The organism is Mycobacterium sp. TKK-01-0059, from assembly GCF_000709305.1.
In the GTDB taxonomy this organism is placed as follows: Bacteria; Actinomycetota; Actinomycetes; order Mycobacteriales; family Mycobacteriaceae; genus Mycobacterium; species Mycobacterium intracellulare.
On record NZ_KL446993.1, the window covers coordinates 2,320,699 to 2,377,079 of the forward strand.

Annotated in this window: 58 protein-coding genes (1 of these 58 running past the window's edge); 34 read left to right on the forward strand and 24 right to left on the reverse strand. The window is 69.9% G+C overall.

Going from position 1 to position 56,381, the window contains the following annotated elements; genetic code table 11:
- Positions 1-871 carry the 5' portion of a hypothetical protein gene (locus tag K883_RS11205; protein WP_020821464.1) on the reverse strand. It extends 380 nt beyond the left edge of the window, so only the first 871 of its 1,251 coding nucleotides appear in the window; it begins with the start codon at positions 869-871; its stop codon lies beyond the left edge, outside the window.
- A 124-nt stretch (positions 872-995) separates the two neighbouring features.
- Here K883_RS11205 and K883_RS11210 point away from each other — a divergent pair, with 124 nt between their 5' ends.
- A complete protein-coding gene (locus K883_RS11210; RefSeq protein WP_020821465.1) occupies positions 996-2,123 on the forward strand; it encodes a DUF475 domain-containing protein in 1,128 nt (375 codons plus the stop codon).
- 21 nt (positions 2,124-2,144) lie between these two features.
- Here the strand turns inward: K883_RS11210 and K883_RS11215 are convergent, their stop codons facing one another.
- Positions 2,145-2,633, reverse strand: coding sequence for an inorganic diphosphatase (locus K883_RS11215; RefSeq protein ID WP_008263447.1), 489 nt, complete (start codon positions 2,631-2,633; stop codon positions 2,145-2,147).
- Positions 2,634-2,748: 115 nt separating this feature from the next.
- Between K883_RS11215 and dacB the strand changes: the two genes are divergently transcribed.
- Genes dacB through hpt form a run of 4 tightly spaced genes read left to right on the forward strand, consistent with a single transcriptional unit; the run spans position 2,749 to position 6,801 of the window.
- The gene (dacB, locus tag K883_RS11220; RefSeq protein WP_029384489.1) at positions 2,749-4,134 is read left to right on the forward strand and encodes a D-alanyl-D-alanine carboxypeptidase/D-alanyl-D-alanine endopeptidase; all 1,386 of its coding nucleotides are present in this window, start codon (positions 2,749-2,751) and stop codon (positions 4,132-4,134) included.
- Positions 4,131-5,198 carry a zinc-dependent metalloprotease gene (locus K883_RS11225; RefSeq protein ID WP_020821466.1) on the forward strand — a complete coding sequence of 356 codons (1,068 nt, stop codon included), beginning with the start codon at positions 4,131-4,133 and terminating at the stop codon, positions 5,196-5,198. The genes dacB and K883_RS11225 overlap by 4 nt, the downstream gene beginning before the upstream one ends.
- Complete coding sequence (tilS, locus tag K883_RS11230; RefSeq protein ID WP_020821467.1) at positions 5,177-6,139, forward strand: tRNA lysidine(34) synthetase TilS; 963 nt, start codon at positions 5,177-5,179, stop codon at positions 6,137-6,139. The genes K883_RS11225 and tilS overlap by 22 nt, the downstream gene beginning before the upstream one ends.
- Positions 6,140-6,189: 50 nt before the next feature.
- Positions 6,190-6,801, forward strand: coding sequence for a hypoxanthine phosphoribosyltransferase (hpt, locus tag K883_RS11235; RefSeq protein ID WP_020821468.1), 612 nt, complete (start codon positions 6,190-6,192; stop codon positions 6,799-6,801).
- 116 nt (positions 6,802-6,917) lie between these two features.
- On the opposite strand, the gene K883_RS11240 is transcribed toward hpt, so the two are convergent.
- Entirely contained in the window at positions 6,918-7,661 is a 744-nt protein-coding gene (locus K883_RS11240; protein ID WP_020821470.1) for an SIMPL domain-containing protein, read from the reverse strand.
- Positions 7,662-8,240: 579 nt separating this feature from the next.
- On the opposite strand from K883_RS11240, the gene K883_RS11250 reads away from it, so the two are divergent.
- Positions 8,241-8,540, forward strand: coding sequence for a PE family protein (locus K883_RS11250; RefSeq protein ID WP_014381719.1), 300 nt, complete (start codon positions 8,241-8,243; stop codon positions 8,538-8,540).
- Between the two features lie 11 nt (positions 8,541-8,551).
- Positions 8,552-9,790 (forward strand): PPE family protein, encoded by a 1,239-nt coding sequence (locus tag K883_RS11255; RefSeq protein ID WP_020821472.1) that lies wholly within the window; start codon positions 8,552-8,554, stop codon positions 9,788-9,790.
- A 4-nt stretch (positions 9,791-9,794) separates the two neighbouring features.
- Here K883_RS11255 and K883_RS11260 read toward each other — a convergent pair whose 3' ends face one another.
- From K883_RS11260 to K883_RS11275, 4 genes are read right to left on the reverse strand one after another with little or no spacing between them, the layout of a single operon-like run.
- Positions 9,795-11,378, reverse strand: a complete 1,584-nt coding sequence (locus tag K883_RS11260; RefSeq protein ID WP_020821473.1) for an HNH endonuclease signature motif containing protein — start codon at positions 11,376-11,378, stop codon at positions 9,795-9,797.
- Between the two features lie 33 nt (positions 11,379-11,411).
- On the reverse strand, positions 11,412-12,425 hold the full coding sequence (locus K883_RS11265; protein ID WP_009957412.1) for a zinc-binding dehydrogenase: 1,014 nt from the start codon (positions 12,423-12,425) through the stop codon (positions 11,412-11,414).
- Entirely contained in the window at positions 12,425-13,612 is a 1,188-nt protein-coding gene (locus K883_RS11270) for an LLM class flavin-dependent oxidoreductase (RefSeq protein WP_008263461.1), read from the reverse strand. Before K883_RS11270 ends, K883_RS11265 begins: the two co-directional genes overlap by 1 nt.
- Positions 13,609-14,589, reverse strand: coding sequence for an alpha/beta fold hydrolase (locus K883_RS11275; RefSeq protein WP_231504872.1), 981 nt, complete (start codon positions 14,587-14,589; stop codon positions 13,609-13,611). Before K883_RS11275 ends, K883_RS11270 begins: the two co-directional genes overlap by 4 nt.
- 51 nt (positions 14,590-14,640) lie before the next feature.
- Between K883_RS11275 and K883_RS11280 the strand changes: the two genes are divergently transcribed.
- The gene (locus K883_RS11280; protein WP_036454483.1) at positions 14,641-15,054 is read left to right on the forward strand and encodes a VOC family protein; all 414 of its coding nucleotides are present in this window, start codon (positions 14,641-14,643) and stop codon (positions 15,052-15,054) included.
- Positions 15,055-15,081: 27 nt separating this feature from the next.
- On the opposite strand, the gene K883_RS27895 is transcribed toward K883_RS11280, so the two are convergent.
- Positions 15,082-15,237: a hypothetical protein gene (locus tag K883_RS27895; RefSeq protein ID WP_165576442.1), complete on the reverse strand. Its 156-nt coding sequence runs from the start codon at positions 15,235-15,237 to the stop codon at positions 15,082-15,084.
- A 70-nt stretch (positions 15,238-15,307) separates the two neighbouring features.
- Between K883_RS27895 and ftsH the strand changes: the two genes are divergently transcribed.
- The 14 genes from ftsH to clpC1 all read left to right on the forward strand — a co-directional run bounded on the left by ftsH (position 15,308) and on the right by clpC1 (position 30,250).
- The gene (ftsH, locus tag K883_RS11290; protein ID WP_008263469.1) at positions 15,308-17,740 is read left to right on the forward strand and encodes an ATP-dependent zinc metalloprotease FtsH; all 2,433 of its coding nucleotides are present in this window, start codon (positions 15,308-15,310) and stop codon (positions 17,738-17,740) included.
- A gap of 16 nt (positions 17,741-17,756) precedes the next feature.
- Entirely contained in the window at positions 17,757-18,359 is a 603-nt protein-coding gene (gene folE / locus K883_RS11295; protein WP_014378981.1) for a GTP cyclohydrolase I FolE, read from the forward strand.
- Positions 18,356-19,207 carry a dihydropteroate synthase gene (folP, locus tag K883_RS11300; RefSeq protein WP_085976422.1) on the forward strand — a complete coding sequence of 284 codons (852 nt, stop codon included), beginning with the start codon at positions 18,356-18,358 and terminating at the stop codon, positions 19,205-19,207. Before folE ends, folP begins: the two co-directional genes overlap by 4 nt.
- Complete coding sequence (gene folB, locus K883_RS11305; protein WP_020821477.1) at positions 19,200-19,589, forward strand: dihydroneopterin aldolase; 390 nt, start codon at positions 19,200-19,202, stop codon at positions 19,587-19,589. Before folP ends, folB begins: the two co-directional genes overlap by 8 nt.
- A 64-nt stretch (positions 19,590-19,653) precedes the next feature.
- Positions 19,654-20,172: a 2-amino-4-hydroxy-6-hydroxymethyldihydropteridine diphosphokinase gene (gene folK, locus K883_RS11310; protein WP_020188684.1), complete on the forward strand. Its 519-nt coding sequence runs from the start codon at positions 19,654-19,656 to the stop codon at positions 20,170-20,172.
- On the forward strand, positions 20,172-20,648 hold the full coding sequence (locus tag K883_RS11315; protein WP_020821479.1) for a DUF3180 domain-containing protein: 477 nt from the start codon (positions 20,172-20,174) through the stop codon (positions 20,646-20,648). The genes folK and K883_RS11315 overlap by 1 nt, the downstream gene beginning before the upstream one ends.
- Before the next feature lie 86 nt (positions 20,649-20,734).
- The gene (locus K883_RS11320; RefSeq protein ID WP_020821480.1) at positions 20,735-22,159 is read left to right on the forward strand and encodes a DUF6779 domain-containing protein; all 1,425 of its coding nucleotides are present in this window, start codon (positions 20,735-20,737) and stop codon (positions 22,157-22,159) included.
- A gap of 114 nt (positions 22,160-22,273) precedes the next feature.
- A complete protein-coding gene (locus K883_RS11325; RefSeq protein WP_014378985.1) occupies positions 22,274-23,185 on the forward strand; it encodes a Rossmann-like and DUF2520 domain-containing protein in 912 nt (303 codons plus the stop codon).
- Positions 23,182-24,120 (forward strand): pantoate--beta-alanine ligase, encoded by a 939-nt coding sequence (panC, locus tag K883_RS11330; protein ID WP_020821481.1) that lies wholly within the window; start codon positions 23,182-23,184, stop codon positions 24,118-24,120. Before K883_RS11325 ends, panC begins: the two co-directional genes overlap by 4 nt.
- Positions 24,120-24,539 carry an aspartate 1-decarboxylase gene (gene panD, locus K883_RS11335; protein ID WP_008263496.1) on the forward strand — a complete coding sequence of 140 codons (420 nt, stop codon included), beginning with the start codon at positions 24,120-24,122 and terminating at the stop codon, positions 24,537-24,539. The genes panC and panD overlap by 1 nt, the downstream gene beginning before the upstream one ends.
- Positions 24,540-24,541: 2 nt before the next feature.
- On the forward strand, positions 24,542-25,357 hold the full coding sequence (locus K883_RS11340) for a type III pantothenate kinase (RefSeq protein ID WP_020821482.1): 816 nt from the start codon (positions 24,542-24,544) through the stop codon (positions 25,355-25,357).
- Between the two features lie 50 nt (positions 25,358-25,407).
- Positions 25,408-26,904: a lysine--tRNA ligase gene (gene lysS / locus K883_RS11345; RefSeq protein WP_020821483.1), complete on the forward strand. Its 1,497-nt coding sequence runs from the start codon at positions 25,408-25,410 to the stop codon at positions 26,902-26,904.
- Between the two features lie 127 nt (positions 26,905-27,031).
- Positions 27,032-27,370, forward strand: a complete 339-nt coding sequence (gene lsr2, locus K883_RS11350; protein ID WP_008263502.1) for a histone-like nucleoid-structuring protein Lsr2 — start codon at positions 27,032-27,034, stop codon at positions 27,368-27,370.
- Between the two features lie 336 nt (positions 27,371-27,706).
- Positions 27,707-30,250, forward strand: a complete 2,544-nt coding sequence (clpC1, locus tag K883_RS11355; RefSeq protein WP_020821484.1) for an ATP-dependent protease ATP-binding subunit ClpC — start codon at positions 27,707-27,709, stop codon at positions 30,248-30,250.
- A 24-nt stretch (positions 30,251-30,274) separates the two neighbouring features.
- Here the strand turns inward: clpC1 and K883_RS11360 are convergent, their stop codons facing one another.
- Together K883_RS11360 and mhuD are read right to left on the reverse strand one after the other, a co-directional pair.
- Entirely contained in the window at positions 30,275-31,639 is a 1,365-nt protein-coding gene (locus K883_RS11360; RefSeq protein ID WP_036454486.1) for a serine hydrolase, read from the reverse strand.
- Complete coding sequence (gene mhuD, locus K883_RS11365) at positions 31,614-31,934, reverse strand: mycobilin-forming heme oxygenase MhuD (RefSeq protein ID WP_036454488.1); 321 nt, start codon at positions 31,932-31,934, stop codon at positions 31,614-31,616. Before mhuD ends, K883_RS11360 begins: the two co-directional genes overlap by 26 nt.
- Positions 31,935-31,995: 61 nt before the next feature.
- Here mhuD and K883_RS11370 point away from each other — a divergent pair, with 61 nt between their 5' ends.
- Positions 31,996-32,766 carry an alpha/beta fold hydrolase gene (locus K883_RS11370; RefSeq protein WP_020821486.1) on the forward strand — a complete coding sequence of 257 codons (771 nt, stop codon included), beginning with the start codon at positions 31,996-31,998 and terminating at the stop codon, positions 32,764-32,766.
- A gap of 4 nt (positions 32,767-32,770) precedes the next feature.
- Here K883_RS11370 and K883_RS11375 read toward each other — a convergent pair whose 3' ends face one another.
- Positions 32,771-33,682, reverse strand: coding sequence for an HhH-GPD family protein (locus K883_RS11375; RefSeq protein ID WP_036454490.1), 912 nt, complete (start codon positions 33,680-33,682; stop codon positions 32,771-32,773).
- Between K883_RS11375 and K883_RS11380 the strand changes: the two genes are divergently transcribed.
- Both K883_RS11380 and K883_RS11385 read left to right on the forward strand, forming a co-directional pair.
- Positions 33,681-34,298, forward strand: coding sequence for a carbonic anhydrase (locus tag K883_RS11380; protein WP_008263518.1), 618 nt, complete (start codon positions 33,681-33,683; stop codon positions 34,296-34,298). The two genes, K883_RS11375 and K883_RS11380, sit on opposite strands and share 2 nt — an antisense overlap.
- Positions 34,299-34,436: 138 nt before the next feature.
- A complete protein-coding gene (locus K883_RS11385; protein ID WP_108724100.1) occupies positions 34,437-35,240 on the forward strand; it encodes a hypothetical protein in 804 nt (267 codons plus the stop codon).
- Between the two features lie 12 nt (positions 35,241-35,252).
- On the opposite strand, the gene disA is transcribed toward K883_RS11385, so the two are convergent.
- From disA to K883_RS11400, 3 genes are read right to left on the reverse strand one after another with little or no spacing between them, the layout of a single operon-like run.
- Positions 35,253-36,335 carry a DNA integrity scanning diadenylate cyclase DisA gene (disA, locus tag K883_RS11390; RefSeq protein WP_008263522.1) on the reverse strand — a complete coding sequence of 361 codons (1,083 nt, stop codon included), beginning with the start codon at positions 36,333-36,335 and terminating at the stop codon, positions 35,253-35,255.
- A gap of 16 nt (positions 36,336-36,351) precedes the next feature.
- A complete protein-coding gene (gene radA, locus K883_RS11395) occupies positions 36,352-37,764 on the reverse strand; it encodes a DNA repair protein RadA (RefSeq protein WP_020821489.1) in 1,413 nt (470 codons plus the stop codon).
- A 49-nt stretch (positions 37,765-37,813) separates the two neighbouring features.
- Entirely contained in the window at positions 37,814-38,371 is a 558-nt protein-coding gene (locus tag K883_RS11400) for a hypothetical protein (RefSeq protein ID WP_020821490.1), read from the reverse strand.
- A 278-nt stretch (positions 38,372-38,649) separates the two neighbouring features.
- Between K883_RS11400 and carD the strand changes: the two genes are divergently transcribed.
- Genes carD through K883_RS11430 form a run of 6 tightly spaced genes read left to right on the forward strand, consistent with a single transcriptional unit; the run spans position 38,650 to position 43,647 of the window.
- Entirely contained in the window at positions 38,650-39,138 is a 489-nt protein-coding gene (gene carD, locus K883_RS11405; protein ID WP_003419482.1) for an RNA polymerase-binding transcription factor CarD, read from the forward strand.
- Positions 39,139-39,154: 16 nt separating this feature from the next.
- Positions 39,155-39,844 (forward strand): 2-C-methyl-D-erythritol 4-phosphate cytidylyltransferase, encoded by a 690-nt coding sequence (gene ispD / locus K883_RS11410; protein ID WP_036454493.1) that lies wholly within the window; start codon positions 39,155-39,157, stop codon positions 39,842-39,844.
- On the forward strand, positions 39,841-40,329 hold the full coding sequence (gene ispF / locus K883_RS11415; RefSeq protein ID WP_020821492.1) for a 2-C-methyl-D-erythritol 2,4-cyclodiphosphate synthase: 489 nt from the start codon (positions 39,841-39,843) through the stop codon (positions 40,327-40,329). The genes ispD and ispF overlap by 4 nt, the downstream gene beginning before the upstream one ends.
- A 49-nt stretch (positions 40,330-40,378) precedes the next feature.
- On the forward strand, positions 40,379-41,788 hold the full coding sequence (gene cysS / locus K883_RS11420; RefSeq protein WP_036454495.1) for a cysteine--tRNA ligase: 1,410 nt from the start codon (positions 40,379-40,381) through the stop codon (positions 41,786-41,788).
- Between the two features lie 11 nt (positions 41,789-41,799).
- On the forward strand, positions 41,800-42,732 hold the full coding sequence (gene rlmB / locus K883_RS11425) for a 23S rRNA (guanosine(2251)-2'-O)-methyltransferase RlmB (protein WP_008263538.1): 933 nt from the start codon (positions 41,800-41,802) through the stop codon (positions 42,730-42,732).
- Positions 42,733-43,647, forward strand: a complete 915-nt coding sequence (locus K883_RS11430; RefSeq protein ID WP_008263539.1) for a glycerophosphodiester phosphodiesterase — start codon at positions 42,733-42,735, stop codon at positions 43,645-43,647.
- Here the strand turns inward: K883_RS11430 and K883_RS11435 are convergent.
- From K883_RS11435 to K883_RS11465, 7 genes are read right to left on the reverse strand one after another with little or no spacing between them, the layout of a single operon-like run.
- Entirely contained in the window at positions 43,644-44,885 is a 1,242-nt protein-coding gene (locus K883_RS11435; protein ID WP_008263541.1) for an SLC13 family permease, read from the reverse strand. The genes K883_RS11430 and K883_RS11435 overlap by 4 nt on opposite strands.
- Positions 44,886-44,888: 3 nt before the next feature.
- Positions 44,889-45,815: an MBL fold metallo-hydrolase gene (locus tag K883_RS11440; protein WP_020821494.1), complete on the reverse strand. Its 927-nt coding sequence runs from the start codon at positions 45,813-45,815 to the stop codon at positions 44,889-44,891.
- Positions 45,815-46,573, reverse strand: a complete 759-nt coding sequence (locus tag K883_RS11445) for a LamB/YcsF family protein (protein WP_014710851.1) — start codon at positions 46,571-46,573, stop codon at positions 45,815-45,817. Before K883_RS11445 ends, K883_RS11440 begins: the two co-directional genes overlap by 1 nt.
- A gap of 22 nt (positions 46,574-46,595) precedes the next feature.
- The gene (locus K883_RS11450) at positions 46,596-47,306 is read right to left on the reverse strand and encodes a sensor domain-containing protein (RefSeq protein WP_008263553.1); all 711 of its coding nucleotides are present in this window, start codon (positions 47,304-47,306) and stop codon (positions 46,596-46,598) included.
- A 44-nt stretch (positions 47,307-47,350) separates the two neighbouring features.
- Entirely contained in the window at positions 47,351-48,211 is an 861-nt protein-coding gene (locus K883_RS11455; protein ID WP_008263555.1) for a metal ABC transporter permease, read from the reverse strand.
- A complete protein-coding gene (locus tag K883_RS11460) occupies positions 48,211-49,032 on the reverse strand; it encodes a metal ABC transporter ATP-binding protein (protein ID WP_009957017.1) in 822 nt (273 codons plus the stop codon). The genes K883_RS11455 and K883_RS11460 overlap by 1 nt, the downstream gene beginning before the upstream one ends.
- Positions 49,029-49,931: a metal ABC transporter solute-binding protein, Zn/Mn family gene (locus tag K883_RS11465; protein WP_020821495.1), complete on the reverse strand. Its 903-nt coding sequence runs from the start codon at positions 49,929-49,931 to the stop codon at positions 49,029-49,031. The genes K883_RS11460 and K883_RS11465 overlap by 4 nt, the downstream gene beginning before the upstream one ends.
- Before the next feature lie 127 nt (positions 49,932-50,058).
- Here K883_RS11465 and K883_RS11470 point away from each other — a divergent pair, with 127 nt between their 5' ends.
- Positions 50,059-51,138 (forward strand): LacI family DNA-binding transcriptional regulator, encoded by a 1,080-nt coding sequence (locus tag K883_RS11470; protein ID WP_009957019.1) that lies wholly within the window; start codon positions 50,059-50,061, stop codon positions 51,136-51,138.
- 6 nt (positions 51,139-51,144) lie between these two features.
- Here K883_RS11470 and kstR read toward each other — a convergent pair whose 3' ends face one another.
- Positions 51,145-51,744 carry a cholesterol catabolism transcriptional regulator KstR gene (gene kstR, locus K883_RS11475; protein WP_008263559.1) on the reverse strand — a complete coding sequence of 200 codons (600 nt, stop codon included), beginning with the start codon at positions 51,742-51,744 and terminating at the stop codon, positions 51,145-51,147.
- A 371-nt stretch (positions 51,745-52,115) separates the two neighbouring features.
- Between kstR and K883_RS11480 the strand changes: the two genes are divergently transcribed.
- Positions 52,116-54,272, forward strand: a complete 2,157-nt coding sequence (locus tag K883_RS11480) for an acyl-CoA dehydrogenase (RefSeq protein WP_020821496.1) — start codon at positions 52,116-52,118, stop codon at positions 54,270-54,272.
- Here K883_RS11480 and K883_RS11485 read toward each other — a convergent pair.
- Positions 54,269-54,841, reverse strand: coding sequence for a TetR/AcrR family transcriptional regulator (locus K883_RS11485; RefSeq protein WP_020821497.1), 573 nt, complete (start codon positions 54,839-54,841; stop codon positions 54,269-54,271). The genes K883_RS11480 and K883_RS11485 overlap by 4 nt on opposite strands.
- A gap of 85 nt (positions 54,842-54,926) precedes the next feature.
- On the opposite strand from K883_RS11485, the gene K883_RS11490 reads away from it, so the two are divergent.
- Positions 54,927-55,820: an SDR family oxidoreductase gene (locus K883_RS11490; RefSeq protein WP_036454498.1), complete on the forward strand. Its 894-nt coding sequence runs from the start codon at positions 54,927-54,929 to the stop codon at positions 55,818-55,820.
- Positions 55,821-55,824: 4 nt separating this feature from the next.
- Here the strand turns inward: K883_RS11490 and K883_RS11495 are convergent, their stop codons facing one another.
- On the reverse strand, positions 55,825-56,358 hold the full coding sequence (locus K883_RS11495) for a hypothetical protein (RefSeq protein WP_008263570.1): 534 nt from the start codon (positions 56,356-56,358) through the stop codon (positions 55,825-55,827).
- Between the last annotated feature and the right edge of the window lie 23 nt (positions 56,359-56,381).

The window sequence follows — 56,381 nt, forward strand, 5'->3', positions numbered from 1 at the left end:
CCCGGTCGCTGCGCTCGTCGACGAAATGCGCAATCAGGTTGCCCTGCATGGCCGTCAGCGGCACCAGCAGCGGCGCGCGGGTCAACGTGACGGCCAGGATGATCACCCCGCCCTCGGCGCCGAGCTCGGCGCTGGTGAGCTTCAGCAGCACGGGAAAACCCATCACCAGGATGGCGCTGGCGCCGGCCGCGGTGATCGAATGCGCGGCGCCCCGCAGGAAGGTCGCGGTGCCGCCCGGGGTGAGCAGCCGCGCGGCCGCGCGGGTGGCCGGCGAGGCCACCAGCAGGATCAGCCAGGCGATCGCGCCGCCGACCGTCGCCCACAGGAAGCCGGTCAGATGCCAGCCCAGCACCACGGTGGCCGCCGCGATCGCGACGCGGATGACCGCGTCGGTCACCATCAGCGCCCCGTACTGGGTCCACTGGTTGATGCCGGCCAACATGCCCAGCAGCGTGGTGTGCACGCAGAAGCCGGCCAGCCCCGCGCACAGCAGCGCCACCGACAACCAGCGCTCCTCGACGAAAACCCGACCGCTCCACAGCGGCGCGGTCCCCCCGATCACGACGGCCGCGGCCACCCCGAGCAGCGCGCCGACCCGCAGCGGGTGGGTGCGCTTGGTCGGCGCGACGTCGAGGTAGGCGCAGGCGCGGACCTCGCGGGTGGTCTCTTGGAGCAGCCCGAAGGCGGCGCCGCTGACCAACCCGAAGGCCCCCCAGAAGACGCCGAACACCGAGAAGCCACTGGGCGCGAGGTCGCGGGCCGCCAGGTAGATCACGCCGTAGCCGCACAGGGCGGTCACGGCGGTGGCGGTGCCGACGCGGGCCATGCTGCCGCGCGCCACCGGCCCCTGCGAGGCGCTGATTTCGGTCATCGGGGCAGCGCTTTCAGCGGACCGCGCCGATGTATCGCCACAATTTGAAAATAGTAAGTGTCCGCACCGCTCGCCCGGCGCGGCGCTCGGGTTCGCTAATGTGGGCCGCTGTCGGAAAGGACCCATGGCCGCCTACCGCGTCTTCGGTGTTTCGCTGTTGCTCACCGTGGTGGCCCTCGTGCTGGGGTATGCCCACGGTGGCCTCGAGGATCTCTTCCTGCTGCTGGTGTTGGCCGTCCTCGAGGTGTCGCTGTCGTTCGACAATGCCATCATCAACGCCGCGATCCTGAAGCGGATGAGCCCGTTCTGGCGGCAGATGTTCTTGACCGTCGGGATCGTCATCGCCGTGTTCGGGATGCGTTTGTTGTTCCCGTTGGTCATCGTGTGGGCGACCGCGGGGATCGGCCCCGTGCGGGCGATGGAACTGGCGCTGCATCCGCCGCCGAACGGCGCGCTGGAGTTCGCGGACGGCTCGCCGAGCTACGAGAAGATGATCCTGTCCGCCCATCCGCAGATCGCGGCCTTCGGTGGGATGTTCCTGTTGATGCTGTTCCTGGACTTCGTCTTCCACGACCGAGATATCAAGTGGCTCAAGTGGATTGAGGTTCCGTTCGCCCGTATCGGGCGACTCGGCCAGGTGTCGGTGGTGGTGGCCGGCGCCACGCTGGTGCTCGTCGGCTCGCGGTTGACGCATTCCGCCGACGAGCGCGCCACGGTGCTGACCGCCGGGGTGCTGGGCCTGGTGACCTACCTGGTGGTCAACGGGTTGAGCCGCGCGTTTCGGCCGGCCAACGTCGAGGGCATGACGGTCGGCGAGGCGGTCGGGCGGGCGGGTTTCACCCTGTTCCTCTATCTCGAGGTGCTCGACGCCGCGTTCTCGTTCGACGGGGTCACCGGCGCCTTCGCGATCACCTCGGACCCGATCGTCATCGCGCTCGGGCTCGGCTTGATCGGCTCGATGTTCGTGCGGTCCATCACCATCTACCTGGTCAAGCAGGAAACCCTGGACCGGTACGTCTACCTGGAACACGGCGCGCACTGGGCGATCGGCGCGCTGGCCGTGATCATGCTGGGATCCATCGATCCGGGTTTGCAGGTGCCCGAGGCGGTCACCGCCTCGGTGGGTGTGGTCTTCATCGGGGCGGCGCTGGGCTGGAGCCTGCTGCGCAACCGGCGCAGGGCGCCATCGCGGGCTAGTGGCGATCGCAAGCGCGGCGAAGCCGGGAGCAGCGGGTCGCCACCATCGGGCTAGTGGCGGGTCGCCACCGTCGAGCTAGTGCCCCTCGGCCTTGAACCGGTCCACCGAGCGCTGAATCTCCGCCTCGGCCTCCGCGCGGCCGACCCAGTCCGCCGCCTTGACGAACTTGCCCGGCTCCAGGTCCTTGTAGTGCACGAAGAAGTGCTTGATCACGTCCAGCTCGAACTCGGGCACGTCGCCGATGTCCTGGATGTGGTCCCAGCGGTGGTCGCCGGCCGGCACACACAAAACCTTGTCGTCGCCGCCCTTTTCGTCGGTCATCCGAAACATGCCCACCGGGCGGGCCTCCACGATCACCCCGGGAAACACCGACTGCGGCAGCAGCACCATGGCGTCCAGCGGGTCACCGTCCTCGCCGAGGGTGTCCTCGATGTAGCCGTAGTCGGTCGGGTAGCCCATCGCGGTGTACAGGTAGCGGTCCAGACGCACCCGTCCGGTCTCGTGGTCGATCTCGTATTTGTTCCGCTGGCCCTTGAGGATCTCGATGGTCACGTCGAATTCCACCGCGTCGGCTCCTTGTCTGGGTGTCTGCATGGGCAGGCCAATTTTGCTCTGCTACACCCTAGTCGAGCCCATCGGCGCCGATTCGGCAGAATGGGTTCAGACAGTCAGGAGAGTGATGGCCCGTACTCGCTGGCAAAAATCCACCCCAGTGTTGATCGGGTTGGGCGTGCTGGCGTTCGTCGCTGCCGTGGTGGTGGCGGCGACGTTTTTCACCACGACCGGGCACGGCGCGGGCAGCGCGCGCGCCCCGATCCCGCCTCCGCACGCGCCCACGGTCAAGCCCGGCATGGTCCCGGTGAGCGACACCGCCGAGTTACCCAGCGGGCCCGGCGTGGGCGCCGCGCTGGCACCGGTGGCGGGCGATCCCAACCTGGGCAGGCTCGGCGGCCGGATCACCGACGCCCTCACCGGAAAAGAGCTGTGGCAGGTGGCCGATGACATGCCGCTGGTGCCGGCGTCGACCAACAAGGTGCTGACGGCCGCCGCCGCCCTGCTGACATTGGACCGCCAGGCCCGGATCAGCACCCGGGTGGTCGCGGGCAGCCAGAACGCCCAGGGCCCCGTCGTGCTGGTGGGCGCCGGCGATCCGGTGCTGTCGGCGGCGCCGCCCGGGCAGGACACCTGGTACCGCGGCGCGGCCCGCATCAGCGACCTCGTCGAACAGATCCGGCGCAGCGGGGTGACCCCGACCGCGGTGCAGGTGGACACCTCGGCGTTCAGCGGCCCGACGATGGCGCAGGGCTGGGATCCCGCCGACGTCGACAACGGCGACATCGCGCCGATCGAGTCGGTGATGATCGACGCCGGGCGCATCCAGCCGACCACGGTCAACTCCCGGCGGTCCCGGACGCCGGCGCTGGACGCCGGCCGCGAGCTGGCCAAGGCGCTGAACCTCGATCCCGCCGCGGTGACGATCGCGACGGCGCCGTCCGGGGCGCGGCAGCTGGCCGTCGTGCAGTCGGCGCCGTTGGTCCAGCGACTCTCCGAGATGATGGACCACTCCGACAACGTGCTGGCCGAATGCATCGCCCGTGAGGTGGCGGCCGCGATCAACCGGCCGCGCAGCTTCGCCGGCGCGGCCGACGCGGTGACCAACCGGTTGAGCACCGCCCACGTCGACACCGCGGGCGCGGCGCTGCTGGACTCCAGCGGGCTTTCGGTCGACGACCGGCTCACGGCCAAGACGCTCGACGGGGTGCTGCAGGCCGCCGCCGGGCCCGACCAGCCGTCGCTGCGGGCGCTGCTGGACCTGCTTCCGATCGCCGCCGGCAGCGGCACGCTGGGTGACCGGTTCCTCGACGCCTCGACCAGCCAGGGCCCCGCCGGCTGGCTGCGGGCCAAGACCGGCTCCCTGACCAACATCAACGCGCTGGCCGGGGTGCTCACCGACCGCAGCGGCCGGGTGCTCACCTTCGCGTTCATCTCCAACGACGCGGGACCGAACGGCCGCAACGTGATGGACGCGCTGGCGACCCGGCTCTGGTTCTGCGGGTGCTCATGACGCCGGCGTCGGAGCTGACGCTGGGCACCGCCGTCGACTGGCAATTCGCGGCCACGGTCGGCCGGCGGCTGGCCCGGCCCGGGCCGCCGTCCAGCGACTACACCCGGCGCCAGGTGATCGACGAACTGGTGGGCGCGGCCGCCAAAGCCGAACCCCTGGTCCGTGACGTCACCGGCCTGGTCGCGGGTGGCTTTGACACGGGCCAGGTGCCCGCCGCGCGCATCGTCGACCGCCCGGAATGGGTAGCCGCCGCGGCCGAGTCGATGCGGGTGATGATGAACGGCGCGGAGAAGCCGCGCGGGTTTCTCACGGGCCGGGTCACCGGCGCGCAGACCGGCGCCGTCCTGGCCTACGTCTCGTCGGGGATCCTCGGCCAATACGACCCCTTCGCCACCGATAACGGGGCGAGGGCCGGCTGCCTGCTGCTGGTGTACCCGAACGTCATCGCCGTCGAGCGGCAGCTTCGGATCGAGCCGTCCGATTTCCGGCTGTGGGTGTGCCTGCACGAGGTCACCCATCGCGTGCAGTTCACCGCCAACCCGTGGCTGCCCGACTACATGTCGCAGGCGCTGGGCCTGCTGACCCGCGACGCCGGTGACGACCTCGGCGAGGTGGTGAGCCGGCTCGCCGACTACGCCCGCAATCGCGGCAATCCGGCCTCCGACGCCAACTCGGCGGGCATCCTCGGTCTGGTGCGGGCGGTGCAGTCCGAGCCCCAGCGCCACGCCCTGGATCAGCTGCTCGTGCTGGGCACGCTGCTGGAGGGCCACGCCGACCACGTGATGGATGCCGTCGGGCCGATCGCCGTGCCGTCGGTGGCCACCATCCGCCGCCGCTTCGACGAGCGCCGCCACCGCAAGCAACCGCCCCTGCAGCGCTTGCTGCGCGCACTGCTGGGACTCGACGCCAAGCTCAGCCAATACACGCGCGGCAAGGCGTTCGTCGACCACGTCGTGGGCCAGGTGGGCATGGCGCGATTCAACGCCATCTGGACGGGGCCCGAAACGCTGCCGCTGCCCATCGAGATCGAAGAGCCCCAGCGATGGATCGACAGGGTGCTGTAGGCCGGCTGCGCGCGGTTGTCGAGGCGTTCGTCAAGACGCACCTCGCCACCGTCGACCAATGGTGCGTGGCCCTGTCCGGTGGCCCGGATTCGTTGGCGCTGACCGCGGTGGCGGCCCAGCTGCGGCCCACCACCGCGGTGGTGGTGGACCACGGCCTGCAACCCGGCTCGGCCGACGTCGCCGAAGCCGCCCGGAAGCAAGCAGTGTCACTGGGATGTGTTGCGGCGCAAGTGGTTCGGGTGCAGGTCGGCACGGAGGGTGGCCCCGAAGCCGCGGCGCGCGCGGCCCGCTATGCCGCGCTGGCCGCCTACCACGACGGCCCGGTGCTGCTGGGTCACACGCTCGACGACCAGGCCGAGACGGTGCTGCTCGGGCTGGGTCGGGGGTCCGGCGTGCGCTCGATCGCCGGGATGCGCCCCTACGACCCGCCGTGGTGCCGGCCGCTGTTGGGGGTCCGGCGCGCGGTGACGCACGACGCGTGCCGGGAGCTGGGCCTGACGCCGTGGCGCGATCCGCACAACAGCGACCCCCGCTTCACCCGGACCCGGTTGCGTGCCGAGGTGTTGCCGCTGCTCGAAGATGTGCTCGGCGGGGGCGTCGCCGAGGCGCTGGCCCGCACCGCGACCGCGCTGCGGGAGGACAGCGAGTTGATCGACGCGCTGGCCGCCCGGGCGCTGCCCGGCGCCAAGGCGGGCGATGGGCTGCGGGTCTCGGCGCTGGCGACGCTGGACGCGCCCGTGCGGCGGCGCGTGATCCGGGCCTGGCTGCTGGCGGGCGGCGCAACGGGGCTGACCGACAAGCAGATTCGGGGGGTCGACACCCTGGTCACCGCGTGGCGCGGCCAGGGCGGCGTGGCGGTGGGGTCGTCCGTGCCCGACGAGCGGTTGTTCGCGGGCCGCCGCGACGGCGTTTTGACGCTGTGGCGCGAACCGGTCGGCTGACCGCAATATCGGGGCCGCCGTTGGTTATCCGCCCGCCGGCGTGGCACTCTGTGGGCGTGGCCCAGATCTCCTCGGCGATCACCCCCGCCCAGCCCGCGGAGCTCTACCCCGGGGATATCAAGTCTGTCCTGCTGACGGCGGAGCAGATTCAGGCGCGAATCGCCGAACTCGGCCGCGAAATCGGGGAGCACTACCGTGACGCCGCGAGCGAGACCGGCCAGGACCTGCTGTTGATCACCGTGCTCAAGGGCGCCGTGATCTTCGTCACCGACCTGGCCCGCGCGATCCCGGTGCCGACGCAGTTCGAATTCATGGCCGTCAGCTCATACGGATCATCGACGTCCTCGTCGGGTGTGGTGCGCATCCTCAAGGACCTGGACCGCGACATCCAGGGCCGCGATGTCCTGATCGTCGAGGACGTCGTGGACTCGGGCCTGACCCTGTCGTGGCTGCTGCGCAACCTCAAAACGCGGCATCCGCGGTCGCTGAGGGTGTGCACGCTGCTGCGCAAGCCGGACGCGAAGGGAGCCCACGTCGACATCGCCTACGTGGGCTTCGACATCCCGAACGACTTCGTCGTCGGCTACGGCCTCGATTACGACGAGCGCTACCGCGACCTGTCCTACATCGGCACCCTGGACCCCAGGGTCTACCAGCAGTAGCTCGCGGCGATCGCGAGCGCGGCGAAGCCGGGCGCGGCGGGTCGCCGCCATCCGGCTTCGCGGCGATCGCGAGCGCGGCGAAGCCGGGCGCGGCGGGTCGCCGCCATCCGGCCGGGTCAGTCCAGTTCCCACACGGCGGTGACCGAGAAGTTCACGGTCTGCTGGCCGGGCTCGAGCGGGACCATCGACGGCATGGCGCGCGGCGTCGGCGTCCCGACCGGCGGGGGGTTGCCGGTGGCCTCCGAGATGGACAGCACCCGGCCCAGCCGGAGCCCGGACAGCTGGGCGTACTGCTCGGCGCGGCCCTTGGCGTCGTTGAACGCCCGCGCGCGGGCGTCCTTGACCAGCTGCGAATCGTCGGCGATGGAATAGCGGACCGACCTGATCCGGGTGGCGTCGCCGCCCGTGCCGACGACGAGGGCCAGCAACCGCGACGCGGCGTCGGGCGGGTGGATCTTGACGGCGACGGCGTTGGTGGCGCGGTACCCGGTGATGTCGGCCGTGCCGCTGGGGCCAGGGTTGTTGTACTGCGGCGCCAGGGTGACTTCGGTGGTGCTGATGTCCTTGTGGTCGACGCCGGCGCCGAGCAGCGCGTTGATGACCGCCTGCTGACGGTCGTTGGTCTGGTTCATCGCGGTGGTCACGTCGGGGGCGGTGAATTCGATACCGACGTCGGCGGTCAGCGTGTCCGGGACGCCTTGCACTTGCCCGGTTCCCAACACCGTTACCTGGCGGGGGTTGGCGCCCGGGTGCGACGGGCTGGGCTCGTCGCATGCCGACGCCGCCGCGACGGTCAGGCCGGCCGCGGCCACCGCGATCGATCGGCGGACAAGGTTCGAGGCGTTGGTTGCGACCGGCATGCCTGGCACCCTAGCCGCTGGCCCCACGGTCCGTGTTGTGAATTTCCGGTCAAGTGGTCGGTGCCGGGGGCCCGATTCCCGGCCCAGTCCGGTTCGTGGATGCGAATAGTGATGTGCGAGAGCCAGTTTGACACCAGCACCATGGCGACGATCACGACGATGATCACCACCAGGGGTAGTTCCAGGCCAGGCTGAGCCATATCGGCCGTGTTGCCGCCGGACCCGCCATGAACCCGACCGGCAGTGCCTGGGCAGCATAGCCAGCGGCCGGATTGGGTCAGCGGGTCGTCCGGCGCCGGTTCACCGGTACCCGGAGCAAAGCAAAATCGGCGCTGCGGCGCGCTCATATAGGAACATATATGAAACTCCAATCATATTGGATTACCGCGATATTCATGCTGAATCCAAAAGTCGCAGCGGATCCGACCAGCTAAATGAATAGTTGTCCAACCGGCCGTGAAAAGGCGACCCGAAGGCTGTCATCATCCGAGGTCACCGGCCTAACGTGACGAGCGTCGGACTCGGCGCCGGTGATCGTCGCTGAAAGCTGGTTAATTGAAAGGGTTTTGAGGACTCACCATGTCTTTTCTGATGGCACGGCCGGAAATTCTCGATGCGGCTTCGCGTGAGCTGCACGGCATCAATGCCGCAGTGCAGGAGAACAATTCGGCGCTCGCCGTGGCGACGACGGCGGTGGCCCCCGCCGCCGCCGATGCGGTGTCGATACTGACGGCCGCCCGGTTTTCCCAACACGGACAGCTCTTCCAGGAGATCAGTGCGCAGGCGGCGGCGGTTCGCGAGCAGTTGGCGACGACGCTTGGCATCAGCGCCGGTTCGTATGCCGCCACGGAACTCGCCAACGCCGCCGCGGTCGGTTAGGCGAGGACACGATGCTGGACTTTGCGCAGTTGCCGCCGGAGATCAATTCCGCGCTGATCTATTCGGGGCCAGGTTCGGGGCCGTTACTGGTCGCCGCGGCGGCATGGGGCGGCCTGGCCGCCGGCCTGCATTCCGCGGCTTCGTCCTACGGGTCGGTGATCGCGGGCATCGAGGGCGGCCCATGGCAGGGGCCCGCCGCGACGTCCATGCTCACCGCGGCCGTGCCGCAAGTGGCGTGGCTGAGCGCCACGGCCGGACAGGCCGAACAGGCGGCGAACCAAGCGGTGGCAGCGGCGGGTGCCTATGAGGCGGCATTCGCCGAAACGGTGCCGCCGCCGGTGATCGCGGCGAACCGGGCGTTGCTGATGGAGTTGCTGGCGACGAACTTCCTCGGGCAGAACACCCCGGCGATCGCGGCCACCGAGGCGCAATACGCCGAGATGTGGGCCCAGGACGCCGCCGCGATGTACGAATATGCCGGCGCTTCGGCGGCGGCGTCGACCTTGCCCGCGTTCGAACCGGCGGCGCCCACCACGGACCCCGCCGGCGTCGCCGGTCAGGCCGCCGCGGTGGCCCGGGCCGCCGGCGCGAGCGGGAGCGACAGCGCGCAGGGGCTCGACGCGGTGCCCCAGACCCTGTCGGCGCTGGCCGGGCCGACCAACACGTCCCCGTCGCCGGCCAATCCCACGCTGTCCCTCGGTGGAATCGGCATGAACCCCGAGGGCGACGGCATTGTCGTGGGAGGCCCGTTGGGGGATCTGTTGGAGGGCCTGACCGGGTCTCAAACCCTCGATGCCAGCACGCCTTTCGACGCCTTCATCCGTTTGATTTCGCCGACGCGGTTGTTCACCACGGCGTTCAAGGACATCCAAAGTCTCGCGCAGGGCTTCATGCCCGCCGCGAAGTCCGCCGCCGAGGGCGTCGCCAAGGCCGCGGAAGCGGCCCTTCCCGCCGTTTCGGGTGCGGGACTGGGCTCGATCGGCGCGATCGGCGGCGCCGTCGGCAAGGCGGCATCGATCGGCGGATTGGCGGTGCCCGCCGCCTGGGCGAGTGCGGCCCCGGCGCCGCCGATCGCCGTGGCGCTCAATGGTGCCACCACCGCGGGGGCCGTCGAACGTGCCACGAACGCGGTGGGCGGGGTTCCGATGGTGCCCGCCGCTGGGGCGGGGCGCGGCGTCGCGGCCCACTTCGTCACTCCCCGATACGGTTTCAAGCCCACTGTCATCGCGCAGCCCCCCGCGGGTGGGTGACTCGTCAGAAGGGTGGGTCGTCGGGCAGGGGCTGCAAGGTGGATTGGTCGGGTTCCCAGTCCGGGGGCAGTTCTTCGGGTTCTCGGGGGTCGTTGACCCAGGTGCAGTAGGGGCTGGTGCTCGGTGTCCCCTTGAACAGGAACAGCATGTCGCGCATGTGGTTTCGGAACTTGCGCGCCGCGATTTCGTCTTTGCGGTCCTGTTCGAGGCGGCGGCGGGCCTCGTTGATCGGGCGCTGCTCGCGATTGTGGGTGCGCGCCTGGGTGATCCGCGCGCTGCGCTGCCGGGATCGGCCGCGTCGTCTCGGCTCGGGGGCGGCGCAGGCCGGGGCGCGCGCCGCCGGAAACAGATCCGCACCCACGGGGGAGGTCCGGTAGGTGTTGCCGGTCGGCGAGGTCCAGATCACGGTTCCATCGGCCAACTGTTTGTCGCGCCAGCCCCCGAAGGTTTTGAGCCGATGATGCTGGCGGCACAGGCATTTCAGGTTCTCCGCGACGGTGCGCCCGCCCGCCCGCGGATCTTGATGGTTGAACGGAACGGTGTGGTCGATATCGCAGATCATCGCCGGGCGGGAGCATCCGGGGAAGCGGCAGGTCAGATCGCGGCAGCGCACGAACCGCTCCAGCCCCGCCGGCGGTTGATAGCGCAAGGCCTCGACCGGACTGGTCACCGGGTTGGCCACCAGCACCGACGCGGCGGCCGCCAACCGGCGCACCTGCTCGGCATCGATGACCCCATAGCCCTCCAGATAGCCGGGCCCGGCGCCGTCGGCGTAGACGGTCTGTTCGCCGGCCATCACGTTGACGACCACCCGCGTCCCGGTCGGCTCACTTTCGCGAGTGTGCTCGCCGGCCCGGGTGGGGCAGTCGGCCCGCCGGCACGCACAGCCCAACCGGCGGCCCTCGGCCAGAGCCGACAGTGCGTCGGCGCGGCGCTGATCCATCGTCCGTGGATCGGCCGGGCACACCTGCTTGGCGAGTTGGGACAGCCGGCGATCAAAGGCCGTCGCGGCGGCGGCGGCCACCGAACCGCGGATCTCGGCCATCCCGTTGTCCGCGGCGCTGATGGCGACGTAACGGTCGTCCTCGGCGGCCACCCGACGCTCCCGGGCGGCGTCGGGATCGGCGACCCGCACCGCGGCATCAACCGCGTTGACGATCCGCTGCCGCGACCAACCGTGCCAATTCCCGATCCGGGCGGCCAACGACTCATCGAGCGTGGCGATCACCTTCGGGTCGGTGACCAGATCGGTGCGGGTGATGACCAAACGCACCGTGCGCCAGTCCGTTCGCCCCTCGGCCAACAGCGCCGCCACCCGCGGCAGGCGGGTATCGAGCGCCTCGGCGTGCGACACCAGAAAACTGGCACCCATCGCAGACAGGTTCATCACCGCGGCGACCTCGGCGGCGGTCTGCTCGAAACCGTCGATCTCGGCGTACTCCCGATCGGCCCCGTCGGCAGTGGCCACCCGATGCCGCAGCAGCGCCGCCACCGCCGCCAACCGCCGCGCCACCAGCATCGACTCCTCCCGATGCGTGGACTCGATCACCGCTACCAGAGCGGCGGGATCCGACGGTACTTCGAACATGCGTTCGATTATAGGTGGGCCCCCCGACAAGTTTCAGGGCGTGACGAGAACCTTGCAGTGCCGCTCGGGGTCGGCCAGGTCGTCGAACGCCGCCCCGACCGCATCCAGGCCCACCTCGCCGGTGATCAGCGGGCTGACGTCGATGTCGCCGTCGGCCAGCGCGCGCAACGAGTCGCCGAACTCGTCGGGGGTGTAGGCGAGCACGAACTGCACGTTGATCTCTTTGGCGATCGCGAAGAAGGGATGCACTGTGTCGGGTTGCATGCACACCCCGGCGACCACCAGTCGAGTGCCCGGCCGCGCGCGGAGCAGCACGTCGTCGATGATGCCAGGCACCCCGACGGCCTCGAACACCACCGCGGGCTTGACACTGTCGAAGGGCGAGCCCTGCGCCGGATCCAGCGTCTGGTGAGCTCCCATCGCAGTGGCGAGCTCCCGTCGCTTCGGTGAAAAGTCCGCCGCCACAATGGTTTCGACGCCCTTGGACCGAAGGGCGGCGACGATGGCGATCCCGATCGGGCCGCAGCCCAGTACCAGGGCCGTCTCCCCGGGCGCGACGTTGGACTTGTTGACGGCATGCAATCCCACCGCCATGGGTTCGGTCAGTGCTGCGTGTTTGAAGTCTAGGCCATTGGGGACGGGCAGCAGCAGCGGCGCGGACAACAGCATCCGTTCGGAGTAGCCGCCGATTGTGCTGTTGCTGTACACAATTGGCTCGACGCCCTTGGCGGACAACAGCACCGGCAGCGAGGTGACCAGGGTGCCCGGTGGATGGGTCTCGGTGTCGGGGCCCGCTTCGAGTATCTCGGCGCTGAATTCGTGACCCATGAAGATGTCGTGGTCCAGGTCGACGTGCATGCCACCGCCGCCACCGGCCGCCCGTTCGGTCATTTCCAGCACCTGGGCGCCGTGGGCGGCGAAATGCAGGTCGCTGCCGCAGATTCCGCATGCCCGCACGCCGACGAGCACCTGCCCGGCTTCGGGGATCGGGTCGGGCACGTCGTCGCGGTAGACCATGCGACCGTCGCGCAACACCGAGGCGCGCATCAGTGCACCGCGTCTTTCTGTTCGTCGACGTGCTCGGTGATGGCCTTGACCACGGCCTCGCCGGCCCGGCCGATCAACTGGTCACGTTTACCTCTGGCCCAGTCGTGGGATGCGCGGGACGCTTCGAGTTGACGTTTGAAGTGGGGAATCACCTTGCGCGCCATCAGGTCATAGCAACGGTACGTCGCTTCGGGTGATGCCCAGTCATGGCCGAGCATCAGCAGGGTGCCGAAGCCGCCGGAGCGGTCGAGCAGGTCTTCGATGTGGGCGATGGCGTCCTCGGGCGTGCCGATGCAGCAATTCCCCTTGGCCGCGTAGTCCGCGACGAACTCGTGTGGCGTCTGGGTGCCTTCCACGCTGTTGGCCAGCGGGACGAACCCGGCGGCGCCGAAGTAATTCGCGAAATCCTGCAGCCCGTAAGTGCAATCGTCGATGGCCTGCTCGCGGCTGTCGGCGATGTGCATGATGCTCAGGACGCGCCAGTTGCCGCGGTCCGGCTCGTCCCGTCCGGCCTTTTCGGCCTGCTCGCGCACCACGTCCCAGGTGGTTTCCAGCGCCGCGTAGCCGCCGGGCACCGACATCGACAGCGACAGCAGCGAGGTGCCCAGCGCGCCGGCCAGCCGCGGACCGGACGGCGAAATCATTGCCGCCGTGGATATTTCGGGGTAAGGCCAGGTGTAGGGCCGGATGTGCAACTGCGCGTCGCGCAGGGTGAACCAATCGGAGTGGCGGTCGATCCGTTCGGTGGGTGCGGCCCGGAACAGCGCCAGGATGGCCTCGAGGGATTCCTGCATCATCGGTCGCTGTTCGACGGGATCGATGCCCATCATGTAGGCGTCCGACGGCAGCGCGCCGGGCCCGGTTCCGAACATGACCCGGCCGCGGGTCAGGTGATCCAGCAGCACCCACCGATCGGCGACCATCAGCGGGTGGTGATAGGGCAGCGAGACCACTCCCGTGCCCAGCCGGATGTGTTTGGTCCGCTCGGCCGCCGCGGCGATGAATACCTCCGGACAGGCGATCAGCTCGTAGCCGCCCGAGTGGTGTTCGCCGAACCACGCTTCGTCGAACCCGAGCCGATCCAGCGCGACGACGCGTTCCATGTCGTACTCGAGTGCGACCGTTGGGGATTGGCCGACGGGGTGAAATGGGGTGATAAAGACACCGAAACGCAGGGGCGCACTCATCGAAGCTCCAATCCGTTGAGGAATTCCAGTAAGGCCGCATTCACCTCGCCGGGGCGCTCCTGCTGCAGCCAATGCCCGGCGCCGTCGATCATCACCTGTTGGTACGGCCCGGAAATCGCCTCCGCAGCGCGGTCGGCACGGGTGAACGACAGGACGGGATCGGCCGTCCCGCCGATGAACAGACACGGGACCGAAATCTTGACGTCGTCGAGTTCGGGCGTGGTCTCCCAGTTGCGGTCGAAATTGCGATACCAGTTCAGCCCGCCGGTGAAGCCGGTCCGCGAGAATTCGGCGATGTAGTGGTCGAGCTCGTCCTGGCTTATCCAGTCCGGCAGGCCGTCCGGTTCGGGAAGGCGTTCGACGAAACCTTCCGGACCGGGGCTGGCCATCCGCACCAGCGCATCCTTGCCGTCGGTTCGCAGGCTGCCCATCATGCGACGGATCACCCGGGCGGGATCGGCGTTCAATTCGGCGTCGGCGACACCGGCCTCCTGGAAGTAGAGGATGTAGAAGAAGTTCTCGCCGAACATCTTTCGCCACGCCTTCGTCGGCGCCACGTGCGGGCGCGGCGTCACGGGCACGCTGAGCGCGGCGACGGCCGCTACCCGGTCGGGGTGCAGCAGCGGGGCGTTCCACACCACGGCGGCGCCCCAGTCGTGGCCGATCCACACGGCACGCTCGGCGCCGACGTCGTCGAGCAGACCGACCAGGTCTCCCGTCAACTGGTGAATGTCGTACGCCTCGACGGCATCCGGGCGATCCGAACCGCCGTAGCCGCGCTGATCGGGCGCCAGCACGTGGTAGCCGGCGTGCGCGAGGACGTCTATCTGGTGGCGCCAGGAGTAGGCCAGTTCGGGAAAGCCGTGGGCCAGGATCACCACGGGTGCGCCGCGGTCGCCCGCTTCGGTCACCCGCAGCCGCACACCATTGGTATCTACTAACCGTTGGGTTGGGGGCACCGTCTCACCAAAGCACAACGGTTGCGCACTGAGAAGGGTCTCTTTGGCCCCGCGCAGCATAATTTGTGCATGCGATTGGACCACGTAGTTCTGTGGACGAAGGATCCGCGCGCGGCGATGGACTTCTATTCGAGGGTGGTCGGGCTGGCACCGGTGCGATTCGCCGAGTTCGAGGCCGCCGAGGCGCCTTTCCCCAGCGTGCGGGTGTCCGAGGATTCGATCATCGACCTGATGCCACTCGAGATGGCTTCCGGCGCGGTGTCGTCCGCGGTGGCCGAAGGAAGCGCCGGCCAACCGGTCAACCACGTGTGCCTTGCCCTGTCGAAGGCCGAATACGACGCGCTCGACGCGCGCCTGCAGGCCGAGGGCGTGGACACCACCGCGCGGCTGAACCACAGCTTCGGCGCGCGGGGCTGGGCGCCGCAGGGATTCTATTTCGCCGATCCCGACGGGAATGTGGTCGAGGCGCGCTACTACGAGTGAGCCTGCCGGCCCGGGAACTGCCAATCGTTAACTGGACAGCCCGGCGCTGCCGGAGCTGGCGATCGCCGCGGAGCAGATGGTGGCGACCCGCTGCGCCCCGGCGCTGCCGGAGCTGGCGATCGCCGCGGAGCAGATGGTGGCGACCCGCTGCGCCCCGGCGCTGCCGGAGCTGGCGATCGCCACAGGCGGTAGCCTGGACTTTTCCAGCTGCGTGTATATCGGGGAAGGACCTGGCCGGCAAGGCCGATGATTGATGAACCGGAAAAACGTTATTCGCACCATCACGGCGATTGCTGTCGTGGTGCTGCTCGGCTGGTCGTTCTTCTATTTCAGCGACGACACTCGCGGCTATAAGCCCGTCGACACGTCCGTGGCGATGTCCCAGATCAACGGCGACAACGTCAAAAGCGCGCAAATCGACGATCGCGAGCAGCAGCTGCGCCTGACCCTGAAGAAGGGCAATGGCGACACGGACAACTCCGACAAGGTCATCACCAAATACCCGAGCGGGTATGCGGTGGACCTTTTCAACGCGCTGACCGCCAAGAATGCGAAGGTCAGCACCGTCGTCAACCAGGGCAGCATCCTGGGCGAGCTGCTGGTTTACGTCCTGCCGCTGCTGCTGCTGGTGGGGCTGTTCGTGATGTTCTCCCGCATGCAGGGCGGCGCCCGGATGGGCTTCGGGTTCGGCAAGTCGCGCGCCAAGCAGCTCTCCAAGGACATGCCCAAGACCACGTTCGCCGACGTCGCTGGCGTCGACGAGGCGGTCGAGGAGCTTTACGAGATCAAGGACTTCCTGCAGAACCCCGGTCGCTATCAGGCGCTGGGCGCCAAGATCCCCCGGGGCGTGCTGCTCTACGGTCCGCCCGGGACCGGTAAGACGCTGCTCGCCCGCGCGGTGGCGGGCGAGGCCGGCGTCCCGTTCTTCACCATCTCCGGCTCGGACTTCGTCGAGATGTTCGTCGGTGTCGGCGCGTCCCGGGTACGCGACCTGTTCGACCAGGCCAAACAGAACAACCCGTGCATCATCTTCGTCGACGAGATCGACGCCGTGGGCCGCCAGCGCGGCGCGGGCCTGGGCGGCGGGCACGACGAGCGCGAGCAGACGCTGAACCAGTTGCTGGTCGAAATGGACGGGTTCGACCCGCGGGCCGGCGTCATCCTGATCGCGGCCACCAACCGGCCGGACATCCTGGACCCGGCGCTGCTGCGGCCCGGCCGCTTCGACCGGCAGATCCCGGTGTCCAACCCGGACCTGGCGGGCCGCAAGGCGGTGCTGGAGGTGCACTCCAAGGGCAAGCCGATCGGCCCGGACGCCGACCTCGCCGGGCTGGCCAAGCGGACCGTCGGCATGACCGGCGCCGACCTGGCCAACGTCATCAACGAGGCGGCGCTGCTCACCGCCCGGGAGAACGGCACCGTCATCACCAGCGCCGCCCTGGAAGAGGCGGTGGACCGCGTGATCGGCGGCCCGCGCCGCAAGGGCCGCATCATCAGCGAGCAGGAAAAGAAGATCACCGCCTACCATGAAGGCGGCCACACCCTGGCGGCCTGGGCGATGCCCGACATCGAGCCGATCTACAAGGTGACGATCCTGGCGCGAGGCCGCACCGGCGGGCACGCGGTGGCGGTGCCGGAGGAAGACAAGGGGCTGCGGACCCGCTCGGAGATGATCGCGCAGTTGGTGTTTGCCATGGGCGGGCGTGCCGCGGAGGAGCTGGTCTTCCGGGAGCCGACCACCGGCGCGGTGTCGGACATCGAGCAGGCCACCAAGATCGCGCGCGCCATGGTCACCGAATTCGGGATGAGCTCGAAACTCGGTGCGGTCAAATACGGTTCGGAGCACGGCGACCCGTTCCTGGGCCGCACCATGGGAACGCAGGCGGACTATTCGCACGAGGTCGCCCGCGACATCGACGACGAGATCCGCAAGCTGATCGAGGCCGCGCACACCGAGGCGTGGGAAATCCTCACCGAATACCGCGACATCCTCGACACCCTCGCCGGGGAGCTGCTGGAAAAGGAAACCCTGCACCGGGCCGAACTGGAAAGCATCTTCTCGGGCGTCGAAAAGCGCCCGCGGCTCACCATGTTCGACGATTTCGGTGGCCGCATCCCGTCGGACAAGCCGCCCATCAAGACCCCCGGCGAGCTGGCCATCGAGCGTGGCGAGCCGTGGCCGCCGCCCACCCCCGAGCCGGCGTTCAAGGCGGCCATCGCGCGGGCCAGCGAAGCGGCACGGCTGGAGGCGGACCGAAACGCCAACGGCGGCAACGGTTCTCATGGCGGCCAGGGCAGCGGTAAGGGCGCGCCGCACGGGCCCACCCAGCCGGACTACGGCGCGCCGGCCGGCTGGCGCGCGCCGGGATGGCCGCCGCAAGCGCAGCAACCGCAGCAGCAGCCGAACTATTGGCATCCGCCGGCACAGCCGCCGCAGCAGCCCTATTGGCAGCAACCGGCGCCCAGTTATCCGGGCCCGCAGCCCTATCCCGGTCAGCAGGGCCACGCCGGCCACCAGCAGGGCTATCCGGGCGGGCAGGGTCGTTCCGGCCAGCAGGGCCAGGCGCAGCCTTCGTACCCGCCGTACCCGCCGTATCCCCCACCGGGACAGCCCGCCCAGGAGGGTGGCTCGCCCGACCGGCAGGATGACGACGTGAGCCGGTCCAATCCGCCGGCCCACGGCTGAGCAAACGGAGGATTCGATGGCACTGCCGGACACCGCGATGTCCAAGATGCGGGTCTTCGACCAGGACCGTGCCGAGGCCGCGGTCCGCGAGTTGCTGTGCGCGATCGGCGAAGACCCGGACCGGCACGGCCTGCGGGAAACCCCGGCCCGCGTCGCCCGCGCCTACCGGGAGATGTTCGCCGGGCTCTACACCGATCCGGACAGCGTGTTGAACACCATGTTCGACGAGGATCACGACGAGCTGGTGCTGGTCAAGGAAATCCCGCTGTACTCCACCTGCGAACACCACCTGGTGTCGTTCCACGGGGTGGCCCACGTCGGCTACATCCCGGGCAACGACGGCAGGGTCACCGGCCTTTCGAAGATCGCGCGACTGGTCGATCTGTACGCCAAGCGGCCCCAGGTGCAGGAACGGCTCACCAGCCAAATCGCCGACGCCCTGGTGAAAAAGCTCAATCCGCGCGGGGTGATCGTCGTGGTCGAGGCCGAGCACCTGTGCATGGCGATGCGCGGTGTCCGCAAGCCCGGAGCGACGACCACCACCTCGGCGGTGCGCGGAATATTCAAAACGAACGCCGCTTCTCGAGCCGAGGCGCTCGACCTCATCCTGCGGAAGTGAGCCTGGCGCCTGTGCAGGTAATGGGAGTTCTGAACGTCACTGACGATTCGTTCTCCGACGGCGGCCGCTATCTCGACCCCGACAAAGCCGTGGCACACGGATTGGCGCTGGCCGCCGACGGCGCCGACATCGTCGACGTCGGGGGAGAATCCACCCGTCCCGGTGCCACGCGCGTCGACGCCCGTGTCGAGGCCTCCCGGGTCGTCCCCGTCGTCAAAGAGCTTTCCTCGCAAGGCATTACGGTGAGCATCGATACCATGCACGCCGACGTCGCGCGGGCGGCGCTGTGCAGCGGCGCGCGGATCGTCAACGACGTGTCCGGCGGCCGGGCCGATCCCGCCATGGCGCCGCTGCTGGCCGAGGCGAAAGTGCCTTGGGTGCTGATGCATTGGCGCTCCGTGTCGGCGCAGCGTCCGCACGCGGCCCCGGACTATCGTGACGTGGTCGCCGAGGTGCGCGCCGAGTTGCTTGCCAGTGTCGACGCCGCGGTGTCCGCCGGTGTCGATCCCGCTCAGTTGATGATCGATCCGGGTCTGGGATTCGCCAAGACGGGCCAACACAATTGGGCGCTGCTGCATGCGCTGCCGCGATTGGTCGCCACCGGGATCCCGGTGCTGCTGGGCGCGTCGCGCAAACGGTTCCTCGGTACGTTGCTGGCCGGGCCCGACGGCTCGCCGCGGCCGCCCGACGGGCGTGAGACGGCGACCGCGGTGATTTCAGCGCTCGCCGCGCTGCACGGGGCCTGGGGCGTGCGGGTGCACGATGTGCGTGCCACGGTCGATGCGCTCAAGGTCGTGGCGGCGTGGAACGACGAGACGCACACAGGGCTGGCTGAACACGATGGCTGATCGAATCGAGTTGCGCGGGTTGAAGGTTCGTGGGCAACACGGGGTTTTCGACCACGAACGCGCGAACGGGCAGGACTTCGTCGTCGACGTCACCGTGTGGATCGACCTGGCGTCGGCCGCCGCCACCGACGACCTGACCGACACCTACGACTACGGCGCGCTGGCCCGGCTGGCGGCCGACGTCGTGGCGGGACCCGCGCGAAACCTGATCGAGACCGTCGCCGCCCAGATCGCCGATGAGGTGATGGACGACGAACGCGTGCACGCCGTCGAGGTGGTGGTGCACAAGCCGCAGGCCCCGATCCCGCAGCAGTTCGCCGACGTCTCGGTGGTGGTGCGGCGGTCCCGGCGCGGTGGCCGGGGTTCGGTGGTGCCGTTATGACGCGTGTTGACGACGATGATGCCGGCTCGGTCCTGTGCGGAGCCGGCATCGGAAAGTGGCGTCGATGACCAGAGTGGTGTTGTCCATCGGGTCCAACCTGGGAGACCGGCTGGCGCGGTTGCAGTCGGTCGTCGACGGGCTGGGGGACACGGTGCTCGCCGTGTCACCGGTGTACGAGACCGACCCGTGGGGCCGGGTCGATCAGGCGCCGTTCCTCAACGCGGTGCTGATCGCCGACGACCCGGCCTGCGACGGGCAGGGCTGGCTGGCCCGGGCGCAGGAGTTCGAGCGCGCGGCGGGCAGGGTCCGCGGCGAGCGCTGGGGGCCGCGCACCCTCGACGTCGACCTGATCGCCTGTTACGGGCAAACCGAGGTGACCTCCCGGGAGAACAACCTGACGCTGCCGCATCCGCTGGCCCATTTGCGGGCCTTCGTGCTGATCCCCTGGCTGGCCGTCGACCCGGACGCTCGGCTGACGGTCGCCGAAGGGCCGCGTCCCGTCGCGCAGTTGCTGGCCGAACTGGAGCCCGCCGACCGTGCCGCCGTACGGCGCTCCGACCTGACGCTCGAGCTCACAACCTGATGGGGCCCACCCGCAAGCGTGACCTGACGGCCGCGGTGGTCGGCGCCGCCGTGCTGGGTTACCTGCTGGTCAACGGCCTGTACCGGTGGTTTCCCCCGATCACGGTGTTGACCGGCCTGTCGTTGCTGGCGGTGGCCATCGGCGAGGCGCTGTGGGCGCGCTACGTGCGCGCCAAGATCGCCGACGGCGAAATCGGCCCCGGTCGGGGCAGGTTGCATCCGCTTGCGGTGGCACGCAGCCTGATGGTCGCCAAGGCCTCGGCCTGGGTGGGGGCGTTGATGCTGGGCTGGTGGGTGGGACTGCTGGTGTACTTCCTGCCGCGCCGGTCCTGGCTGCGGGCCGCCGCCGAGGACACCACCGGGACGGTGGTGGCGGCCATCAGCGCGCTGGCATTGGTGGTCGCCGCGCTGTGGCTGCAACATTGCTGCAAGTCCCCGTACGACCCGACCGAGCACGGCGAGGGCGCCGAAACCTAGCGCCGATCGATCGGCGGATCAACCCAGGTGAGAATCGCCGGAGTAGGGCGACACGCGGATTGACCTCGCGCAGGTACAGTCAGGCCATGACCGTTCTGTCCCGCGGCGCCCGGGTGCGGCGCGGCGGCCGCAGGCCGGGGTGGGTGCTCTTGACCGCGTTGCTGGTCCTCGCGATAGGTGCCAGTTCCGCATTGGTTTTCACCAATCGGGTGGAACTCCTCAAGCTCGCTGTAATCCTGGCGCTGTGGGCCGCAGTCGCCGGCGCCTTCGTTTCCGTGCTCTATCGCCGCCAAAGCGACGCCGATCAGGCCCGCGTCCGCGACCTCAAGCTGGTCTACGACCTCCAGCTCGACCGGGAGATCTCGGCCCGACGCGAATACGAACTGACCGTGGAGTCCCAGCTGCGTCGCGAGCTGGCCTCCGAGCTGCGCGCTCAGGCCGCCGACGATCTGGCCGAGCTGCGCGCCGAGCTGAGCGCCTTGCGGACCAGCCTGGAAATCCTGTTCGACACCGACCTCGCGCACCGCCCCGCCCTCGGGACCGTCGAGAGCGAGCCGCAACCGGAGCGCGCCTACAGCGAGTGGGATCGCAACGGCGAGACCCCTCGCGACAACCCCGTCGATTGGGTGCCCAGCGATCGGGTCACGTCGGTGCCCCAGGACAACCCGCGCGGCCGCGCCGACGAGACGGCCATCATCGACGTCCCCGAAGAACCCCTGCTGCCGCCCCGTCAACCGCCGCCACCCCGTCGGGAACGGCCCCGCTACCAGTACGAACCGCCCCAAGAACCCGCGTATCCGGCGCCGGAGCCGGCCTACGCCCCACCGCCGCCGGAGCCCCGGTTCGAACCCCGCCAGCAACCGCCACCGCAACCCGAACCCGAACCGCAGGCCCCGCCGGAGCCCGAACCACAGCCTGCGCCCCGGGCAGAGCGGCACCGCCAGGACTGGCAGCCGACGGCCGCGGAAGGCCAGTGGTTGCCACCCGGGACACCGGGCAGCAACTGGACCGGCGCCGACGCCCCCGGGGAACCGGCGGGCGGGCGCCGGCGCGCACGGCATTCGGGCCCCGACGAGTCCCGAGACGAACCCCGAGACGAAGCCCGGGACGAATACCGAGACGAAGCCTGGGACGGCCTGCCCGTCGAGCCCCTGCCCCAACCGCCCTACGCCGAGTCCGGCCGCCGGGCCCGGTCACGCCACTCGGCGGAGTACCGCGACTACGGTGTGCGCAATTTCGCCCCCGGCACCGAGCCACCGGCCCCGGCGCCGCCCCCGCCGCCCGAGCCCCCGGTGCAGCAGGGCCCGCCCGCCGGCGCGCCCCCGCCGCCGCGGCTGGCGCCGCCCCCGGCACCGGAGCACACGCCCCGGCACGGCGGTGATCCCCAGCGCGAGGACGCCGGCGCCGCCGGAGAGACCACCGCCACGGGCGGCCAGTCGGTGGCCGACCTGCTGGCCCGCCTGCAGGTGCAGCCCTCCGAGGGCGGCCGGCGTCGCCGCCGCGAAGGATGAGCTGGGAGCTTCCTCACATTGGGAAACGCCTGGTGATCGACTAGAGTCTTGGTGACCGAACGGTACCCACCTGGTGGGACCGGAACGAACAAGAAATCTGTGAGGTCGTCTGCGATGGTGCAGTTCGACGGTCTGCGCCCGGCCAGGCTCAAGGTGGGAATCATCTCCGCCGGCCGGGTGGGCACCGCGCTCGGTGTCGCGCTGGAGCGCGCGGACCACGTCGTGGTGGCGTGCAGCGCCATCTCCCACGCGTCGCGGCAGCGGGCGCAGCGCCGCCTGCCCGACACCCCGGTGGCGACGCCGCCCGACGTCGCCGCCGGCGCCGAGCTGTTGTTGCTCGCGGTTCCCGACAGCGAACTCGCGGGCCTGGTATCCGGGCTGGCCGCGACGTCGGCCGTGCGGCCCGGGACCATCGTGGTCCACACGTCCGGCGCCAACGGGGTGAGCGTCCTGGCGCCGCTGGCCGAGCAGGGCTGCATCCCGCTGGCGATCCACCCGGCCATGACGTTCACCGGCTCCGACGAGGACATCAGCAGGCTGCCGGACACCTGCTTCGGCATCACGGCGGCCGACGAGGTCGGGTACGCGATCGGTCAATCGCTCGTCCTGGAGATGGGCGGGGAGCCGTTCTGCGTCGCCGAGGACGCCCGCGTCCTCTACCACGCGGCGCTGGCCCACGCGGGCAATCACATCGTGACCGTGCTCGCCGACGCTCTGGAGGCGCTGCGCGCCGCGCTGCGGGGCAGCGAGCTGCTCGGCCAACAGTCCGTCGACGACCAGCCGGGCGGCATCGCCGAACGCATCGTCGGCCCGCTGGCCCGGGCGGCGCTGGAGAACACCCTGCAACGCGGGCAGGCCGCGCTCACCGGTCCGGTCGCGCGTGGCGACGCCGCCGCGGTCGCCGGGCATCTGGCGGCCCTGGCCGGGGTCGGACCCGAACTGGCGCAGGCGTATCGGGTGAACGCCCTGCGAACCGCCCAGCGCGCGCACGCCCCCCAGGACGTCGTGGAGGTGCTGGCGCCATGACCCGAGCAAAACCCCCGGCCTTCAAGGCGGGCGAACTCAACCTGTACCCGAACCCGCGTGACGTCACCGACGTCAGCCGCGCCCTGCGCCACACCGGCCGCCGGGTGATGCTGGTGCCCACCATGGGCGCGCTGCACGACGGCCATCTGGCGTTGGTGCGGGCGGCCAAGCGGGTGCCCGGCTCGGTGGTCGTGGTCTCGATCTTCGTCAACCCCCTGCAATTCGGCGCCGGTGAGGATCTCGACGCCTATCCCCGGACCATGGACGACGACCTCGCGCTGCTGCGCGAAGAAGGCGTCGAAATCGTCTTCGCCCCAACGGCCGCCGCGATGTATCCCGACGGGCTGCGCACCACGGTGCAGCCCGGACCGCTGGCCGCCGAACTCGAGGGCCGCCACCGGCCCACCCATTTCGCGGGCGTGCTCACCGTCGTGTGCAAGCTGCTGCAGATCGTGCGTCCGGACCGGATCTTCTTCGGCGAGAAGGACTATCAGCAGCTGGTGATGATCCGCCAGATGGTCGCCGACCTCAACATCGACGCCCAGGTCGTCGAGGTGCCGACCGTCCGGGAATCCGACGGCCTGGCGATGTCGTCGCGCAACCGCTACCTCGATCCCACGCAACGCGAACTGGCGGTGACGCTTTCGGCCGCGCTGACCGCCGGCGCCCACGCCGCGCACCACGGCGGCGCGGCCGCGCTGGACGCGGCGCGCGCGGTGCTCGACGCCGTCCCCGCGCTCACGGTCGACTACCTCGAGCTGCGCGACGCCGGGCTCGGGCCGGCGCCCGCCCACGGTTCGGCCCGGCTGCTGGTCGCCGCCCGGCTGGGCACCACCAGGCTGCTGGACAACATCGAAATGCAGATCGAAACACCCGCCGGCACCTCAGGGCCGGACGGCAATCACGAATACGCCCAATCACCTTGGAGGAATTGATGCTACGGACGATGCTGCGGTCGAAGATCCACCGGGCCACCGTCACGCAGGCCGACCTGCACTACGTGGGCTCGGTGACCATCGACGCCGATCTGATGGACGCGGCGGACCTGCTCGAAGGCGAACAGGTGACCATCGTCGACATCGACAACGGCGCCCGCCTCGTCACCTACGCCATCACCGGCGAACGCGGCAGCGGCGTGATCGGGATCAACGGTGCCGCGGCGCATCTCGTCCACCCGGGCGACCTGGTGATCCTGATCGCGTACGGGACCATGGAGGAGGCGGAGGCCCGGGCGTATCGGCCGCGGATCGTCTTCGTCGACGCCGACAACAAACCGGTCGACCTCGGCCACGACCCGGCGTTCGTGCCCGAAGACGCGGCCGAGCTGCTGGATCCCCGGATCGTTGCGCGGTAGCCGTGCTGCTGGCGATCGACGTCCGTAATACCCACACCGTCGTCGGGCTCATATCGGGCGCCAAGGAGCACGCAAACGTCGTGCAGCAGTGGCGGATTCGCACCGAATCGGAGATCACCGCGGACGAATTGGCGCTGACCATCGACGGATTGATCGGCGACGACTCCGAGCGGCTCACCGGCGCCGCCGCGCTGTCGACCGTCCCCTCGGTGCTGCACGAGGTGCGGCTCATGCTCGACCAGTACTGGCCGTCGGTGCCCCACGTGCTGATCGAGCCCGGGGTGCGCACCGGCATCCCGCTGCTGGTGGACAACCCCAAAGAGGTGGGTGCCGACCGAATCGTCAACTGCCTGGCGGCCTTTCACAAGTTCGGTCAGGCCGCCATCGTCATCGACTTCGGGTCCTCGATCTGCGTGGACGTCGTGTCGGCCAAGGGCGAATTCCTCGGCGGCGCGATCGCGCCCGGGCTGCAGGTTTCCTCCGATGCCGCGGCGGCCCGCTCGGCCGCGCTGCGCCGCGTCGAGCTGACCCGGCCCCGTTCGGTGATCGGCAAGAACACGGTCGAGTGCATGCAGGCCGGGGCGGTGTTCGGGTTCGCCGGGCTGGTCGACGGCCTGGTCGGACGCATCCGTGAGGACGTGGACGGCTTTGCCGGTGACGACGTCGCCGTCGTGGCCACCGGACACACCGCGCCCCTGCTGCTGCCCGAGCTGCAGACCGTCAGCCACTACGAACAGCACCTGACCCTGCACGGCCTGCGGCTGGTCTTCGAACGCAACCGCGACGCCCAGCGCGGCCGGCTGAAGACCGCCCGCTAGGGCGCCCGCCGGTCAAAGGTGCCACGAGAGTTGATTTAAGCTGGCACGTCGTGAGTGCCGACGACCCAGATATTCCCGAGCAGTACCGGATCCGCCGGGACAAGCGCGCTCGGCTGCTCGCCGAGGGGCGTGATCCCTACCCGGTCGCCGTCGAACGCACCCACACGTTGGCGCAGGTCCGCGCCGCCCACCCCGACCTGCCGGTCGACACCGCGACCGACGACGTCGTCGGCGTCGCCGGCCGGGTGATCTTCGCGCGCAACTCGGGAAAGCTCTGCTTCGCCACGCTGCAGGAGGGTGACGGCACCACGCTGCAGGTGATGGTCAGCCTCGACAAGGTGGGCCGCGAATCCCTCGACGCGTGGAAGGCCGACGTCGACCTGGGCGACATCGTCTACGTGCACGGCAACGTGATCAGCTCACGGCGCGGCGAATTGTCCGTGCTGGCCGATTCGTGGCGGATGGCGTCGAAGTCGTTGCGTCCGCTGCCGGTCGCGCACAAGGAGATGAGTGAAGAAGCGCGGGTGCGGCAGCGCTACGTCGACCTGATCGTCCGCCCGCAGGCGCGCACGGTGGCCCGGCAGCGGATCGCGGTCATCCGCGCCATCCGCAACGCATTGGAGCGGCGCGGCTTTCTCGAAGTTGAAACCCCGATGTTGCAGACGCTCGCCGGCGGCGCGGCCGCGCGGCCCTTCATCACACATTCCAATGCGCTGGACATCGATCTCTACTTGAGGATCGCACCGGAACTGTTCCTCAAGCGGTGCGTGGTCGGCGGTTTCGACAGAGTTTTCGAACTAAATCGCGTGTTTCGAAACGAAGGTGCGGATTCCACGCATTCTCCCGAATTCTCCATGCTCGAGACCTACCAGGCGTACGGAACGTATGACGATTCGGCGGTTGTGACGCGCGAGCTTATTCAAGAGGTCGCCGACGAGGCGATCGGAACCCGACAACTCCCGCTGCCCGACGGCAGTGTCTACGACATAGACGGAGAATGGGCTTCCATCGAAATGTACCCGTCGTTGTCGTCGGCGCTCGGTGAAGAGATCACGCCGGAGGCGACGGTGGAAAAGCTGCTCGGCATCGCCGATCGCCTCGGCGTCGAGATTCCGCGCGACCGTGGTTACGGACACGGAAAGATCGTCGAGGAGCTGTGGGAGCACACGGTGGGCAACGCGCTCGTCGCACCCACGTTCGTGCGGGATTTCCCGGTCGAGACAACACCTTTGACGCGCCAGCACCGCAGCATCGCCGGCGTCACCGAGAAGTGGGACCTGTATGTGCGCGGGGTCGAGTTGGCCACCGGTTACTCGGAATTGAACGACCCGGTCGTGCAGCGGGAGCGCTTCGCCGCCCAAGCGCGCGCGGCGGCCGCCGGCGACGACGAGGCCATGGCGCTCGACGAGGATTTTCTTGCCGCACTCGAGTATGCGATGCCGCCATGTACCGGAACGGGAATGGGTATCGACCGGTTGTTGATGACATTGACCGGACTGTCAATTCGGGAGACAGTTTTGTTCCCCATTGTTCGGCCACACTCGTAGTCGAAAAGCTCAACCCTGCAACGCCCGTACAGATTGAGTATGCTGCGTTGTTATGGCAGATTGGTGACCGGGGAGGTCGATCGAATCTGCTCAGCAACTGCTCAGGACGAAATGCGAGGGTGAGCCAATGGCAAAAAAAGTGACCGTCACCTTGGTCGATGATTTCGACGGTGCCGGCGCAGCCGACGAAACGGTCGAATTCGGGCTTGACGGGGTGACCTATGAGATTGATCTTTCGTCCAAGAATGCCGCGAAACTTCGCGGGGATCTGAAGCAGTGGGTGGAAGCCGGTCGCCGCGTCGGCGGCCGCCGGCGGGGGCGGTCCGGCTCGGGGCGCGGGCGCGGCGCCATCGACCGTGAGCAGAGCGCGGCGATCCGCGAATGGGCTCGCCGGAACGGGCACAACGTGTCGACGCGCGGCCGCATCCCGGCCGACGTCATCGACGCGTTCCACGCCGCAACCTGACAGTCTTCAAACCGGCGCCCGGGCCCCAAGCCCGGGCGCCGGTTTGTCATTTCGCTCGGCGCGAAACGACGGTCGGGCGTCCCGGGAAACGAATGGGGACATTGCAACGTTTCTTGGGATACGGCGGGTAAAGCCCCAGGCAGTCGCAAGTGAGATCAGGGCCGGAACGACCGAGTTGCGTCGACAGCGAACGAGGCCGCACAAGGTTAGGTCCGCCGGCAAGCCGACCATTACAGTGGATGGCAGGTACGCGATTCCGGCCACAGGGGACCGGCAGGGTTGTTCGAAGGGCCGCTAACTAGTTTGTACCGATGTTGAGGGAGAGCAGGTAACCCGATGTTTGAAAGATTTACCGACCGTGCCCGCAGGGTCGTCGTCCTGGCGCAAGAAGAGGCCCGGATGCTCAACCACAACTACATCGGCACCGAGCACATCCTGCTGGGTTTGATTCACGAGGGCGAAGGCGTCGCGGCGAAGTCGCTGGAGTCGCTGGGCATCTCGCTCGAGGGCGTCCGCAGCCAGGTCGAGGAGATCATCGGCCAGGGCCAACAGGCGCCGTCGGGCCACATCCCGTTCACCCCGCGCGCCAAGAAGGTTCTCGAGCTGAGCCTGCGCGAGGCGCTGCAGCTCGGCCACAACTACATCGGCACCGAGCACATCCTGCTGGGCCTGATCCGTGAGGGTGAGGGCGTGGCCGCGCAGGTGCTGGTGAAGCTGGGCGCGGAGCTGACCCGGGTGCGCCAGCAGGTCATCCAGCTGCTGAGCGGCTACCAGGGCAAGGAGGCCGCCGAGGCGGGCACCGGTGGCCGTGGTGGCGAGTCCGGCAGCCCCTCGACCTCGTTGGTGCTCGACCAGTTCGGCCGCAACCTGACGGCCGCCGCGATGGAAGGCAAGCTGGACCCGGTCATCGGCCGCGAGAAGGAAATCGAGCGGGTGATGCAGGTGCTGAGCCGGCGCACCAAGAACAACCCGGTGCTGATCGGCGAGCCCGGCGTCGGCAAGACGGCCGTCGTCGAGGGCCTGGCGCAGGCCATCGTGCACGGCGAGGTCCCGGAGACGCTGAAGGACAAGCAGCTCTACACGCTGGACCTGGGCTCGCTGGTCGCGGGCTCGCGCTACCGCGGTGACTTCGAGGAACGCCTGAAGAAGGTGCTCAAGGAGATCAACACCCGCGGCGACATCATCCTGTTCATCGACGAGCTGCACACCCTGGTGGGTGCGGGCGCCGCCGAGGGTGCGATCGACGCCGCGTCGATCCTCAAGCCCAAGCTGGCCCGCGGCGAGCTGCAGACGATCGGCGCCACCACGCTCGACGAGTACCGCAAGTACATCGAGAAGGACGCCGCCCTGGAGCGCCGCTTCCAGCCGGTGCAGGTCGGGGAGCCGACGGTGGAGCACACCATCGAGATCCTCAAGGGCCTGCGCGACCGCTACGAGGCGCACCACCGGGTCTCGATCACCGACCCGGCGCTGGTCGCGGCGGCCACCCTGGCCGACCGCTACATCAACGACCGGTTCCTGCCGGACAAGGCGATCGACCTGATCGACGAGGCGGGCGCGAGGATGCGGATCCGCCGGATGACCGCGCCGCCAGACCTGCGCGAGTTCGACGAGAAGATCGCCGACGCGCGCCGGGAGAAGGAGTCGGCGATCGACGCACAGGACTTCGAGAAGGCGGCCAGCCTGCGGGATCGGGAGAAGCAGTTGGTGGCCCAGCGCGCTGAGCGCGAAAAGCAGTGGCGCTCAGGCGATCTCGACGTGGTCGCCGAGGTCGACGACGAGCAGATCGCCGAGGTGCTGGGCAACTGGACCGGCATCCCGGTGTTCAAGCTCACCGAGGCCGAGACCACCCGGTTGCTGCGCATGGAGGACGAGCTGCACAAGCGGATCATCGGCCAGGAGGACGCCGTCAAGGCCGTCTCCAAGGCGATCCGCCGCACCCGCGCCGGGCTGAAAGACCCCAAGCGCCCGTCGGGTTCGTTCATCTTCGCCGGCCCGTCCGGTGTCGGTAAGACCGAGCTGTCCAAGGCGCTGGCGAACTTCCTGTTCGGCGACGACGACGCGCTCATCCAGATCGACATGGGCGAGTTCCACGACCGGTTCACCGCGTCGCGGTTGTTCGGCGCCCCGCCGGGATACGTCGGCTACGAGGAGGGCGGCCAGCTCACCGAGAAGGTGCGCCGTAAGCCGTTCTCCGTGGTGCTGTTCGACGAGATCGAGAAGGCGCACCAGGAGATCTACAACAGCCTGCTGCAGGTCCTCGAGGACGGTCGGCTCACCGACGGTCAGGGGCGCACGGTGGACTTCAAGAACACCGTGCTGATCTTCACCTCGAACCTCGGCACGTCCGACATCTCCAAGCCGGTCGGCCTGGGCTTCACCCAGGGTGGCGGTGAGAACAACTACGAGCGGATGAAGCAGAAGGTCAACGACGAGCTGAAGAAGCACTTCCGCCCGGAGTTCCTCAACCGCATCGACGACATCATCGTCTTCCACCAGCTGACCCGCGACGAGATCATCCGGATGGTCGACCTGATGATCCAGCGCGTCGGCAACCAGCTCAAGAGCAAGGACATGGCGATGGAGCTGACCGACAAGGCCAAGGCATTGCTGGCCAAGCGCGGCTTCGACCCCGTGCTGGGTGCCCGTCCGCTGCGGCGCACCATCCAGCGCGAGATCGAGGACCAGCTCTCGGAGAAGATCCTCTTCGAGGAGGTCGGCCCCGGACAGGTTGTCACGGTCGACGTCGACAACTGGGACGGCGAGAGCGCCGGCGAGGACGCGAAGTTCACCTTCACCGGCACCCGCAAGCCGCCGGCCGAGCCGGACCTGGCCAAGGCCGGGGCGCACGCCGCGCCGCAGGCGCCGGACGCGCAGTAGCGAGCGGTTCTCGCGGCGCCGGCGCTATCGCGGCGCGATCAACGCGAAGGCCTGCTTGGCGACCTGCAGCATCCAGCCGGTCACGGTCGGCCCGTGGTCGCGCGGCCAGGTCAGCTGGAAGCTGACCACCCAGGGCTGCCGCGTCTTGTCGACGGCATACCAGCTGAACGTCAGATCACCCGGCAGGCCACCGGCTTTCGCGCCGATGTAGGGCCACACGTTGCGGTCCAGCTGGATACCCGCCACCGCGGACAGGATCTCGCGCACCGGCGCGGCCTCGCCGACGGCGTCGGCCTGCAGCGCCGCGTGGACCCGGCAGATGTCCTCGGCGTTGCCGTACCACTCGGCGCCGTACGAGGACGCGGGTGAGTGGGCGCGCATCGGATCCGGGTCGTACGGCGTGGAATTCGCCTGCTGAAGCAGTTGGGCCCGCACTTGGGGGGACCCGTGCTCCCATTGGCCGCGCAGGTCGGGTCTGCCCCAGCCGACCGAGAAAAGCTCGTACATGGTGGGGAAGGGCGTCATGCTGGCCGGGTCGTGATGGCCGGCCGTGGCGAGCGCTTCGGAGATGGCCTGCGTGCCCAACTTTCCGATCAGCAGATCGGTGGCCATGTTGTCGCTGGTGGCGATCATCTTCTCGGCGGCCTTGCGAACCGAGACGTGGGCCCCGGCGGGCAGCGCCAAACCCGACGAGCCGACGGCCCGGCTCTTGTCGGTGACGGTCAGTTGGTCATCCCAGGACACCGTCCCGTTCTTGATGGCGCCGGCCAGGGCGTGCAACACGTACAGCTTGAAAATCGATGCCAGCGGCAGGGATTCGCGGGCGTTGGTGCCCGCCACCGGGTTGCAGCGGCCGTCTTCGACCTTGGCGACCTGATAGGAGTAGCGCGCGCCGGTCTTGCTCAGCACCGCGTCGATGTCCTGCCACGACTTGACCGTCGGCGCCCGGGTGTCCAGGTCGAACCGGTCTACCCACCCGCCGTCGTCGGTGTGGATCCGGATGTCTTGGCGGGCACCGTAGGACGACGTCAGGTGCAGCGTGGCCACGCTCGCACCGATGTCGACGCCGTCGAGGGTGAACGGGCGATCCCACCACAGCGCCTCCATGGTGGTCTGCACCGACTCGACCTTGTCGGCGGCGGCCAGCGTGCCGACCCCGACCGGCCCGATGGGCCAGTCCGAGTTGAGCATGTCCAACGTCTGCTGGGCGCGAATGCCGGGCGGGGTCCGGGTGTCGATCTGCCGTCCCGGATTTGCCGCGTTCGCCTGCGGTGAGGGGGAGGGGGCGCAGCCGGACGCCGAGGTGACGATCAGTGTGGTGGCGGCGCTCAGCGCCAGCGCGCGGCGCCAGGCCGACCGCCCGCTAGCCAGCCTGCTTGTTTGCGGCAACGTCCAGCACAACCTCGAATTCCAGCAGGGACGCCCCGGTCGCCACCGGGTTGGCCCGATGGCCGGCGTGGGCCTCGATGGCCGGACCCTTCGCCCACGCCTGGAACGCCTCGTCGGACTCCCAGTGCGTCACCACGAAGTAGCGCTCCTCGCCCTGGACCGGGCGCAGCAACTGGAAGCCGAGGAAGCCGGGCTGATTCTCCACCGCGTGCGCGCGGTGGGCGAACCGCTTCTCCAGTTCGGGGCCGGCGTCGGCGGGAACTTCGATTGCGTTGATCTTCACCACAGGCGGCATGCCGCTAGGCTACCCCGCCCCCCGCGCCGTTCAACTAGGGCGGTCCACGCAAGATGGTGGCATGCCCGGCGATTTGTTGACGCGTCACGGGGGACGCGGCGAGCCGTTGGTGCTGGTGCACGGCCTGATGGGGCGCGGGACCACGTGGACGCGTCAACTGCCGTGGCTGACCCGCTTGGGCACCGTCTACAGCTACGACGCGCCATGGCATCGGGGACGCGACGTCGACGATCCGCACCCGATCAGCACCGAGCGGTTCGTGGCCGACCTGGGTGACGCGGTGGGCGAGTTGGGCGCCCGGGTCAGGATCGTCGGGCATTCGATGGGTGCCCTGCACGCATGGTGCCTGGCCGCGCAGCGCCCCGAACTGGTTTCCGCGCTGGTGCTCGAGGACATGGCGCCAGACTTCCGCGGCCGCACCACCGGCCCGTGGGAGCCTTGGCTGCACGCGCTTCCGGTCGAATTCGATTCCGCGGAGCAGGTATTCGCCGAATTCGGGCCCGTCGCCGGGCAGTATTTCCTGGAGGCGTTCGACCGCACCGAAACCGGGTGGCGGCTGCACGGTCACACCTCGCGATGGATCGAGATCGCCGCGGAGTGGGGTACCCGCGACTACTGGGCGCAATGGCGGGCGGTGCGCGCCCCGTCGCTGCTCATCGAGGCCGGCAACTCGGTCACCCCGCCGGGCCAGATGCGGCAGATGGCCGAAAGCGGCTATGCCGCAACGTATTTGCGTGTTCCGCAAGCGGGTCACCTGATCCACGACGAAGCGCCCGGCCAATACCGCGAAGCGGTGCAGGCTTTCCTGGCCGCGCCGCATCCGCGGGCCTGATCCGCTACCCCTCGCCGGCCAACGCGAACCGGCCGTCGCGGGTCTGTGTCACCAGGCCGTCGGCGAGCAGCGAATACAGCGCCCGGTCGCGCTGCGCGGTGTCGGTCAGCCACGCCACATCCAGCTCGGCCCGGCTGGCCGGGGAATCCTTGGCGCGCAACACATCCAGCAGGCGGCCGCGAACCTGGCGGTCGGTGCCGGCGTAGGTCTGGACGCGTCGCGGCGGTCCTTGCGCGGCGGGATAGCCCGCGCGCCGCCAGGCGCATTGGCCCACCGGACACAGCCCGCATCGCGGGGCGCGCGCGGTGCACACCGTCGCTCCCAGCTCCATCAGCGCGACCGAGAACTGCGGTGCGGTCGCGTCGTCGGGTAGCAGCGCCGACACGTCGGCGTGGTCGCGGGTCACCGACGGCGCGCCCGCGTCGGCCAGGCCGTGCACGACGCGCGCCACCACCCGGCGCACGTTGGTGTCGACCACCGGCACCCGCCGGCGATAGGCGAAGCAGGCGACGGCGCGCGCGGTGTAGCTGCCGACGCCGGGCAGCGTCAGCAGGGTGTCGACGTCATCGGGGACGACGTGGTCGTGATCGCGCGCGATCACGGTGGCGCACTCGTGTAATCGCTTGGCCCGCCGCGGATAACCGAGCTTGCCCCAGGCGCGCAACACATCCGCGGCGCTGGCCGCGGCCGTCGCCGACGGGGTCGGCCAGCGCCGCACCCAATCCGACCAGATCGGCAACACCCGGGCCACCGGCGTCTGCTGCAACATGAACTCGCTGACCAGGATCTGCCAGGCGCTCACCCCGGGCTCGCGCCAGGGCAGGTCGCGGCGTGAGGCTTCGTACCAGGCCAAAAGATTGGTAACTGATATGTATGCCGGACCCGGAGTTGGTTGTTCCGGCATGATGGCAGCCATGCCTAACACCAGTCCGGTAACAGCGTGGAAGTCACTCAAAGAGGGTAACGAGCGATTCGTCGCCGGTAAGCCGCAACATCCCAGCCAAAGTGTTGAGCATCGAGCCAGCCTGGCCGCCGGGCAGAGTCCCACCGCAGTCGTGTTCGGCTGCTCGGACAGCCGGGTCGCCGCCGAGCTCATCTTCGACCAGGGCCTGGGCGACATGTTCGTGGTGCGCACCGCCGGGCAGGCCATCGACACCGCGGTCCTGGGTTCCATCGAGTTCGCGGTGAGCGTGCTCAACGTGCCCCTCATCGTCGTCTTGGGTCACGACAGCTGCGGCGCGATCAAGGCCGCCCTGGGCGCGATCGAAGAGGGATCCATCCCGGGCGGTTTCGTGCGCGACGTGGTGGAGCGGGTCGCGCCGTCGATCCTGATGGGCCGCCGTGACGGCCTGAACCGCGTCGAGGAGTTCGTGGAGCGACACGTACGCGAAACCGTGGCGCAGCTGGTGTCGCGGTCCACGGCGATCGCCGAGCGGATCGCCGACGGCACGGTCGCGGTGGCCGGTGTCACCTACCACCTTGCCGACGGGCGCGCGGCGTTGTGTGACCACGTCGGCGACATCGGCGAATAGCGGGCCGAATAGCGGGGCCGATCGCGGGCGAATGGGCCACGCGGTCGGCCGCCACTAACACGGCGATTGGCCGGCAAACCTAGCGACACGCCGAGGCGGGTCAACCGAATCGGCGTGACCTGGGCCTACGCTGCGAACGTGCTCGATCTGGAACCGCGTGGCCCGCTACCCACCGAGATCTATTGGCGGCGCAGAGGCCTGGCCGTGGGCATCGCGGTCGTCGTGATCGGGATCGTGGCCGCCACCGTCATCGCGTTAATGGGGCACAGCTCGGGAGCCAAGCCCGCCACCGCCGACAAGCCGAACTCAGCGCAGAGCAAGCCGGGATCGCCCGCGCCCCAGGCGCCGCCACCGGCGGGGCCCGAAAGCCCCGCCCCCGGGGCGCCGCCGGTGCAAGGCCAGAACCCCGAGACGCCCACCCCCACCGCCGCGGTGCAGCCGCCGCCGGTGCTGAAGGAGGGTGACGACTGCCCCGACTCGACGCTGGCGGTCAAGGGCCTGACCAACGCTCCTCAGTACTTCATCGGTGACCAGCCGAAGTTCACCATGGTCGTCACCAACATCGGGCTGGTCGCGTGCAAGCGCGACGTCGGGGCCGCGGTGCTGGCGGCCTACGTCTACTCGCTGGACAACAAGCGGCTGTGGTCGAACCTGGACTGCGCGCCGTCCAACGAGACGCTGATCAAGACCTTCACGCCCGGCGAGCAGGTGACCACCGCGGTGACGTGGACGGGCATGGGATCGGCGCCGCACTGCCCGCTGCCGCGGCCGGCGATCGGGCCGGGCACCTACAACCTGGTCGTCCAGCTGGGCAATCTGCGCTCGATGCCGGTGCCGTTCATCATGAACCAGCCCCCGCCGCCGCCGGGCCCGGTGCCCGGCCCGGGCCAGCCCGGCGCCGTGCCGCAACCGGAGGCGCCGCCGATGCCGCCGGCCGGCTGAACCCAACGAGCATCAGCTCAGTGAGTCGGTGATCGTCGACTCCGCCAGCTGCGACAGCCCCTCCCGCACGTGGCGCGCCCACATCGCGCCGATTCCGTCGACCGATTGCAGGTCGCTGGCGCTGGCCGCCAGCACGTTCTGCAGCGTCCCGAACGAGCGGACCAGCAGGTCGGCGTGGGCGAACTGCAGCCGGGGGATGCCGGCCAGCGCGCGGTAGCCGCGCGGGCTGACCGCCGAGTCCTGCGCCTCCGTCGTCGTCGGGTAGCCGAAAACCTTTGCCAGAGCGGTGAAGTCGAGCAGCTCGGTGTCCGAGAGCGCGTCCAGCTCGTCCAGCGTCGCGGTCAGCTGCGCTTCGGACAGCGGCTCCGGGCTGGCGTGGTAGTCCCGCACGATCAGCTCCCGGGCGATGTCGTTGCCGCCGAGCAGTTCGTCGAGCTGCAGCCGCAGCTGGCGCCCGTCGGTGCCGAGTTCGACGACGTCGTTGTCGATCACCTGGCCGATCCGCCGGACCAGCTCGAGGCGCTGCACCACCGTCAGGACGTCGCGCAGGGTGACGAAGTCCTCGATCTCGGCCCGCGACAGCTGCCGGCTGACCTCGTCGAGCCTGATCTTGTACCGCTCGAGGGTGGCGATGGCCTGGTTGGCCCGCGACAGGATGGTCGCGGAATCGGCGACCACGTGGCGCTCCCCGCCCACATAGACGGTCACGATGTTCATCGAGTGGCTCACCGAGATCACCGGGTATCCGGTCTGGATCGCCGCCCGCTCCGCCGACCGGTGTCGAGTCCCCGATTCGTCGGTGGCGATCGACGGGTCCGGCACCAACTGCACGTTGGCGCGCACGATGCGGCTGCCGTCGGTGGACAGCACCACGGCGCCGTCCATCTTTGCCAGCTCGCGCAGCCGGGTCGGCGCGTAGCGCACGTCCAGCGCGAAGCCGCCGTCGCAGATGGCTTCGACGTTTTCGTCGTTGCCGAGCACGATCAGCGCGCCGGTGCGGCCGCGCAGGATGCGTTCCAGGCCGTCACGCAGCCCGGTCCCCGGCGCCAGGCGGGCAACGGTGTCACGCAACGTCGGTCGGGTCACAGCGTGCATTCTGCGGCCCATCGCGTCACGCGTCCAGCCGGTACGGGTTTGCGGGGCCGTCGCGGCGCTCGGCGATGCCGATCATGTGCTGGAGCGCCGCGACGATGGTGGGCGCTCGCAGCGCGCGCATCCCGCGGGGCACGATATCGCGCCGGGGGTCGTCGCCGTCCGGGATGAGCGCGACGGTGAATCCCTGGCGCGCGGCCTCCGACAGGCGCCGCTCCATGCCACTGACCCGCCGGAGGTCGCCGGCCAGGCCCACCTCCCCGATCATCACCGCCGTGGTGCGCAGGGGCAGATCGGCGAGCGCGGACGCCAGCGCGACCGCGACCGCCAGGTCCGATGACGGGTCGGTGAGCCGCATGCCGCCGACGGTGGACAGGTAGATGTCGTGGGCGGCGACGGGCAACTTGGCGTGCTTTTCCAGCACGGCGGTGATCATGGCGGCCCGCGAATGGTCGATGCCGCTGACGGCGCGGCGCGGCGAACCGCCCGACGGCGAGGCCAGCAGGGCCTGCACCTCGCCGATGAGCGGACGTTTGCCGTCGAGGGTCACCGTGATCGCGGTGCCGGGAACCGGCGCGGGGCGCTGGTCCAAGAACAGGTTCGACGGGTCGGCGACCCCTTCGATCCCGTTGTCGTGCAACAGGAAACACCCGACCTCGTCGGCGGCGCCGAACCGGTTCTTGATTCCCCGGACCATCCGCAACGAGCCGTTGCGGTCACCCTCGAAGTGCAGGACCACGTCGACGAGGTGCTCGAGGGAACGCGGCCCGGCGATGGCCCCATCCTTGGTGACGTGCCCGACCAGGATCAGCGCGACCCCGTTGGTCTTGGCCGCCGCGGTCAGCGCCGACGTCACCGCCCGCACCTGCGTGACGCCGCCGGCGACGCCGTCGGCCTCGGTGGTGGACATGGTTTGCACCGAGTCCACGATCACCAGCGCGGGCTTGACCGTGGCGATGTGCTCGAGCACGGTGTGCAGGTCGGATTCGGCGGCCAGGTACAGCTCGTCGCCGCCGCAGCCGATGCGGTCGGCGCGCAACCGGATCTGGCCGGCGGACTCCTCGCCGGAGATGTACAGCGCGCGGCGGCCGGATTCCGCCCAGCGGTGGGCGACCTCGAGCAACAGCGTCGACTTCCCCACGCCCGGATCGCCCGCCAGCAGCGTGACCGAACCGGGCACCACGCCGCCGCCGAGCACCCGGTCGAGTTCGCCTACGCCCGTCGTGCGGTGCTGGCTGGCGCCCGGCTCGATGGACGTGATCGGCACGGCCTGCGACGCCGCGGCACGGACGGCGCGGCGCCCGGCGACGGTACTGAGCACCGGGACCTCGTCAACGGTGCCCCAGGTGCCGCACTCGAGGCAGCGGCCGACCCATTTCGCGGTGACGTGCCGGCATTCCGAGCAGCGGTATTGCGAGCGCGCGGTTGCCACGTGATGACGGTATCGAGCCGCTACGACAAGCCCCCGTCACGACAGGCGGTTACCCCGCGTGATTTTCGTGCGGCGGGGTCACTCCAGCCGAAATCGGGACCAGCACGGTGGCCTGCCCGGCCTTCTCGAAGTTGAACGTGAAGTTGTAGGTCAGGCCGTTCGAGATGGGCTTGGCCAAGGTGACGGTCGCCTTGGCGGCGGTGCTGGAATCGATCGGGCCCGGCGCCACCTTCTGGCCCTCGGGCGTGCCGATGAACAGCATCCCGCCGGCGGGCAGGCGGGTGTCGCCGCTGATCGCCACGGCGCCGACGTCGCTGGTGATGCCGACGAGCCTGTCCGGGGTGGTCGGCGACTGGTTGACGGCCACCAGCACCAGGTCGACCGCCCGGCCGGGCTGCAGGAAGTCACCCGTCTGCGTGGCCTGGAGGTGGATGTTGCGCAACGCCACGTTGTTGAAGGTGACCTTGTTCCCGTTGATGGCGGGCTCCTGCACCGCCATCTGCGAAACCTGACCGGCCCCGCAACCGCTGAGCAGCGCGGCCAGCACGGCCAGCACGCCGGCCACGGCGATCGCGGGAAGGCCGAGGCGGATCTTGAAGCGGTTCACTCTCTACAGCCTCCTGCTCGGCCGGTTCGACTAATGCAACTATGCACAGTAGTAGGGACGCTGTGCACGCGGTAGCGCGGGGCGCCAGACCAGCGCAGGAGCTGTTTTCAAGGCCGCCAACCGCCCGGTCCGGGGGCGTTGGTAATGTGCTGCACTGCACGACTTGGTCCCCATGTCAACCCCTAATCTGCGCGTGTTGTGCCCCTGACCTGCATCGTTGCTTCGCGCGTGGTTAGGCGGCCGTGTTAGGATGAAGTAACGAAAGGGGCTCGAATCAGATGATCTTCAAGGTCGGCGACACCGTTGTTTATCCGCATCACGGTGCTGCGTTAGTCGAGGCGATCGAAACCCGGACGATCAAAGGGGAACAAAAAGAATATCTCGTCTTGAAGGTGGCGCAGGGAGACCTGACCGTTCGAGTTCCCGCGGAGAACGCCGAGTACGTCGGCGTCCGCGACGTCGTCGGACAGGAAGGCCTCGACAAGGTGTTCCAGGTGCTGCGCGCCCCGCACACCGAGGAGCCGACGAACTGGTCGCGCCGCTACAAGGCCAATCTCGAAAAGCTTGCCTCCGGCGACGTCAACAAGGTGGCCGAGGTGGTGCGCGACCTGTGGCGCCGCGACCAGGAGCGCGGACTGTCGGCCGGTGAGAAGCGCATGCTGGCCAAGGCCCGCCAGATCCTCGTCGGTGAACTGGCGTTGGCGGAGAGCACCGACGACGCCAAGGCGGAGACCATCCTCGACGAGGTTCTGGCCGCCGCTTCCTGAAGGTCCTGACGCTTCGGTGGCCCGACAGACGGGCGCCTCGGGCGATGTGATCGCCGTCGTCCCGGCCGCAGGTTCGGGCGAACGACTGGCGGCGGGAATCCCCAAGGCATTCTGCGAGATTGCCGGCCGCACCCTGCTGGAGCGCGCCGTCGCGGGTTTGCTGGAATCCGGCGTGGTCGATCACGTCGTGGTGGCCGTGCCCGCGGACCGGATCGACGAGGCCAAGCGCGTCCTCGCCGGCCGGGCCACCGTCGTCGCCGGCGGGCCCGACCGCACCCGATCCGTCGACCTGGCCTTGGCCGCCCTCCCCGTGGCCGCCGCGTACGTGCTGGTGCACGACGCGGCGCGCGCGCTGACCCCCCCGACGCTGATCACCCGCGTGGTCGACGCCCTGCGGGCCGGCCACGACGCCGTCGTGCCCGCGTTGCGGCTGCACGACACCATCAAGGCCGTGGACGCCAACGGGGTGGTCCTGGGGACGCCGGAGCGCGACGGGCTGCGGGCGGTGCAGACGCCCCAGGGGTTCGCCACCGACCTGCTGCTGCGCGCCTACCGGGCCGGCGCCGGCGCGGCCGGTTTCACCGATGACGCGTCGCTGGTCGAGCACGTCGGCGGCCAGGTTCAGGTGGTCGACGGCGATCCGCTGGCGTTCAAGATCACCACCCAGCTCGATTTGTTGCTGGCCGAAGCGATCGTGCGCCGATGAGCGAGCCCCTTCCCGTCCCCAGGGTCGGCCTGGGCGTCGACGTGCACCCGATCGAACCCGGGCGGCCGTGCTGGCTCCTGGGACTGCTGTTCGCCGACGCCGACGGCTGCGCCGGCCACTCCGACGGTGACGTGGGGGCGCACGCTCTGTGCGACGCGGTGCTCTCGGCGGCGGGCCTCGGCGACGTGGGCGCCGTGTTCGGGGTCGACGATCCGCGCTTCGAGGGCATCAGCGGCGCGGACATGCTGCGCCACGTCGCCGCACTGGTGTCGGGCGAAGGCTTCCGGGTCTGTAACGCCGCCGTGCAGGTCATCGGGAACCGGCCGAAGGTCGGTCCCCGCCGCACCGAGGCGCAGCGCGTGCTGTCGGAATTATTGGGAGCGCCGGTGTCGGTGTCGGCGACGACGACCGACGGGTTAGGGCTGACCGGACGCGGTGAGGGGCTGGCCGCCATCGCCACCGCGCTGGTGGTCCCCGCGGGCTAAGCCCGCGCAGCGCCGGGCGCCGGGGAACTACCCGGTAAGCTGGCACGTCGTGACCGATCGCGCCCGCTTGCGGCTACACGACACGGCAGCCGGTGCTGTGCGTGATTTCGTGCCGCTGCGCGAGGGCCACGTCTCCATCTACCTTTGCGGCGCCACCGTGCAGGGCCTGCCGCACATCGGCCACGTCCGCAGCGGGATGGCCTTCGACATCCTGCGCCGCTGGCTGATCGCCCGCGGGTGCGACGTCGCCTTCATCCGCAACGTCACCGACATCGACGACAAGATCCTCAACAAGGCCGCCGCGGCGGGCAGGCCGTGGTGGGAGTGGGCGGCCACCTACGAACGCGCCTTCTCCGCCGCGTACGACGCCCTGGACGTGCTGCCGCCGTCGGCCGAGCCGCGGGCCACCGGCCACATCACCCAGATGATCGAGTTGATGGAACGCCTGATCGAAACCGAGCACGCGTACGCCGCCGGCGGCGACGTCTACTTCGACGTGCTCAGCTACCCGGAGTACGGGCAACTGTCCGGCCACAAGATCGACGACGTGCATCAGGGCGAGGGCGCGGCCACCTGCAAACGCGACCAGCGCGACTTCACCCTGTGGAAGGCCGCCAAGCCCGGCGAGCCGTCCTGGCCCACGCCGTGGGGCCGCGGCCGCCCGGGCTGGCACCTGGAATGCTCGGCGATGGCCCGCACCTACCTGGGCGCAGAATTCGACATCCATTGCGGCGGAATGGATTTGGTCTTCCCGCATCACGAGAACGAGATCGCCCAGAGCCGCGCCGCCGGCGACGGCTTCGCCCGCTACTGGCTGCACAACGGCTGGGTGACGATGGGCGGCGAGAAGATGAGCAAGTCGCTGGGCAACGTGCTGGCCATCCCGGCGCTGCTGCAGCGGGTCCGGCCCGCCGAGTTGCGCTACTACCTGGGCAGCGCCCACTACCGGTCGATGCTGGAATTCTCCGAGACCGCCCTGCAGGACGCGGTGAAAGCCTATGTGGGCGTTGAGGAATTCCTGCACCGGGTGCGGGTTCGGGTCGGTGGCGTCGAGCCCGGCCAGTGGACGCCGAAGTTCGCCGACGCGCTCAACGACGACCTGGCGGTGCCGGCGGCGCTGGCCGAGGTGCACGCCGCCCGCGCCGAGGGCAACCGGGCGCTGGACTCCGGCGATCACGACGGCGCACTGCGCCACGCCCGGGCGATCCGCGCGATGATGGGCATCCTGGGCTGCGACCCGCTCGACGAGCGCTGGGAGACCCGCGACGAGACGTCGGCGGCGCTGGCCGCCGTCGACGTGCTGGTGCACGCGGAGCTGGAGAACCGGGAGAAGGCGCGCGAGCAGCGCAACTGGGCGCTCGCCGACGAGATCCGGGACCGGCTCAAGCACGCCGGCATCGAGGTCACCGACACCGCCGACGGGCCGCAGTGGTCGCTGCAGGCCGGCCCGGATCAGTAGGGGCCACGCACATGGCCGGCAATTCGCGACGCCGCGGCGCAATCCGTAAGGCGGGCACCAAGAAGGGCCCGACCGTCGGTTCGGGCGGCCAGCGTCGCCGCGGGCTGGAGGGCCGCGGCCCCACGCCTCCCGCGCACATGCGCCCCAACCACCCCGCCGCCAAGCGCGCCCAGTCGCCGTCGCGCCGCCCCGCGCGGGGTAAGACCGACGAGACCGAGACGGTGCTGGGCCGCAACCCGGTGCTGGAGTGCCTGCGCGCCGGCGTGCCGGCGACCGCGCTCTACGTGGCGCTGGGCAGCGAAGCCGACGAGCGGCTCACCGAATCCGTCTCCCGCGCCGCCGATTTGGGCATCGCGATCCTGGAGGTGCCGCGCACCGACCTGGACCGGATGACCAACAACCATCTGCACCAGGGCATCGCGTTGCAGGTGCCGCCGTACAACTACGCCCACCCCGACGACCTGGTGGAGGCGGCGACCGGTTCGCCGCCCGCGCTGCTGGTCGCGCTCGACAACATCTCCGACCCCCGCAACCTGGGCGCCATCGTGCGTTCGGTCGCCGCGTTCGGCGGCCACGGCGTGCTGATCCCGCAGCGGCGGTCGGCCTCGGTGACGGCGGTGGCATGGCGCACCAGCGCCGGGGCCGCGGCCCGCGTCCCGGTGGCCCGGGCCACCAATCTCACCAGGACACTGACGGATTGGGCGGATCGCGGCTTGCGGGTGATCGGGCTGGACGCCGGCGGCGACACCACGCTCGACGACCTCGACGGCACCGACCCGATCGTGGTCGTCGTCGGGTCGGAAGGCAAGGGGCTGTCGCGGCTGGTGCGGCAGAACTGCGACGAGGTCGTGTCCATCCCGATGGCCGGCAATGCCGAATCGCTGAACGCCTCGGTGGCCGCCGGGGTGGTGCTCGCCGAAATCTCGCGCCAGCGCAGGGGTTAGGTGATCGCCCGACTCGTTGCCGCGCTGCTGGCATCGGCGGTGCTTGTGGCGGCGCCGGCCGCCGCGCAGGCACCCGACTTCGACCTGCAGGCCCACCGCGGCGGCCGCGGGGAGGCCACCGAGCAGTCGTTGCGGGCCTTCGCCAGGTCGCTCGAATTGGGGGTCAGCACACTGGAACTCGACGTCGTGCTCACCCGGGACCGCCAACCGCTGGTGTGGCACGACCCGACGATCGCGGCCGAGAAATGCGCCGACACCGCACCCGCATTCGCCGGCGACCCGCAGTACCCCTACGTCGGCAAACTCGTGCACGATCTCACGCTGGCCCAGATCCGCACCCTGGACTGCGGGCGCCGGCTGGACGACTTCCCGAACGCCGAAGTGGTGCCGGGCAACAGGATCGCCACGCTGCCTCAGGTTTTCGCCCTCGCCGACTCCTACCGCGCCGACGCCGTGCGCTACAACATCGAAACCAAGGTGGACGCCGATGAACCCGAGCCGCAGGAGTTCGTCGACGTGATACTGGAAGCGGTCAGGGCCGCGGGCAAGGTCGAGCGGGTGGACATACAGAGCTTCGACTGGCGCACGCTGCCGTTGGTCCACCGGGCCGAACCGTCAATCCCGTTGGTGGCCCTCTATGACGAGCAGACTCCCGGCGATCCGCTGATCGGCGCGCTGACGGTCGGCGCCGACGCCGTCTCACCGGACTACCGGCTGGTCGCCGGCAAGCCGTACGTCGACCGCGCGCATGCGTTGGGGCTCAAGGTCATTCCGTGGACGGTCGACGATGTCGACGCCATGCGCCGGCAGATCGGGTACGGGGTCGACGGCATCATCACCGATTATCCGACGGCGTTGCGGGGTGTGCTGGCCGAGCTGTCCATGCCGTTGCCGCCGGCATACCGTCGGGGCTAGAGGCCGAGCGCCCGCGCCGACGCCCACAGCGCGAGCACCGCCACCGCCAGCGACGCGGGCACGGTGCACACCCCGAGGCGGGTGTATTCGCCGACCCCGGCGTCGACGTCGTGCTGGCGAAGCACGCGCCGCCACAACAGGTTTGACAATGACCCGACGTAGGTCAGGTTGGGGCCGATGTTGACCCCGATCAGCACCGCCAGCACCGCCACCGGCCCGGCCGGGGCGACCAGCGGCAGCAACACCAGGGTGGCGGGCAGGTTGTTGACGACGTTGGCCAGCACGGCCGCGATCGCGGCGATCGCCAGCAAGGCAGGCAGGCCCGAGCCCGACGGCAGCACCGCCGACATCGCCCGGTCCATCCCGCCCAGCATGACCGCCCGCACCACGACCCCCAACGCCAGCACGAACACCAGGAAGGACACGTTGGCCGAGCGCACGATCTCCGACACCGACGTGTGGCGGCGGCGCAGGCTGCGCGCCGCCAGCACCGCGGCGCCGCACAGCGCCACCCAGGCCGGCGCCACCCCCACCGACTGGGCGACCGCGAACCCGGCCAGCGTCAGCGCGACGACCACCAACACGAACACCGGCGGGCGTGGTGGCGCGCCGCGTTGCTCCGGGTTCGGCTGCACCCGTAGGTCCTTGGCGAAGAACCAGCGGAAGATCACGTAGAGGGTGGCCACCGCGCCGAGCCACGGCAGCGCCATCACCAGCGTGAACTTGGTGAACGAGATGTCGGCCGTGTGGAAGGCCAGCAGGTTGGTCAGGTTGGACACCGGAAGCAGCAGCGAGGCGCCGTTGGCCAGATGGGCGGTGGCGTAGGCGTAGGGCCGCACCCGAGTGCGCTGCCGCCGCACGGCGGCGAGCACCACCGGGGTCAGCAGCACCACGGCGGCGTCCAGGCTCAGCACGGCGGTGATCCCCGACGCGATCGCGAACACCCGCCTCAGCAGCGTGCCCGACCCGACGCGTCCGCGCGCGATCGCCGCGCCGGCGGCCTCGAACAGGCCCTCGTCGTCGCACAGCTTGGCCAGCACCAGCACCGCCCCGAGGAAGGCGACCACCTCGGACAGGTCGGCGATCTCCTTGGCCGCCTGCTGGACCGAGACCGCCCCGATCCCGACCAGGACGAGGGCGGCCGGAATCGCGGCCAGCGCCTCGGGCCAGCCCCGTGGGCGCGCGACGGCGAACCCCAGGACGACGGCGAGCAGCAACAGCGCGACGGTCAGTGCCAACGTCTAGACCGCTTCGCCCCACGGGTCCTCGCGCCGCCACACCGTCGGCAGGTGCATCGCGACACCGTCCTGTGCGGCCAGCTCATCGAGGACGCGGATGGAGACGTCGAGGTCGTCGCCCGCATAGGGCAAGGCGCGCAACGGCTTTGTCAGCGGGCGGAAGAAGTCGTCCCAGTGGATGAGGATCACCCGGCGAGCGCCCACCACGCGGACGGTCTCGGCCCAATAGTCGACCAGATACGACCGCGGCTGCAGCCCCAGCTGCCCGACGGACAGGTAGACGGCATCGGCGCGGTGGCCGGCCAGCGCCCCCTTGACGAAACCGGCGCTGCCACAGATCAGCAGCCGCCGGCCCGTCGGCCGGTGGGCCACCAGCGTCGACCACGACTCGCCGCAGCGGTACGCCGACGCCTTCACCGGGGTGATCAGCGGTTCGTCGATCACGCCGGGATACCGGTCGGGTGGGCAGTGGTGGGAGTTTACCAACGTTATCTCGTAGTCGCCCAACCGAATTGGCTGCCCGTCGACCGCGACGACGATCCGGTTCTCCGGGAGGCCGTAGCCGCGCCCGACGTTGGCCGCGGACTGGCCGCCGATCAGCTGCGCGCCGGTGCGGTCGGCGACCAGCGCGGAGTCCAGCACGTGGTCGATGTGGGTGTGCACCGGGATGACGGCGGCCAGTCGCGACACCTTGGCCCGGGCCAGGCATCCGTCGACGCGGGCCGGCGACGGCGCCACCTTGCCGGCCGCGATCTTGGCCAGGCCCGGCCGGGAGAAGTAGCCGTCGGTCATCAACGCCGACGAGCCGTCGTCGATCAGCAGCGTCGCCACGCCCATCCAGGTCACCGAGAGCCCGTCGGGCCCGGCCGCGGGGGCGTCGAATCGGTCCGCGTACCGAGCGATGTCGGGCCGCCCGAGCTTGAGCCGCATCAGCAGAACGCCCGAAGGTCGGCGCCGGCCGCCGTGAGGCGATCGCGGACCGCGGTGGCAATCCGCACCGCCCCGGGCGAATCACCGTGCACGCAAACCGATTCCACGCTCACCTCGATGTGGCTCCCGTCGATCGCGGTGATCTGGCCCGCGGTCACCATGGCGGCGACGCGCTCGGCGATCGCGCCCGGATCGTGCAATACCGCACCGGGTTCGCGGCGGGAGACCAGCCGCCCGTCCGGGCGGTAGGCCCGGTCGGCGAACGCCTCGGCCACGGTCCGCAGGCCGCGTCGGGCGGCCTCGTCGAAGAACGCCGACCCGGCCATGCCCAGCACCGGCAGGCCGTCGTCGACGAGCCGCACCGCCTCGGCGACCGCGGCGGCCTGCTCGCTGTTGGTCACGATCGTGTTGTACAGCGCCCCATGCGGTTTCACGTAGGACACGACAGAACCGCACGCGTGCGCGATCGCCTGCAGCGCGCCGATCTGATACACCACGTCGGCGATCAGGTCGTCGGCGGCGACGTCGATGAAGCGCCTGCCGAACCCGGCCAGGTCGCGGTAGCTCACCTGCGCCCCGATGCGCACCCCGCGCCGCGCGGCCGAGGTGCATACCCGCACCAGTCCGGCGGGGTCCCCCGCGTGGAAACCGCACGCCACGTTGGCGCTGGTGACGATGTCGAGCATGGCGTCGTCGTCACCGAGGCGCCAGACGCCGAAGCCCTCGCCCAGGTCGGCGTTGAGGTCGATACCGGCCACCCGCCCAGCTTATGGGGGCGGGCTATTGCCCGGCGACCTTGGCCGCGATCTGCTGGGCGATGTCGGCGGCGGACCCGCCGGCCAGGAAGGACGCGCACGTGGCGACGTCGATGGCGATGTTGTTGCGAACGGTCAGCGCCCGCTGGCACGTCCAGCCGTCGCCGCCGTCCTGAGCTGTCGACGTGCTGAGTGTGCCGCCGACTTTGTGGGCGTCGCCCGCGGTCCACACGACTTCGGGCTTGCCCGGGGGACGGTCGACGAACTTGCGGTTGGCGCAGGCGAACCACCGCCGCACCGAGGCGTCGTAGAAGGTGTTGGCCTGGCGCGCGGTGGGATAGGCGATCACGGCCTCGGCGGCGGAGTCATTGCGGACGGCGGGGTCGTCGTAGTTGTCGTCCAGTTGTTGGCCGCGCATCGCGGTCCAGCCGGTGTCCGCATACACGGCTTCCTGGGCGGGACCGTCCAGCGCCAGGCAGCTCTTGTCGCTGAAAGTCGCGCTGGAGTCCCACATCGCCTGGGTGCGGTTGCGGACCCGCATTCCCGCGGTGAGCACGGAGTTGATCTGGCCCTGGTCGAGCAGCAGCCCGTCCAGGGCGGCGACGGCCACGGGGGTCTGCGGCAGCGGGCCGGCGGTGTCTGCGGGCGCGGCGCTTCCGTCGACGACGGTGGTGCAGCCCACCGCGAGGGTGGACACCGCCGCCTGCACCAGGACCGCGATTCGCCTGCGCGCCATGGCCTCCGAGCCTTCCCCGACGTGGGCCGATCTGTGCGACCAGCTTAGGCGGACGCCTCGCGCCGGCGCCCCACCAGCCAGCAGACCAGGTAGATCAGAAACGAGATGCTGGCGACGAAGACCGACACCGGCACGCCCGGCGCAAGCGATAGCACGATCCCGCCGACCGCGGCCACCTCGGCGAACACCACCGAGGTCAGCATGGCCGCCGCCGGCGAGGTGACCACCCGGGCCGCCGCGGCCGCCGGCGTGATCAGCAGCGACATCACCAGCAGCGCCCCGACGATCTGCACCGCCTGGGCGGCCACCACCCCGACCAGCGCGGCGAACACGATCCCGAGCGCGTGGACCGGCACGCCGCGGGCGGCGGCGACATCAGGGTCGACGGTGGCGAACAACAGCGGGCGGTAACACGTTGCCAGCACCGCGATGACGAGGAGGCAAACCAGCGCCAGCATCGTCAGCCCCGTGTAGCCGACCCCGACGATCTGGCCGGTCAGCAGCGCGAAGCTGGTCGCCGTCCGGCCCGGGTAGAGGTGGATGAACAACACCGCCAGGCCCAGGCCGAACGCCAGGACCACCCCGATCACCGAATCGCGTTCCCGGGCGCGCCGGCCCAGGACGCCGAACAGCGCCGCCGCCAGGGCGCTGCCGATCAGCGCGCCCAGACCCACCCCGAATCCGACGAGCAGCGCGAAAGCGGCTCCGGTCAACGACAATTCGCTGGACCCGTGCACGGCGAACGACATTTGCCGCATCACGATGAACGGCCCGATCAGCCCGGCCACCAAACCCAGCAGCGCGGCCGCCACCAACGCCTGCTGCACGAAGTCGTGGCTGAGCAGATGCGCGGTGATGTCGAAGGAGAACAGGTGGTGTCCCACGTCGGCGAGCCGGTGCTCCATCAGCCGTGCCCGTCGGTGCGCTCGCCGGCCACAACGTAGCCGTCCCTGACCTTCACCACCTGGATGTCGGATCGATACAGCGCCGACAGCGTCTCGCTGGTCATCACCTGCTCGACGGTGCCGATCCTGAACCGGCCGTCGACCAGGTACAGCACCCGGTCCACATACGGCAGGATCGGGTTGATCTCGTGGGTGACGACGATGACCGTGGTCCCCGCCTCCCGGCGGCGCCGGTCGATCAGCGCCGACACCAGCTTCGCGTTCGCCGGGTCCAGCGTCAGCAGCGGTTCGTCGCACAGCAGCAGGGTCGGGTCGCTGACCAGTGCCTGGGCGATGCGCACCCGCTGCAGCTCGCCGCCGGACATCACGCCGACCCGGACGTCCGCCAGGCGTTCGCCGTTGACCTGGCTCAGCGCGTGGGCGACGGTCGCGCGCCGCCGGGCACGGTCGCGGGACCGCAGCGGGACGGCGCCCCAGCGCCCGCCGTCGACACCCAGCCGAACCAGGTCCCGTCCCCGCAGCATCACGTCGCGGTCCAGCGGCCGATGTTGCGGCACATAGCCGATGCGCCCGCTGCCCGAGGTGATCGGCCTGCCTTCCACCAACCCGACGCCGGCGCTCAGCGGCAGCTGCCCGAGGAGCACGTTGAGTAGCGACGTCTTGCCGCTGCCGTTGGGGCCGAGCACCGCGATGAACTCGCCGCGCGAGACCGACAGGTCAAGGTGGTCCCACAGCACCCGGTCGCCGAACGCCAGGCGGGCGCCGCGCAGTGACACGGTGTCCGGGTGCCGATCGACGGCGGGCGCCGTGTCGATGCTCACGGCTGGACGGGCCGGCTCGACTGCAGCGCGGCCAGCAGCCGTTCGACCGTATTGCGTTGCCAGCTCAGGTAATCCGCCCCGTCAGGTAGGGTCTCGGCCGCCTCGGTGACGGGCACACCCGCGCGACGCGCGGCGTCGCGCAGGCTGGTGATTGCGGCCGCCGAGGTCTGCGGGTTGACCACCAGCGCCGACACCTGGCCCCGGTCGATGAGGTCGAGGACCGACGCCAGATCGGCCGGCGCCGGGTCGGTCTCGTTCTCGATCGCCGCGGCGAACGAGGGCGGGGTGCGGTTCAGCAGGCCCGTCGCCTTCAGCAGGTAAAAGGCGACCGGTTCGGTCGCCACGACCGAAGTGTGGGGGTAGGTGGCGGCGATGCCGTGTTCGGTGCCGGCGATGGCGTCGGCGCCGCGCCCGAACGTGGCGGCACTGGCCCGGTAGTCCGCGGCGTTGCCCGGGTCGATCGTCGCGAGCCGGTCGGCGATCGTGGCGGCCACCGCCTTGGCGACGCTCAGGTCGTAGAAGACGTGCTCGTTGCGGGGTTGCCCGTCGTTCTCGAGGAACGAGTAGGCGTTGACCGGCCTGGCGCCGGGCTGGCGGGCCAGCACCTCGTCGACCCATCCGTCGTAGCCGCCGCCGTTGTAGACGACCAGGGCGGCGTCGGCGATGGCGGCGGCGTCCGAGGGGCTGGCCTCATAGGAGTGCGGGTCGGTTTCCGCGCCGCTCAGGATGGACTTGACCGCCACATGGCTGCCGGCGACGGCGCGCGCGACGCTGCCCCACACGTCGGTGGAGGCGACGACGGCCGACGCGTGCGGGTGCGCGGCGTGCCCGCCGCAGCCGGACAGCACCGCCGAGCCGGCCACGGCCAGTGCGGCCGCCAGCCCACGCGTCAGTGCCATGCGCACGTCCGATTTCCTCCCGCCCGCCAGCAAGCCGATCCACAATACTAATGAAAATCGTTTCCATTACAAAGCCGCGGTCGGAAGCGCATGGGCCGCGCACCGATCCGCTGTAGCGTCACCGAACGTGAGCCCCACACCGCGCCGGCGTGCGACCCTGGCGTCGGTCGCGGACGAGCTCAACGTTTCGCGCACGACGATCTCGAACGCCTTCAACCGCCCCGATCAACTCTCCGCCGACCTGCGTGAACGCGTGCTCGCGACGGCCAAGCGGCTCGGCTACGCCGGTCCCGACCCGGTGGCGCGCTCGTTGCGGACCCGCAAGGCCGGCGCGGTCGGTCTGGTGATGGCCGAGCCGCTGACCTATTTCTTCAGCGACCCCGCCGCCCGGGATTTCGTCACCGGGGTGGCGCAGTCCTGCGAGGCGGCCGGGCAGGGGCTGCTGCTGGTGGCCGTGGGGCCCAGCCGCAGCCTGAAAGAGGGAACCGACGCGGTGCTGTCGGCGGGCGTGGACGGTTTCGTGGTGTATTCGGTGTGCGACGACGATCCCTACCTGCAGGTGGTGCTGCAGCGACGGCTGCCGGTCGTGGTGGTCGATCAGCCGAAGGATCTCGCCGGCGCCTCGCGGGTGGGCATCGACGACCGCGCGGCGATGCGTGAGCTCGCCGACTACGTGCTCGGGCTGGGGCATCGCGAGATCGGGCTGCTGACCATGCGGCTGGGCCGGGACCGGCGCCACGGCCTGGTGGACGCCGAGCGGTTGCGCTCGCCCGCCTTCGACGTGCAACGCGAGCGCATCATCGGCGTGTGGGAGGCGATGACGGCCGCCGGCATCGACCCGGATTCGCTGACCGTGGTGGAAAGCTACGAGCACCTGGCCGAATCGGGCGGCGCGGCCGCCAAGGTGGCGCTGGAAACCAATCCGCGCATCACCGCGCTGCTGTGCACCGCGGACATCCTGGCCCTGTCCGCCATGGATTACCTACGGGCGCATGGCATTTACGTGCCCGGCCAGCTGACCGTCACCGGATTCGACGGCGTGCCCGAGGCCATCAGCCGCGGGCTGACCACGGTGTCGCAGCCGAGCCTGCACAAGGGGCGCCGCGCGGGCGAGCTGTTGTTGAAGCCACCGCGGTCCGGTCTGCCGGTCACCGAACTCCTCGACACCGAGCTGATCCGCGGACGCACCGCCGGCCCGCCCGGGTGAGCGCCGCTATTTGGAGTCTTGGTCGCCGATCAGCAACCGCACGGCCAGATCCAGCCGCTTGCTGACGTCGGTGGCCGAGGCGCGGCGGGTGAGCCAGGCGAGCAGGTTCGACAGCCACACGTCGGAGATCACCCGGGCGATGTGGTACTGGTCCTCGGTCGGTTCGCCGTCGGCCATCGCGCGCGCGAACATGGAGTCGATCAGCTTTTCGACCTGGTCGACCTCGCTGGCCGCCGACGCGTCGGCGAAGACGTAGGCGCGCGTCATCGCCTCCGTCAGCAGCGGGTTGCGTTGCATCGCGCGGTTGAGCTTGCCCACCATGAAATTCAGCCGCTGAAAGGGTGTGCCGCCGGTCATCGCCGAGCGGTCGGTCTTGGCGTCGATGCGGCCGAACTCGCGGCCCAGCGCCGACACCAGCAGGTGCACCTTCGACGGGAAATACCGGTACAGCGTCCCCACCGCCACGTCGGCGCGATCCGCGACCGCACGCATCTGAACGGCCTCGTAGCCGCCCTTGGACGCGATGGCCATGGTGGCATCCAGGATGCGCTTGCGGCGTTCCCGCTGCGCCTCAGACCCGAGTTCGGACTCCGCCAGAACCGCCACGTTTATGACCTCACGCGGCTGCGAGTCGGAAACGCGGCTCGAACTAGCCTTGGAAGTGGCCTTGGCGTTGGCGCTGGCTGGCATGTGATGGTTTGCTCCTGTTCCGGGCGGTTCGTTTGCAAACGATACGCATTCTGCGTGTGAATTTCCCACCTCCATACCGCCGGGGACAAGCGCATGTGCTGCTGCGATGGCGTTCGACTTGACGGTCGATCACTGGCACTATTAGAACACGTTCTAGTCTTCGGTGAGCGGGTTGCGCGCCAACTGGTGGTGGGGATGTCCCCGCTCGGGCAAAGATCGGACAATCAGGACACGGGTGCCGGCCGGCCCCGTGTCACGTCGAGCCAAGGACGCGGAGGTCCTCTCAGGTGGTAGCGACCGTCACCGATGAGCAGTTTGCCGCGCGCGCCCTGGTGCGCGACTGGGCCCGCAACGCGACGTCGGGACCGGGTGGCACCGCGGCGATCCGCGAGGTCGAGCAGGGCAAGCCCGACGCGTGGCGGCCGGTGTTCTCCCGGCTGGCCGAACTGGGAATCTTCGGCGTCGCGATCCCGGAGGAATCCGGCGGGGCGGGTGGGTCCATCGAAGACCTGTGCGCGATGGTCGAGGAGGCGGCCAAAGCGCTGGTCCCGGGCCCGGTCGCGACCACCGCGCTCGCGACGCTCGTCGTCACCGACCCCGAACTGCTGGAGGCGCTGGCCGCCGGGGAGCGCTTCGCCGGGCTGGCGCTCGAAGGCGACGTCCGACTCGACCGCGCGACGTCGACGGCGTCGGGCACACTTCCGTTCGCGCTGGGCGCCTCGAACACGGTGCGCGATGGCGTGCTGCTGGCGCCCGCCGACGGCAAGTGGCTGCTGATCGACGCCGCCGGCGAGGGCGTGCGGGTCGAGCCGCTGCAGGCCACCGACTTCTCCCGGCCGCTGGCCCGGGTGGTGCTCAGCTCCGCCCCGGCCACGGTGCTGCCCGAAACCGGCACGCGCGTCGAGGAATTGGCCGCGACCGTCCTGGCCGCCGAGGCGGCCGGCATCACCCGATGGGCGCTCGAGACCGCCGTCGACTACGCCAAGGTCCGCGAGCAGTTCGGCAAGCCGATCGGCAGCTTCCAGGCCATCAAGCACCTGTGCGCCGAGATGCTGTGCCGCGCCGAGCAGGCCGAGGTGGCCGCCTCGGACGCGGCTCGCGCCGCCGCCGACGGCGACGCGTCCCAGTTCTCCATCGCGGCCGCGCTGGCCGCCAGCACCTGCATCACCACCGTGAAGGCCAACGTCAAGGACTGCATCCAGGTGCTCGGCGGCATCGGCTGCACCTGGGAGCACGACGCGCACCTGTACCTGCGCCGGGCGCACGCCATCGGCCGCTTCCTGGGCGGCCCCGAGCGCTGGCAGCGGCGCATCACCGCGCTCACCCAGGACGGCGTGCGCCGGCAGCTGGGCTTGGATCTTTCTGACCTCGACGAGGTCAGGGGCCGGCGCGCCGAGATCGCCGCGGCCGTCGCCGAGATCGCCGAACTGCCGGCCGAGAAGCGACAGGTGGGTCTGGCCGAGGCGGGCCTGCAGGCGCCGCACTGGCCCAAGCCGTACGGGCGCGCCGCATCCCCGGCCGAGCAGCTGCTGATCGATCAGGAGCTCGCCGCGGCCGGCGTCGAACGGCCGGACCTGGTGATCGGCTGGTGGGCGGCGCCGACCATCCTCGAGCACGGCACACCGGAGCAGATCGAGCAATTCGTGCCGGGCACGTTGCGCGGTGAATTCCTGTGGTGCCAACTGTTTTCCGAGCCCGGCGCGGGCTCCGACCTGGCGTCGCTGCGCACCAAAGCGGTCCGCGGTGACGGAGGCTGGCTGCTGACCGGCCAGAAGGTGTGGACGTCCGCGGCGCACAAGGCGCGCTGGGGCGTGTGCCTGGCGCGCACCGACCCCGATGCCCCGAAACACAAAGGCATCACCTACTTCCTGGTCGACATGAAATCGCCAGGCATAGACATCCGGCCGCTGCGCGAGATCACCGGCGACTCGCTGTTCAACGAGGTGTTCCTGGACAACGTGTTCGTGCCCGACGAGATGGTGGTCGGTGAGGTCAACGACGGCTGGCGGCTGGCCCGCACCACGCTGGCCAACGAGCGGGTGGCGATGGCCAACGGCACGGCGCTGGGCAACCCGATGGAAGAGCTGTTAACCCTCTTGGCGGCAAGGGAACTCGACGTCGCCGAGCAGGACCGGCTGGCGCGCCTGATCATCCTGGCCCAGACCGGCGCGCTGCTGGACCAGCGCATCGCCCAGCTCGCGGTGGGCGGCCAGGACCCCGGCGCGCAATCGAGTGTGCGCAAGCTGATCGGCGTCCGCTACCGCCAGGCGCTGGCCGAATTCACCATGGATGCCGCCGAAGGCGGCGGCCTCGTCGACCGCCGGGCCGACGGCGACCGGGCGGTGTTCGATTTCCTCAACACCCGCTGCCTGACGATCGCGGGCGGCACGGAGCAGATCCTGCTGACCGTGGCGGCCGAACGCCTGCTCGGTCTGCCGCGCTAGCCGAGATCGGCCGCGGCGGCGTGTAATTCGTGCAGCGCTTCGCATGCCATGGCGCCCAGGTCTCGGTCGTCGCCCGGTTCGCTCCAGCGTGCGTAGGCCGTCTTGAACGCCAGCGCACCGAGTTCGGCGGCCAATACCGCCGTCGGCTCGGGTATGCCGCGCGCCTGGAGTGCCTCGGCCACCGCGCGCGCCAGCCCGATTTGTTTGAGCGCGTTGCGCTCCTGGAGTTCGGTGCTGGCGGCGATCGCGGCCTTGAGCCTGGGCGCGAGCTCCCGGTTGAACGACGTGAACGCGGCCGCGGCCGATTTCAGGCCGGAGCACACGGTGGCCAGCGGCGTCGCGTCGGCCGGCGCCGTGGCGATGCCCTCGCGCAGGAGTTGCGCGATCGCGTCCTGGCCGGCCGCCAGCACGTCCCGCTTGTCCGGGAAGTGCCGAAAGAACGTGCTTTTCGTCAGGCCGGCGCGCTCGGCGATCTGCGTGACGGTCGTCTCGTCGTAGCCCCGTTCGTTGAACAGGTCGAGTGCGGCGGCGACCAGGCGTTCGCGCGCATCGGGTTCCCACCGGGCCATGGCCCCAGCCTAGTGATGCGACCATAGTCCCGTCACGGGTGTAGGGTGATGGGACAAATGTCTCATCGCGTAGAAGGAGCTGCTCGTGCGCGTATTCGTCACCGGGGCCAGCGGAGGAATCGGCTCGGCCGTCGTCACGGAACTGGTCGCCGCCGGCCATCAGGTTGTGGGCCTGGCCCGCTCGGAGGCCGCGGCGGCGACCATCGGCGGACTCGGGGGCGAGCCGCTGCGCGGCGACGTCACCGACCTCGACGTGTTGCGGGAGGCGGCCGGCGACGCCGACGGCGTTGCCTACCTGGCGTTCTCGCACGACTTCGCCGGTACCGGAGACGTGATCGGAGACGCGATCGGGGACGAGGCCCGCGCGGTCGCCGCGCTCGGCGACGCGCTCGCCGACACCGGCAAGCCGCTGGTGCTCGCCAGCGGCACCCCCGCGGTGGCCGGTCGCGCCAGCACCGAGGACGACCCGTTCAACACCGAGGGGCCGATGGCCGGGCGTGGCCGCACCGGACAAGCCGTCATCGACCTGGCCGAGCGCGGTGTCAGATCGGCCGTGGTGCGGCTGCCGCGGTCGGTCCATGACGCCGGCGGACGCTACGGCTTCGCCGGCATGCTCATTCAGCTCGCGCGCCGGCGCGGGGTGTCGGCCTTCATCGGCGACGGCGCGCAACGCTGGCCCGCGGTGCACCGCGACGACGCGGCGTCGTTGTTCCGGCTGGCCCTCGAGCAGGCCCCGCCCGGCTCGGTACTGCACGCGGTGGGTGACGAAGGCGACCCGATGCGGGCGATCGCCGAGGTGATCGGCCGCCGGCTCGGGGTGCCCGTCGAATCCGCCGCGGTCGAGGCCTTCGGCCCGCTCGGCGCCATCTTCGCGGCCGACCAGCCGTCGTCCAGCGCGCTGACCCGCCAACGATTCGACTGGAAACCCACGGGGCCAAGCCTTCTCGACGACCTCGAGACCGGCGACTACCCGGACTGAGAGATCAGGAGAAGGTGGTCTGCGCGCAGGTGCTGGGCGAGGTGATGTTGACCCCGGAGTAGACGACCTGGATGTGGGTGCAGGCGATGACGTTGTTGTCGGTCTTGGGTTGCCCCGTCTGCCAATCGGTGGAGTCGATGCGCCCGTTGGTCTGATACTTCTCCGGGGGACCCTCACCCATGTAGATCGTGGTGATCTCGTCGGAACCCATCGACTTGTGCACCCGCTCGTACTGGCCGTCGGCGTGCGCGTCGAGGTAGGCCAGCCGGTTCGAGGAGCGGATCTCGGTGGTCTGACGGGCCCACAGGCCGGGCGGGAAACCGGTCACCCCGTCGGGCGTCAGCATGTCCGCGCCGGCGGTGAAGTCGCAGTGGCCGTCGGATTTGAAGCAGTTGAGGATCACCCGCGTCTCGAGCTGGTTGGGCCCGTCCAGCGGGAACAGCGTGGTGGCCGTGTTGCTCGCCGCCGCGCACACCCCGGCGGGCAGCAACATCGGCAGCGCCGCGACCACCGCGAATCCCGACACCAGCCGCATCATCGACGCCATCCCTTCCCCGTTGC

Coding starts and splice junctions, on each gene's coding strand:
- rlmB (WP_008263538.1), top strand. CDS start 41,800: ATGGCCGGCAATTCGCGACGCCGCGGCGCAATCCGTAAGGCGGGCACC.
- K883_RS11320 (WP_020821480.1), top strand. CDS start 20,735: ATGACCGTTCTGTCCCGCGGCGCCCGGGTGCGGCGCGGCGGCCGCAGG.
- K883_RS11380 (WP_008263518.1), top strand. CDS start 33,681: ATGCCTAACACCAGTCCGGTAACAGCGTGGAAGTCACTCAAAGAGGGT.
- tilS (WP_020821467.1), top strand. CDS start 5,177: ATGGATCGACAGGGTGCTGTAGGCCGGCTGCGCGCGGTTGTCGAGGCG.
- ftsH (WP_008263469.1), top strand. CDS start 15,308: ATGAACCGGAAAAACGTTATTCGCACCATCACGGCGATTGCTGTCGTG.
- K883_RS11250 (WP_014381719.1), top strand. CDS start 8,241: ATGTCTTTTCTGATGGCACGGCCGGAAATTCTCGATGCGGCTTCGCGT.
- K883_RS11280 (WP_036454483.1), top strand. CDS start 14,641: ATGCGATTGGACCACGTAGTTCTGTGGACGAAGGATCCGCGCGCGGCG.
- K883_RS11225 (WP_020821466.1), top strand. CDS start 4,131: ATGACGCCGGCGTCGGAGCTGACGCTGGGCACCGCCGTCGACTGGCAA.
- K883_RS11440 (WP_020821494.1), bottom strand. CDS start 45,815: ATGCGGCTCAAGCTCGGGCGGCCCGACATCGCTCGGTACGCGGACCGA.
- K883_RS11370 (WP_020821486.1), top strand. CDS start 31,996: ATGCCCGGCGATTTGTTGACGCGTCACGGGGGACGCGGCGAGCCGTTG.
- K883_RS11450 (WP_008263553.1), bottom strand. CDS start 47,306: ATGGCGCGCAGGCGAATCGCGGTCCTGGTGCAGGCGGCGGTGTCCACC.
- K883_RS11315 (WP_020821479.1), top strand. CDS start 20,172: ATGGGGCCCACCCGCAAGCGTGACCTGACGGCCGCGGTGGTCGGCGCC.
- mhuD (WP_036454488.1), bottom strand. CDS start 31,934: ATGCCGCCTGTGGTGAAGATCAACGCAATCGAAGTTCCCGCCGACGCC.
- K883_RS11485 (WP_020821497.1), bottom strand. CDS start 54,841: ATGGCCCGGTGGGAACCCGATGCGCGCGAACGCCTGGTCGCCGCCGCA.
- folE (WP_014378981.1), top strand. CDS start 17,757: ATGGCACTGCCGGACACCGCGATGTCCAAGATGCGGGTCTTCGACCAG.
- clpC1 (WP_020821484.1), top strand. CDS start 27,707: ATGTTTGAAAGATTTACCGACCGTGCCCGCAGGGTCGTCGTCCTGGCG.
- panC (WP_020821481.1), top strand. CDS start 23,182: ATGACCCGAGCAAAACCCCCGGCCTTCAAGGCGGGCGAACTCAACCTG.
- disA (WP_008263522.1), bottom strand. CDS start 36,335: ATGCACGCTGTGACCCGACCGACGTTGCGTGACACCGTTGCCCGCCTG.
- K883_RS11495 (WP_008263570.1), bottom strand. CDS start 56,358: ATGATGCGGCTGGTGTCGGGATTCGCGGTGGTCGCGGCGCTGCCGATG.
- K883_RS11260 (WP_020821473.1), bottom strand. CDS start 11,378: ATGTTCGAAGTACCGTCGGATCCCGCCGCTCTGGTAGCGGTGATCGAG.
- ispF (WP_020821492.1), top strand. CDS start 39,841: ATGAGCGAGCCCCTTCCCGTCCCCAGGGTCGGCCTGGGCGTCGACGTG.
- lsr2 (WP_008263502.1), top strand. CDS start 27,032: ATGGCAAAAAAAGTGACCGTCACCTTGGTCGATGATTTCGACGGTGCC.
- carD (WP_003419482.1), top strand. CDS start 38,650: ATGATCTTCAAGGTCGGCGACACCGTTGTTTATCCGCATCACGGTGCT.
- dacB (WP_029384489.1), top strand. CDS start 2,749: ATGGCCCGTACTCGCTGGCAAAAATCCACCCCAGTGTTGATCGGGTTG.
- K883_RS11210 (WP_020821465.1), top strand. CDS start 996: ATGGCCGCCTACCGCGTCTTCGGTGTTTCGCTGTTGCTCACCGTGGTG.
- K883_RS11375 (WP_036454490.1), bottom strand. CDS start 33,682: ATGGCTGCCATCATGCCGGAACAACCAACTCCGGGTCCGGCATACATA.
- K883_RS11270 (WP_008263461.1), bottom strand. CDS start 13,612: ATGAGTGCGCCCCTGCGTTTCGGTGTCTTTATCACCCCATTTCACCCC.
- K883_RS11240 (WP_020821470.1), bottom strand. CDS start 7,661: ATGCCGGTCGCAACCAACGCCTCGAACCTTGTCCGCCGATCGATCGCG.
- folK (WP_020188684.1), top strand. CDS start 19,654: ATGACCAGAGTGGTGTTGTCCATCGGGTCCAACCTGGGAGACCGGCTG.
- K883_RS11465 (WP_020821495.1), bottom strand. CDS start 49,931: ATGGCACTGACGCGTGGGCTGGCGGCCGCACTGGCCGTGGCCGGCTCG.
- K883_RS11325 (WP_014378985.1), top strand. CDS start 22,274: ATGGTGCAGTTCGACGGTCTGCGCCCGGCCAGGCTCAAGGTGGGAATC.
- K883_RS11265 (WP_009957412.1), bottom strand. CDS start 12,425: ATGCGCGCCTCGGTGTTGCGCGACGGTCGCATGGTCTACCGCGACGAC.
- K883_RS11455 (WP_008263555.1), bottom strand. CDS start 48,211: ATGGAGCACCGGCTCGCCGACGTGGGACACCACCTGTTCTCCTTCGAC.
- panD (WP_008263496.1), top strand. CDS start 24,120: ATGCTACGGACGATGCTGCGGTCGAAGATCCACCGGGCCACCGTCACG.
- K883_RS11255 (WP_020821472.1), top strand. CDS start 8,552: ATGCTGGACTTTGCGCAGTTGCCGCCGGAGATCAATTCCGCGCTGATC.
- folB (WP_020821477.1), top strand. CDS start 19,200: ATGGCTGATCGAATCGAGTTGCGCGGGTTGAAGGTTCGTGGGCAACAC.